This window comes from Azospirillum argentinense, from assembly GCF_000632475.1.
In the GTDB taxonomy this organism is placed as follows: Bacteria; Pseudomonadota; Alphaproteobacteria; order Azospirillales; family Azospirillaceae; genus Azospirillum; species Azospirillum baldaniorum.
The window spans coordinates 868,179-924,697 of the sequence record NZ_CP007794.1; the positions used below are offsets into that span (position 1 = coordinate 868,179).

49 protein-coding genes and 8 pseudogenes (2 of these 57 cut by a window edge) are annotated in these 56,519 nt (G+C 65.0%); 20 read left to right on the forward strand and 37 right to left on the reverse strand.

Features of this window, described 5'->3' with window-relative positions; genetic code table 11:
• Positions 1-80: the 5' end (the start) of a TolC family protein gene (locus ABAZ39_RS18095; RefSeq protein ID WP_247881715.1), read on the reverse strand. It extends 1,426 nt beyond the left edge of the window; only the first 80 of its 1,506 coding nucleotides appear in the window; its start codon is at positions 78-80; its stop codon lies beyond the left edge, outside the window.
• Between the two features lie 109 nt (positions 81-189).
• Between ABAZ39_RS18095 and ABAZ39_RS18100 the strand changes: the two genes are divergently transcribed.
• Entirely contained in the window at positions 190-705 is a 516-nt protein-coding gene (locus tag ABAZ39_RS18100) for a hypothetical protein (RefSeq protein ID WP_040134253.1), read from the forward strand.
• Here ABAZ39_RS18100 and ABAZ39_RS18105 read toward each other — a convergent pair whose 3' ends face one another.
• Complete coding sequence (locus tag ABAZ39_RS18105) at positions 706-1,935, reverse strand: ABC transporter permease (RefSeq protein ID WP_160174837.1); 1,230 nt, start codon at positions 1,933-1,935, stop codon at positions 706-708.
• Positions 1,929-2,621: an ABC transporter ATP-binding protein gene (locus ABAZ39_RS18110; RefSeq protein ID WP_040134254.1), complete on the reverse strand. Its 693-nt coding sequence runs from the start codon at positions 2,619-2,621 to the stop codon at positions 1,929-1,931. Before ABAZ39_RS18110 ends, ABAZ39_RS18105 begins: the two co-directional genes overlap by 7 nt.
• A 414-nt stretch (positions 2,622-3,035) precedes the next feature.
• On the opposite strand from ABAZ39_RS18110, the gene ABAZ39_RS18115 reads away from it, so the two are divergent.
• Together ABAZ39_RS18115 and ABAZ39_RS18120 are read left to right on the forward strand one after the other, a co-directional pair.
• On the forward strand, positions 3,036-3,458 hold the full coding sequence (locus ABAZ39_RS18115) for a hypothetical protein (RefSeq protein ID WP_137105327.1): 423 nt from the start codon (positions 3,036-3,038) through the stop codon (positions 3,456-3,458).
• 160 nt (positions 3,459-3,618) lie between these two features.
• The gene (locus tag ABAZ39_RS18120; protein WP_040134256.1) at positions 3,619-4,530 is read left to right on the forward strand and encodes a hypothetical protein; all 912 of its coding nucleotides are present in this window, start codon (positions 3,619-3,621) and stop codon (positions 4,528-4,530) included.
• Positions 4,531-4,776: 246 nt separating this feature from the next.
• Here ABAZ39_RS18120 and ABAZ39_RS36200 read toward each other — a convergent pair whose 3' ends face one another.
• Positions 4,777-4,926, reverse strand: a complete 150-nt coding sequence (locus ABAZ39_RS36200; protein WP_160174838.1) for a hypothetical protein — start codon at positions 4,924-4,926, stop codon at positions 4,777-4,779.
• Between the two features lie 89 nt (positions 4,927-5,015).
• Between ABAZ39_RS36200 and ABAZ39_RS18125 the strand changes: the two are divergent.
• Positions 5,016-5,262: pseudogene (locus ABAZ39_RS18125) on the forward strand (helix-turn-helix domain-containing protein); the annotation flags it as partial.
• A gap of 170 nt (positions 5,263-5,432) precedes the next feature.
• Here ABAZ39_RS18125 and ABAZ39_RS18130 read toward each other — a convergent pair.
• On the reverse strand, positions 5,433-6,389 hold the full coding sequence (locus tag ABAZ39_RS18130; RefSeq protein WP_040134257.1) for an IS5 family transposase: 957 nt from the start codon (positions 6,387-6,389) through the stop codon (positions 5,433-5,435).
• Between the two features lie 12 nt (positions 6,390-6,401).
• Here ABAZ39_RS18130 and ABAZ39_RS18135 point away from each other — a divergent pair, with 12 nt between their 5' ends.
• The 6 genes and pseudogenes from ABAZ39_RS18135 to ABAZ39_RS18160 all read left to right on the forward strand — a co-directional run.
• Entirely contained in the window at positions 6,402-6,740 is a 339-nt protein-coding gene (locus ABAZ39_RS18135) for a helix-turn-helix domain-containing protein (RefSeq protein ID WP_081863240.1), read from the forward strand.
• A gap of 62 nt (positions 6,741-6,802) precedes the next feature.
• The gene (locus ABAZ39_RS37730) at positions 6,803-7,189 is read left to right on the forward strand and encodes a transposase (protein ID WP_372684170.1); all 387 of its coding nucleotides are present in this window, start codon (positions 6,803-6,805) and stop codon (positions 7,187-7,189) included.
• 435 nt (positions 7,190-7,624) lie between these two features.
• The gene (locus ABAZ39_RS18150) at positions 7,625-8,044 is read left to right on the forward strand and encodes an IS5 family transposase (RefSeq protein ID WP_040134260.1); all 420 of its coding nucleotides are present in this window, start codon (positions 7,625-7,627) and stop codon (positions 8,042-8,044) included.
• Positions 8,045-8,070: 26 nt separating this feature from the next.
• Positions 8,071-8,355 (forward strand): annotated as a pseudogene (locus ABAZ39_RS37010) (transposase); the annotation flags it as partial.
• A 39-nt stretch (positions 8,356-8,394) separates the two neighbouring features.
• Positions 8,395-9,087: pseudogene (tnpC, locus tag ABAZ39_RS18155) on the forward strand (IS66 family transposase); the annotation flags it as partial.
• A gap of 544 nt (positions 9,088-9,631) precedes the next feature.
• Positions 9,632-14,893, forward strand: a pseudogene (locus tag ABAZ39_RS18160) (FG-GAP-like repeat-containing protein); the annotation flags it as partial.
• 43 nt (positions 14,894-14,936) lie between these two features.
• On the opposite strand, the gene ABAZ39_RS37735 reads toward ABAZ39_RS18160, so the two are convergent.
• Entirely contained in the window at positions 14,937-15,236 is a 300-nt protein-coding gene (locus ABAZ39_RS37735; protein WP_372684171.1) for a Mu transposase domain-containing protein, read from the reverse strand.
• A gap of 171 nt (positions 15,237-15,407) precedes the next feature.
• On the reverse strand, positions 15,408-16,754 hold the full coding sequence (locus ABAZ39_RS18165; RefSeq protein ID WP_040134262.1) for an IS701 family transposase: 1,347 nt from the start codon (positions 16,752-16,754) through the stop codon (positions 15,408-15,410).
• A 59-nt stretch (positions 16,755-16,813) separates the two neighbouring features.
• On the opposite strand from ABAZ39_RS18165, the gene ABAZ39_RS18170 reads away from it, so the two are divergent.
• The gene (locus tag ABAZ39_RS18170) at positions 16,814-17,095 is read left to right on the forward strand and encodes a hypothetical protein (RefSeq protein ID WP_040134263.1); all 282 of its coding nucleotides are present in this window, start codon (positions 16,814-16,816) and stop codon (positions 17,093-17,095) included.
• Between the two features lie 241 nt (positions 17,096-17,336).
• Here ABAZ39_RS18170 and ABAZ39_RS18175 read toward each other — a convergent pair whose 3' ends face one another.
• Positions 17,337-18,728, reverse strand: coding sequence for a RelA/SpoT domain-containing protein (locus ABAZ39_RS18175; RefSeq protein ID WP_051658235.1), 1,392 nt, complete (start codon positions 18,726-18,728; stop codon positions 17,337-17,339).
• A gap of 684 nt (positions 18,729-19,412) precedes the next feature.
• Between ABAZ39_RS18175 and ABAZ39_RS35685 the strand changes: the two genes are divergently transcribed.
• Together ABAZ39_RS35685 and ABAZ39_RS18180 are read left to right on the forward strand one after the other, a co-directional pair.
• The gene (locus tag ABAZ39_RS35685; RefSeq protein ID WP_144243583.1) at positions 19,413-19,970 is read left to right on the forward strand and encodes a DUF8243 domain-containing protein; all 558 of its coding nucleotides are present in this window, start codon (positions 19,413-19,415) and stop codon (positions 19,968-19,970) included.
• A 292-nt stretch (positions 19,971-20,262) separates the two neighbouring features.
• Positions 20,263-20,544, forward strand: a pseudogene (locus ABAZ39_RS18180) (transposase); the annotation flags it as partial.
• Positions 20,545-20,746: 202 nt separating this feature from the next.
• On the opposite strand, the gene ABAZ39_RS18185 reads toward ABAZ39_RS18180, so the two are convergent.
• A complete protein-coding gene (locus ABAZ39_RS18185; RefSeq protein ID WP_040134265.1) occupies positions 20,747-21,616 on the reverse strand; it encodes an AraC family transcriptional regulator in 870 nt (289 codons plus the stop codon).
• Between the two features lie 75 nt (positions 21,617-21,691).
• On the opposite strand from ABAZ39_RS18185, the gene ABAZ39_RS18190 reads away from it, so the two are divergent.
• Both ABAZ39_RS18190 and ABAZ39_RS18195 read left to right on the forward strand, forming a co-directional pair.
• On the forward strand, positions 21,692-22,774 hold the full coding sequence (locus tag ABAZ39_RS18190) for an alpha/beta hydrolase (RefSeq protein ID WP_040134266.1): 1,083 nt from the start codon (positions 21,692-21,694) through the stop codon (positions 22,772-22,774).
• 63 nt (positions 22,775-22,837) lie between these two features.
• Complete coding sequence (locus tag ABAZ39_RS18195; RefSeq protein WP_040134267.1) at positions 22,838-23,320, forward strand: hypothetical protein; 483 nt, start codon at positions 22,838-22,840, stop codon at positions 23,318-23,320.
• A gap of 232 nt (positions 23,321-23,552) precedes the next feature.
• On the opposite strand, the pseudogene ABAZ39_RS18200 reads toward ABAZ39_RS18195, so the two are convergent.
• The 6 genes and pseudogenes from ABAZ39_RS18200 to ABAZ39_RS37750 all read right to left on the reverse strand — a co-directional run.
• Positions 23,553-25,682: pseudogene (locus ABAZ39_RS18200) on the reverse strand (beta strand repeat-containing protein); the annotation flags it as partial.
• Positions 25,670-25,933: a calcium-binding protein gene (locus ABAZ39_RS37740; RefSeq protein ID WP_081863139.1), complete on the reverse strand. Its 264-nt coding sequence runs from the start codon at positions 25,931-25,933 to the stop codon at positions 25,670-25,672. The pseudogene ABAZ39_RS18200 and the gene ABAZ39_RS37740, both read right to left, overlap by 13 nt.
• A 407-nt stretch (positions 25,934-26,340) precedes the next feature.
• Positions 26,341-26,709 carry a hypothetical protein gene (locus ABAZ39_RS35690; protein WP_144243584.1) on the reverse strand — a complete coding sequence of 123 codons (369 nt, stop codon included), beginning with the start codon at positions 26,707-26,709 and terminating at the stop codon, positions 26,341-26,343.
• Between the two features lie 11 nt (positions 26,710-26,720).
• Complete coding sequence (locus ABAZ39_RS36205; protein WP_160174840.1) at positions 26,721-26,882, reverse strand: hypothetical protein; 162 nt, start codon at positions 26,880-26,882, stop codon at positions 26,721-26,723.
• 12 nt (positions 26,883-26,894) lie between these two features.
• Positions 26,895-27,092, reverse strand: coding sequence for a helix-turn-helix domain-containing protein (locus ABAZ39_RS37745; RefSeq protein ID WP_345774211.1), 198 nt, complete (start codon positions 27,090-27,092; stop codon positions 26,895-26,897).
• Positions 27,078-27,437: pseudogene (locus tag ABAZ39_RS37750) on the reverse strand (recombinase family protein); the annotation flags it as partial. The gene ABAZ39_RS37745 and the pseudogene ABAZ39_RS37750, both read right to left, overlap by 15 nt.
• A gap of 601 nt (positions 27,438-28,038) precedes the next feature.
• Here ABAZ39_RS37750 and ABAZ39_RS18210 point away from each other — a divergent pair.
• Positions 28,039-30,744: a TrlF family AAA-like ATPase gene (locus ABAZ39_RS18210; protein WP_040134268.1), complete on the forward strand. Its 2,706-nt coding sequence runs from the start codon at positions 28,039-28,041 to the stop codon at positions 30,742-30,744.
• A gap of 59 nt (positions 30,745-30,803) precedes the next feature.
• Here ABAZ39_RS18210 and ABAZ39_RS18215 read toward each other — a convergent pair whose 3' ends face one another.
• From ABAZ39_RS18215 to ABAZ39_RS18285, 16 genes and pseudogenes are all read right to left on the reverse strand, one after another.
• Positions 30,804-32,420, reverse strand: a complete 1,617-nt coding sequence (locus ABAZ39_RS18215; RefSeq protein WP_040134269.1) for a site-specific integrase — start codon at positions 32,418-32,420, stop codon at positions 30,804-30,806.
• A gap of 2 nt (positions 32,421-32,422) precedes the next feature.
• Entirely contained in the window at positions 32,423-32,878 is a 456-nt protein-coding gene (locus tag ABAZ39_RS18220) for a hypothetical protein (RefSeq protein ID WP_040134270.1), read from the reverse strand.
• Between the two features lie 2 nt (positions 32,879-32,880).
• Entirely contained in the window at positions 32,881-35,271 is a 2,391-nt protein-coding gene (locus ABAZ39_RS35695) for a hypothetical protein (RefSeq protein WP_144243585.1), read from the reverse strand.
• A 32-nt stretch (positions 35,272-35,303) separates the two neighbouring features.
• Complete coding sequence (locus tag ABAZ39_RS18230) at positions 35,304-37,142, reverse strand: hypothetical protein (protein ID WP_144243586.1); 1,839 nt, start codon at positions 37,140-37,142, stop codon at positions 35,304-35,306.
• A 559-nt stretch (positions 37,143-37,701) separates the two neighbouring features.
• Positions 37,702-37,959, reverse strand: coding sequence for a hypothetical protein (locus ABAZ39_RS37025; protein WP_040134273.1), 258 nt, complete (start codon positions 37,957-37,959; stop codon positions 37,702-37,704).
• Positions 37,960-38,044: 85 nt separating this feature from the next.
• A pseudogene (locus ABAZ39_RS37755) lies at positions 38,045-38,491 on the reverse strand (TniQ family protein); the annotation flags it as partial.
• Positions 38,488-39,660, reverse strand: coding sequence for a TniB family NTP-binding protein (locus ABAZ39_RS18240; protein ID WP_040134274.1), 1,173 nt, complete (start codon positions 39,658-39,660; stop codon positions 38,488-38,490). The pseudogene ABAZ39_RS37755 and the gene ABAZ39_RS18240, both read right to left, overlap by 4 nt.
• Complete coding sequence (gene cas8c, locus ABAZ39_RS18245; protein WP_051658238.1) at positions 39,639-41,333, reverse strand: type I-C CRISPR-associated protein Cas8c/Csd1; 1,695 nt, start codon at positions 41,331-41,333, stop codon at positions 39,639-39,641. Before cas8c ends, ABAZ39_RS18240 begins: the two co-directional genes overlap by 22 nt.
• The gene (gene cas5c / locus ABAZ39_RS18250) at positions 41,330-42,001 is read right to left on the reverse strand and encodes a type I-C CRISPR-associated protein Cas5c (RefSeq protein WP_040134275.1); all 672 of its coding nucleotides are present in this window, start codon (positions 41,999-42,001) and stop codon (positions 41,330-41,332) included. The genes cas8c and cas5c overlap by 4 nt, the downstream gene beginning before the upstream one ends.
• Before the next feature lie 455 nt (positions 42,002-42,456).
• Positions 42,457-43,209: a TlyA family RNA methyltransferase gene (locus ABAZ39_RS18255; RefSeq protein ID WP_040134276.1), complete on the reverse strand. Its 753-nt coding sequence runs from the start codon at positions 43,207-43,209 to the stop codon at positions 42,457-42,459.
• Between the two features lie 89 nt (positions 43,210-43,298).
• Positions 43,299-44,207 (reverse strand): sensor histidine kinase, encoded by a 909-nt coding sequence (locus ABAZ39_RS18260; RefSeq protein WP_051658239.1) that lies wholly within the window; start codon positions 44,205-44,207, stop codon positions 43,299-43,301.
• Between the two features lie 249 nt (positions 44,208-44,456).
• Positions 44,457-46,373 carry a 1-deoxy-D-xylulose-5-phosphate synthase gene (gene dxs / locus ABAZ39_RS18265; RefSeq protein WP_040134278.1) on the reverse strand — a complete coding sequence of 639 codons (1,917 nt, stop codon included), beginning with the start codon at positions 46,371-46,373 and terminating at the stop codon, positions 44,457-44,459.
• A gap of 18 nt (positions 46,374-46,391) precedes the next feature.
• Positions 46,392-47,258: a polyprenyl synthetase family protein gene (locus ABAZ39_RS18270; protein WP_051658404.1), complete on the reverse strand. Its 867-nt coding sequence runs from the start codon at positions 47,256-47,258 to the stop codon at positions 46,392-46,394.
• Positions 47,259-47,283: 25 nt separating this feature from the next.
• The gene (locus tag ABAZ39_RS18275) at positions 47,284-47,538 is read right to left on the reverse strand and encodes an exodeoxyribonuclease VII small subunit (protein ID WP_040134280.1); all 255 of its coding nucleotides are present in this window, start codon (positions 47,536-47,538) and stop codon (positions 47,284-47,286) included.
• 156 nt (positions 47,539-47,694) lie between these two features.
• Positions 47,695-48,624, reverse strand: coding sequence for a histone deacetylase family protein (locus ABAZ39_RS18280; RefSeq protein ID WP_040134281.1), 930 nt, complete (start codon positions 48,622-48,624; stop codon positions 47,695-47,697).
• Between the two features lie 167 nt (positions 48,625-48,791).
• Positions 48,792-49,019: a sulfurtransferase TusA family protein gene (locus ABAZ39_RS18285; RefSeq protein ID WP_040134282.1), complete on the reverse strand. Its 228-nt coding sequence runs from the start codon at positions 49,017-49,019 to the stop codon at positions 48,792-48,794.
• A gap of 267 nt (positions 49,020-49,286) precedes the next feature.
• Between ABAZ39_RS18285 and ABAZ39_RS18290 the strand changes: the two genes are divergently transcribed.
• A complete protein-coding gene (locus ABAZ39_RS18290) occupies positions 49,287-49,646 on the forward strand; it encodes an ArsR/SmtB family transcription factor (RefSeq protein WP_040134283.1) in 360 nt (119 codons plus the stop codon).
• A 17-nt stretch (positions 49,647-49,663) separates the two neighbouring features.
• On the opposite strand, the gene ABAZ39_RS18295 is transcribed toward ABAZ39_RS18290, so the two are convergent.
• Complete coding sequence (locus ABAZ39_RS18295) at positions 49,664-50,068, reverse strand: DUF423 domain-containing protein (RefSeq protein WP_040134284.1); 405 nt, start codon at positions 50,066-50,068, stop codon at positions 49,664-49,666.
• Positions 50,069-50,252: 184 nt separating this feature from the next.
• On the opposite strand from ABAZ39_RS18295, the gene ABAZ39_RS18300 reads away from it, so the two are divergent.
• Positions 50,253-50,807 (forward strand): response regulator, encoded by a 555-nt coding sequence (locus tag ABAZ39_RS18300; RefSeq protein WP_247881717.1) that lies wholly within the window; start codon positions 50,253-50,255, stop codon positions 50,805-50,807.
• Here the strand turns inward: ABAZ39_RS18300 and ABAZ39_RS18305 are convergent.
• The 4 genes from ABAZ39_RS18305 to petA all read right to left on the reverse strand — a co-directional run bounded on the left by ABAZ39_RS18305 (position 50,782) and on the right by petA (position 54,082).
• Positions 50,782-51,333, reverse strand: coding sequence for a DUF924 family protein (locus ABAZ39_RS18305; RefSeq protein WP_014198446.1), 552 nt, complete (start codon positions 51,331-51,333; stop codon positions 50,782-50,784). The genes ABAZ39_RS18300 and ABAZ39_RS18305 overlap by 26 nt on opposite strands.
• Positions 51,334-51,450: 117 nt before the next feature.
• Complete coding sequence (locus tag ABAZ39_RS18310) at positions 51,451-52,215, reverse strand: cytochrome c1 (RefSeq protein WP_040134285.1); 765 nt, start codon at positions 52,213-52,215, stop codon at positions 51,451-51,453.
• A complete protein-coding gene (locus tag ABAZ39_RS18315; protein WP_040134286.1) occupies positions 52,215-53,483 on the reverse strand; it encodes a cytochrome b in 1,269 nt (422 codons plus the stop codon). Before ABAZ39_RS18315 ends, ABAZ39_RS18310 begins: the two co-directional genes overlap by 1 nt.
• Before the next feature lie 29 nt (positions 53,484-53,512).
• Complete coding sequence (gene petA, locus ABAZ39_RS18320; RefSeq protein ID WP_014198445.1) at positions 53,513-54,082, reverse strand: ubiquinol-cytochrome c reductase iron-sulfur subunit; 570 nt, start codon at positions 54,080-54,082, stop codon at positions 53,513-53,515.
• A 256-nt stretch (positions 54,083-54,338) separates the two neighbouring features.
• On the opposite strand from petA, the gene ABAZ39_RS18325 reads away from it, so the two are divergent.
• Together ABAZ39_RS18325 and hemF are read left to right on the forward strand one after the other, a co-directional pair.
• Positions 54,339-54,812 carry a tRNA (cytidine(34)-2'-O)-methyltransferase gene (locus ABAZ39_RS18325; RefSeq protein WP_040134287.1) on the forward strand — a complete coding sequence of 158 codons (474 nt, stop codon included), beginning with the start codon at positions 54,339-54,341 and terminating at the stop codon, positions 54,810-54,812.
• A 20-nt stretch (positions 54,813-54,832) separates the two neighbouring features.
• A complete protein-coding gene (gene hemF, locus ABAZ39_RS18330; protein WP_081863142.1) occupies positions 54,833-55,720 on the forward strand; it encodes an oxygen-dependent coproporphyrinogen oxidase in 888 nt (295 codons plus the stop codon).
• 10 nt (positions 55,721-55,730) lie between these two features.
• Here the strand turns inward: hemF and ABAZ39_RS18335 are convergent, their stop codons facing one another.
• Positions 55,731-56,519 carry the 3' portion of a CCA tRNA nucleotidyltransferase gene (locus ABAZ39_RS18335; RefSeq protein ID WP_040134288.1) on the reverse strand. Its footprint extends 450 nt past the window's final position, so only the last 789 of its 1,239 coding nucleotides appear in the window; the start codon falls outside the window, past its right edge; its stop codon occupies positions 55,731-55,733.

The following is a 56,519-nucleotide window of genomic DNA, read 5'->3' on the forward strand; positions in this document are numbered from 1 at the left end:
CCGGAGAGAAGCCAGACGCCGCTCGCCATGAGCATGACGGCGATCTTCCGGGCAAGCCGGCGGCAGGCGCTCTGCATCATGAAAGGAAGCCGACCTTCAACCCAGGAGAGATAAACATCCCAATTATACGATCCTCCGGTGGATTCTCCAGTCTATAACCGTGACCCAAAGGCGTGGAAAAGGGAAACCATGACGATGCTTCGACGCGCCCATCGCCTGATCCCGGCCTTGGCGGGCCTGCTGGCGTCCGCGTGCGCGGAACCGGACGCGCTGCGTCTCCCCCCGTCTGCGCCGTCGATGCCATTCCACGCCCGGCCGCCCGTCGCCGTGTATCTGGAAACCGTGCCCGGCCCCAGCCTTGCGCCGGCCCGGGACGCTCCCTCCGGCCCACCCGAAGCCGCCGAGTGGGACGACCTGCTCGCCTCCCCCGCCGCCCTTCCCGCCTGGGCGCGCCGGGAGGCGGACACGACCGTCTTCGCCGGGGGTACGTCGGTGCGACGCGGCGATCTGTATGTCCGCTCCGATGGCGGGTGGACGCGTCGGACCGGAGACCGCTTCGAGCATTCCGACGGCGGCACGACCATCCGGCGCGGCGACACCTATGTCCATTCGGACGGGCGGTGGAGCCGCCGCGTCGGCGACACCGTCACGACCTCCGACGGGCGCGTCTGCACCATCCGGACGACGGTGATGCTGTGTCCATGATCATTCGGCGCGCAGGGCGTCGATGGGGTCGAGCCGGGCGGCCATCGCAGCCGGATGATAACCGGACAGCACGCCGACCACGGTGGCCACCCCCGTTCCCAGGGGGATCGCCAGCGGCGAGAACACGAAGGCCCAGCCGGACAGAATGGCGAATCCCCACGCCAACGCCATGCCCAGCGCGGCGCCGGCCAGTCCACCGGTCACCGACAGGACCGCGGCCTCGACCAGGAACATGACGCGGACGTCTCCGGCCCGCGCGCCCACCGCCATGCGCAGGCCGATCTCCCGCCGGCGTTCCATGACCCCCATCAGCATGACGTTCATGACACCGATCCCGCCGACCAGCAGCGAGATGCCGCCAATCGCCGCGAACAGCCAGGTGAACAGATCGGCCTGCCGCTCCATCCCCTCGATCAACTGGCGCGCGCTGCGCACGTCGATGGTCACGCTCCGCATCCTGTCCCCGAAATAGCGCGCTATGGCGTCGGCGGCCGTGCCCGGATCGGCGTCCGGAGCCACGCGGATCGCCACGGAGGTGATGGCCGGCGACGGCATAACCCGTCGGGCGGCGCCCCGCGGAACGAGGATGGTGTCGTCGACATCGACGGGAAACAAAGGGTTCAGGGTCACATCGGACAACACGCCGATCACAGTGAGGATCGCGCCCTCGACGCGCAGTCGGTCGCCGGGCATCAGCGGAACTCCCGGCGCCCCGAGAGCGCGGGACAGCCTCGAACCGACCACGGCGAAGGGCTCGGCGCCATCATAGCTGGAGAGGAAGCGGCCAGCCCGCATTGGCAAAGGCATCACCTGGTTCAGCGAAGCGGTGGACCCGATGACGTTGCCGAGGGCGGAGCGCCCGTTGGCCGACAACTGGGCGCTGGACAGGATGAGCGGTGCGGCGGCACGGACATCCGGCAGTGCGTCGGGCAGGCGCTCGATGTCCGCCGCGTCGTAATAGGCGGGGGTGCGCCCCCCTGCCCCGCTGCCCACCGGCTGTTGCGCCATCACCAGATCGACGCCCATGGCCTTGAACTGGTTGACGGCTTCCTTGCCGGCGTTGCCCCCGACGTTGATCAGGGCGACCACCGACGCCGTGCCGATCACGATTCCCAGCAAGGCCAGCATCGACCGCGTGCGCGTGGCCCGAAGATTCCCGAACGCCTCGCGGGCGATCAGCCGCAGAACCGCCGCGTTCCGGCTGGAATGCACGCGTGGGCGACTCAGCACGGGCCACTCACATCCTCCGCCAGCCGCCCGTCGCGGATGAGGATGCGGCGATGGCATCGGGTGGCGATCGATGGGTCATGGGTGACGATGATGACCGTGGCGCCGATGTCCCGATTGAGGGCGACCAGCGTGGCCATGATGTCCTGGGCCGATTGGCTGTCGAGATTGCCGGTCGGCTCATCCGCCAGCAGAATGGAGGGTTGACCGATCAGCGCCCGGGCGACCGCCACACGCTGGCGCTGGCCGCCAGACATCTCGTCCGGGAGATGGTGCAGGCGGTGGGCCAGACCGACCTGTTCCAGTCGGGCCTCGGCACGCGCCAACGCCTCCCGCCGGAGCATTCCCCGATACAGCAGCGGCATGGCGACGTTGTCGAGCGCAGACAGGCGGGGAAGCAGGTGAAACGCTTGGAAGATGAAGCCGATTTCCCGGTTGCGGATGTCGGCGAGGTCATCGCCGGAAGCCGGTCCAAGGTCGCGCCCACGGAACAGCAGCCGCCCGGCGCTTGGCCGGTCCAGAAGCCCCATGAGGGTCATCAGCGTGCTTTTTCCTGAACCTGAGACCCCCATGATGGCGCAAAGCTCTCCGGCACTGACCGAAAGGCTGACGGATTGCAGGACAGGCACTAGCCTCTTGCCGCTCAGGAATGTCTTTGAAACACCTTCGAGCGCGATCAGCTGGTCCATGCCCGTCTCCGTGGCTCCTTAGTCCAGGTCCCGACGCCCTTCAGCCGAAGGCAACCCTGTCGCACAAGGAGCCATCCAGCAAGAGAAAACTCAATGAAAAGCCCAATGCATCGGTATCTAAGTATTTTTTGGACAGACAAGGCGAAGCCTGTCCTTTCTCCGCTCCATCCACAACTCCCTTGCCGTTGGGCAGACATACAGGGGTAATTAAAAGACATCTATCTACCTATGCGCGCTTTGTTGTTGACTCTCCTCAATCATGAGGCATAAATTCAGCATCCTTCAGCTGCATCGTGATCATTTTGTGCACCCTTGAATGCACACTCACCAAGGTGCATGGCGGCATCGAATGACCGGACAGGCCGAGGCGATCACTAAACGTACTCTTACAATAAAAAATATGGAGTGCCCGGAATGCGTGCCTTTGACTCTCTTTCTCGAATCCGTAACGGCGTTTTTCTTGCCGGCGCCCTGATCGTCGGGACCGCGGGTGCCGCTCAGGCGGCGAGCGTGCAGTTCCAGATCGTCAACAGCTTCGGCTCCAGCATCACCCTCGATTCGGCGAGCTGCACCAGCGGCAGCATCTCGGCGCCATTCTCGATTTCCAATGGAGCGACCGCCACCTTCACCGGATCGACGTCCGGTGCGAGCACGCTGTGCACCGTTCGCTACCAGCAGGGGATCTATGGCTGCCAGTTCCAAGTCCAGGTGAGCAGCGTTGGCGGCTTCGCCTCGACCAATGCCTACAAGGGATCGGGTGGGAAGCCGTCTTGCGTCAAGCTGGCGGAAGGAAGCCTGGGCACCGGCTCCTATGCGGGCCAGTTCCGCATGCAGTAAAAGCAACCGCAGCGATGGGGCTCACGAGCCCCATCGTTTTAATCAAGACCATTCGATTGCGAATGATTATTTATAAAATAATGCGCCAAAGGATTGTTATTTGATTTTACCTCTCAATTCTGTTAAGTAATCTGTGACCCAACGGAAGGGGTTAGGAATCATGAGTGCCATCAGCGCTGCAGGTTCGCAAATGAGCAACCTCTTGCCTGCTCGTTCGACCCCGAGCACGGCGACGGATGTCTTTGTGAAAAAGGCCGACACCACCACCGCGAGCGGTTTCAGCCCGTCTTCCAAGGTCGAATTGTCGGATCGCGCCAAGGCGCTGATGGCGAAGGCAGAGCAGGAGCATGCCGTTGCGAGCCAACTTGCGGCGCATCTGGCGGGAAGAGGTCGCAATTCCGCGATCGTGAACCCTCTGCCCATGACGCAAGCGGCTGAAAACGGCGGCGTGCCGATGAAGCCGTCCGCGTATGGAAAGGCCTCGGACGGCATCGCCGCCGTCAAGGAATGGGCCAAGTCGGATGTTTTCCGGAATGCCGCCAACGCCGTTGCCGACGATCAGGTCCGGGCTCTGGTTCGCGACGGCAAGCTTTCCGAGTTGCCTGCGCTCGATGACGATCAGTTGAGCCAGTTGAGCGAAGCGGAGAGGAACATTTATGGCACGGTCCAGTCTCTCCAGGGGCTCTATGGCAGCATGCCGAAGACGACGGATCAGGCTTTGGCTGACCGGAAGAAAGTGGTTCTCGAAGCGTATCCAGACGAAATCAACCGCATGAGAAGCGGCCTTGCCTCCGGCACTTTGAAAAAGGAGGACGGGTGGGAAGACATCATCGCCAGCCGCGAAGCTGAACTTACCGCCGCACGGCAGGGAACGATGAAGATCCACGCGGTGAATGACTCGAACCTCATTCAGTCGAAAGGCGAATTCACGGTTGCCCACGACGCCAATGGTTGGAGCGCCCGTGGTATGACGGTCAACGGCAACGCCGCTGCCTTGCAGGAAGCCTTCGGCACCAAAAACATGCAGGTTGGGTCCAGCCCCTACACCGGCGACTACGTGATTACCTGGTAAACTCGCGGGCCGATCGGATGGGCATTGGTGAGCAAGAGCGTAACCAGGGAGAACAGCCCGAGCAGTGCCGGGGTAGGTGCAGGCGGTCGCTGGGTCCGACCATTGCCGCTGGGTCTCGACTCCCAGGTGGTGGCGGACCTCGGCGAAAGTGACATCCGCGGCCCAACGTCGAACGAACCAGCGCAGCACCATAAGCGGATCGGCCTGCAGGTCGGTGCACAGCAAGTCTTGCGGCTCGAAGGCGCCCTACAGATCGCGCACCAGAACCCAGTGGATCGGAACCTGCTTGCCGGGGTGGTGCCGCAGGGCCGTGCCGGAAGCGATGTCCAGTTGGCGCTCCTCGCCGTCATACCAGCCGGTGACCCGGACGCGCTGCCAAGCGGTGATGGGGCTCATACCGGCAAGCGGAAGCGCTGACTCGCCGAGGGGGATTCCCAAGGCCGGCAACCCGTGATTCGATTCCCCATCGCGATGGGGAAAAGCGAATGCCTGCGGCGTTACCGATCCGGGAAGACCTGAGCGCCAGCGAGTTGCGTGCCCTGGCGCGGCGGGAGGGCAAAGGGCGGGCGGCTACGCGAATGTCCGCCATTTGCCCATGCGCTCGACGGGGTGAGCCGGGCGGAAGCGGCGCGGCTGGCCGGCATGGACCGCCAAGCCCTGCGCGATGCGGTGGTGCGCTACAACGCCGAAGGCGTCGCCGGGCTCTATGATCGCTCGCTGCCCGGCCAGCCGGAATGAGGGCTTTGCGATAGGGTCGGATTTTGGGCTCTATTTGAGTATCGCGCGGCCAAGCAGGACCAGATTCCTGATTGGCCGCGGATTTCCCGTGCCAAAGCGGCCCAATTCCAGCCGAAGTCGAGGCTTTGGCCGATGCTTGGCGGCTTGCGGACGGATCTCGCCCATCAGCCCACCCCAACGCCGGCGGCACGGCGCAGGTTGTAGGCGCAGCAGGCGAGCAGGACCTGCACATGATTGCGCGCTTGGGTGAAAAAGCGCATGCAGCGCAAGCCGTACTGCTCCTTGAACACGGCGAACGGCCGCTCCACGGCGAAGCGGACCTGGGCCAGAAGGCGGTTGCGTCGCTTGGGCCAGGGCGCCAAGACCGGGTGGTGCTTGTTGGGCCGCATCATGATGCCGTTGCGGATGCCACGCTCCTTCAACCACACGCGGCGGGCCTTGCTGCTGTACCCCTGGTCGGCCAGCACCATCGCCTCGTCCCCGCACACCAGTTGGTCGCCCAGTTCGGTGTCGGTCACCGAGGCGTCGCTCACCGCCACGGTGCGGATCAGTGTATGCGCCTGGTCGACCCCGATGTGGATCTTGTAGCCGAACACCTTGAGCGCATTCTTTGCCCCCCAGGCCGCATCCGGATCGGCTGAGGGCCGCTCATCCCCCCGCCGGCTCCGGCGACTTGGGCGCGCCCGAGCCCGGACCAGGGAGGCATCGATCAGCGTGCCCTGCTTGACGATCAGCCCTTTGGCCTCGAACTGGCGGTTGATCTCGGCGAACACCGCCTCAGCCAAGCCGCTCTCCTGCAGGGCCGCACGGAAGCGCCACAGCGTGGAGTGATCCGGCGTCGGATCGTCCAGGCTCAAGCCGACAAAGCGGCGGAACGACAGCCGGTCGGCCAAGGCGGCCTCCAGCGCCGGGTCGGACAGCCCGCCGTGCCACACCCCCAGCAGCAGGCAGCGCAGCAGCAGCACCGGAGGATACCCCGGAGCCCCGGCGTCCGAGCGTCGGTTGCGCAGTGACCGGAGCACCACATCCAGCGCCGCCCAGTCCACCGCACCGGCGATCTGGTCCAGAACCCGTTCTCCGGAGCCCGGACCAAGCCATCCGCCAAGCTCAGCTGACCGCACACCCGAACACGCATGATCGCCCCTCTCGAGAACCAAGGAAGGGAATCACAACTTAATGCGTTCGGCAATTGCGCAAAGCCCTCGGAATGGCTGAGCGAGGGCGAACAGGCGATGCTCAAGGCCATCATCTTGGCCGGCCCCGATCCGAGACGGCACGGCTGCATGGAATGGACCCTGCCGATCCTGTGCGAGGTGATCGCCGAACGCTTCGCCAAGACGCTGCATCCGGCCAGCCTGTCGCGCATCGTACGTCGGTTGGGCCTGTCGAAGCGGAAGACGCGGCCCCGCCATCCCCAGTCCGGCGCCAAGGCCCAGGCCGCCTTCCAAAAAAGGGGCTGCGCGAAGCGCTGAAGGCCGCAGCCGCCGCGCACCCAGGTCGCCGCCTCCAGCTCTGGTTCCAGGATGAAGCCCGTATCGGTCAGAAGGGCCGCACCGCGCACCGCTGGTGGGAGCGTGGCCAGCGTCCGGCCGGGCTGTGCGACAAGCGCTTCACCTCGGCCTACCTCTACGCCGCCGTCTGCCCGGCCAGCGGCGCCGACTTCGCGCTGGTCATGCCGACCGTCTCCACCACCGCCATGAGCCTGTTCCTGGACGGCTTCTCCCGAAGCCTGGAGCCGGACGTCCAGGCGGTGCTCGTGCTCGACCAGGCCGGATGGCATGGATCGCGGACGCTGGTCGTGCCAGACAACATCACGCTGGTGCCGTTGCCGCCCAGCTTGGGCCGGCGGTGCTTGAGCGTGTTGGCAAACTCCCGCCCGAAGCGCGGCCCCACTCCCGGATCGTCTCGTAACTGTCCGTGATTCCGCGCGCCGCCAGGATCAACTCGACCTCCCGCAAGCTCAGACTGAAGCAGTGGTGCAGCCACGCGGCCTCGCTGATGATCTCGGCCGGGAAGCGGAAGCCGCGGTAGGGGTTGCGGGCAGTACTCATGTCCGCGAACATGCCACGAGAATCCCGCTCCCGCCAAACTGACAGCACCGTAACGGCCACGGACACCGTCGCCTTATGCACATCTAGACTCGCAAAGATGGCAAAGTTCATGGGCCCGTTCTCCATGTCTGAGGCTCGGCGCCGGACCGCCCGGCGCAATCCTTGATGGGGACATGCCGTAGGACGGGCCACTGCTCGCCTTTCGGTCGGCAAACACATCGCCTATACACTCTTAGGTAGTGTCTGAAGGAGCGGCGTGTTGGAGCTGTTGGAAGCGGTAGCCCCCTCCAGCCGGAACGACCGCGATGCGCCGACATGAACTCTCGGATGCCCAGTGGGCGCTGGTTTCAGAACTGATGCCGCCGACCGGGCGCCCTGGCGGGCGGTGGCGCAGCCAACGTGACGTCGTCAACGGGCTGTTCTGGAAGCTGGACACCGGCGTACCCTGGCGCGACATTCTAGCGCACTATGGACCATGGCAGACCATCTACGACCGCTTCGTGCGTTGGCGGCGCAATGGCTTGTTTGACCGGCTGCTGGAGCGTCTACACCTGCGCCTGGATGGGCAGGGACAGATCGACTGGGATGTCTGGTGCGTGGACGGCACCAACATCCGTGCCACCCAGGCCGCCGCCGCCGGCCGAAAAGGGGGGATGCCGATGAGCCGGACGATCAGGCCCTCGGCCGCTCGCGCGGCGGCTTTGGCTCCAAGATCCATCTGGTGACCGACGGCACCGGGCTGGCGGCCGAGGTGCCCTGCCTGCAGGCGTTGCTCGCCGCCGTGCGCTCCGACCGGTCGCCGACCTATCTGATCGGCGACCGAGCGTACAGCAGTCGCGCGGCGCGCACGTGGCTGCTGATGCGGCGCATCCGGCCGGTCATTCCGTTCCGCGCCGATCAGAAGCGCTCTTGGCATTGCCGCACGCTGCGCTTCAACCGACAGCTCTATCGGCGACGCAATATCGTCGAGCGCTGCGTCGGTTGGCTCAAGCACTGCCGAAATCTCGCCAGCCGCTCCGACAAGCTCGCCATGATCCGCCAGTCGCTGCGCAGACTCTGTCCATCAGACACTACCTATGCCCCGGATCGCAAGGCGGAACGCCCGGTGGCGCACCTGCGGGGATTCGCCGGCGTGCTCCAGGTCGATGGCCGTGCTGGATACCGGAAGCTGGCCGAGGGTGGAGCCGTGCGCCTCGCGTTCCGCTGGTCGCATGTCCGCAAGGGCTTCTATGATCTCCAGACCGGCGGTTCGGCGCCGATCGCCAACGAAGCCTTAGTGCGCATCGCCAAGCTGTACGCGGTGGAAGGGGAGATCCGCGGCCATGACGCCGAGGCGCGCCGTCAGGAGCGGCAGGCCCGCTCGGCGCCGCTGATCGCCGAACTGAAGACGTGGTTGGAGAAGCAACTCGCAGCGGTGTCGCGCAAATCGACGCTGGCCGAGGCGATGCGCTGTGCGCTCATCCGCTGGGAGGGGCTGACGCTGTTCTTCAACGACGGTCGGGTGGAGTTCGATAGCAACAGCGTGGAGCGCTGCATCCGCCCACTGGCCCTGACGCGCAAGAATGCACTGTTCGCCGGCAGCGATGGCGACGGCGAGCACTGGGCGACGATCGCGTCGCTGGCGGAAACCTGCCAGCTGAACGGCGCCGATCCGCAGGCTTGGTTCGCCGACGTGCTAACCAAGCTTGCTGGCCGCCACCCGATTACCAAGCTCGACGAGCTGCTACCCTGGGCCTTTGCCCGGCAGGCGGAACCCGCCGTGGCCTGAGAACACCGCTTACGGGATATCGCCAGAGGCGCCATTTTTAATTGTATAGAGCGGTGCGCCAATTATCGATCAGGGGTGTCACGTCTTATCTGTGGAACCGGAAAGCAGTCAGGCTTTCAACGAGTTGTGCATCAATGGTCACAGATTCCGCTTGGCCACGCTCTCGTTAGAAAAGCGAGCAAATTCAAATAGATGCTGGCGGAATTCACGAGGCGAATTCTCGCATTCAATCCAATGCATTTTACTAGCCTGAATAGTGCGTGTACTGACTGAAAGGAGTTACCCCTATCAGTCTAGGGAGGAACAGCTCCTGTGTTCGATTCGCCGATGCGCCGCTTGAAAGTTGCGTTTCCTGGTCCGCGTGTCGCGGATCGGGCGGGCCATGAGGGCTTCCGCCTTGCCGCACTGATGCCGGTCATTCTCACCGCACCGTCAAGACATTCTGGCCGATACCAGCCCCCTTGAGCTGGAATCTGAAACAAACGCCAAGAATACCAGCCCCATTGGAGCCAGTTGCATCATGACCGACCCGACCTTCACTCTGATGGGTACCGCTTTGTTTGGCCTGAGCCCCAGCGGTTCGGCCACCGTGCTGCGTTATGGGGATTTCGACGGCGACGGCGACCTTGACGTGCTGGTCGGCAACAACAACGGCGATCTGCAGCTTTTCCGGAACGTCGGCACCCCCACATCGCCGAGCTTCACGCTGGTTGGCACCAACCCGTTCGGCTTGGCCGACGTTGGCAGCTTCATCGTGCCGGCCTTGGCGGACATCGACGGCGACGGCAAGCTCGATGTGCTGGTCGGCGAACGCGACACCGGAAACCTGTTCCTCTTCCGGAACGTGGGCACCTCCGCGGCGCCGAGCTTCACGTTGGAGGCGACCAACCCCTTTGGCCTCAGCGGGGTCGGATACAAGGCCGCTCCTGTCTTCGTGGATCTTGACGGCGACGACGACCTCGATCTGGTGGTCGGCCAGAGCTCGGGGCTGGTCGTCTTCGAGAACATCGGTACGGCAACGCAGCCCAGTTTCACCCTCGTCGGCACCAACCCCTACGGTCTCGGCAACGTCCAGGATTACTCCACGCCGGTCTTTGCGGACCTCGACAACGACGGCGACCTCGACATGCTGGTCGGCGAAACGAACAATTCCGGGGCGCCCTACGGCAGCGACATCTATTTCTACCGGAACGTCGGCACGGCAACGCAACCCAGCTTCACCTTGGCCGGGACCAACCCTTTCGGTCTCACGCGGGGGACGGCGAGCATGATTGCGCCGTCTCTCTTCGACATCGATGGCGACGGCGATCTCGACGCCTTGGTCGCTCAGGGGAGCGGCACCCTCAGCGTGTACCGCAATGTCGCCCCGCCGCCGCCCATCCCGGCTCTGCAAGGCGCTGCGGTCAATGGCGCGTCGCTGGTCCTGACGTACGATCTGGCGCTGTCCAGCACCAACCCTCCGGCGGCCAACCTCTTCACCGTCACGGCCGGAGGGCAGGCGGTCACCGTCAGCAGCGTCGCCGTGGACAGCGTGAACAAGACGGTGACGCTGACGCTGGCCCAGGCGGTCACCAACGCAGACACCGTCACCGTTTCCTACACCGACCCCACCGCGGGCAACGACACCAACGCCATCCAGTCCGTCACCGGCGCCGACGCCGCCAGCTTCACCGCCCACCCCGTCACCAACAATTCGCCCGACACCACCCCGCCGTCGCTGGTTTCGGCGTCGGTGAACGGCACGACCCTGACCCTGACCTATTCGGAAGCGCTGGACGGTGCCGCCGACGCGGCGGGGTCGGCCTTCACCGTGATGGTGAACGGGGTGGCGCGCACGGTGACGGGGGCGGACGCCTCCGGCACGACGGTGACGCTGACGCTGGGAAGCGCGGTGGAACGCTACCAGACGGTCACCGTCGGCTACACGCCGCCGGGCTCGGGCGCCAAGACGCAGGATGTGGCCGGCAACGCCGCCGCCTCGGTGACCGGCGGGGAGGTGCGCAACGTCACCGTGGGCGATGCCAACTTCATCCTGCTCGGCACCAACCCCTTCGGCCTCGTCGACATTGGCACGTCTGCCCGGCCGACCCTGGTCGACATCGACGGCGACGGCGACCTCGACCTGGTGACCGGCAACAGCGGCGCGTCCGTCCGGTTCTACCGCAACGACGGCACCACGGCGGAGCCCAGCTTCACCTTCATCGGCACCAACCCCTTCGGTATCAGCAACACCCCTTACGGCACGCCCACCTTCGTGGACCTCGACGGTGACGGCGACCTCGACCTGCTGCTCGGCCAGGGTCAAGGCAATACGGTGGTATACCGCAACGTCGGCACCACCACGGCACCCAGCTTCACCATGGTCGGCACCAACGCCTTCGGCATCGGCCAGGTCGGCGGCGGTTATGCCAAGGCGACGCTCTGGGACTTGGACGGCGACGGCGACCTCGACGTGCTGTTCGGCGGCAATGACGGCTCGTTGACCATGTACCGCAACGTCGGGACGACAGCCTCCCCCAGCTTCACCGTCGTCGGCACCAACGCCTTCGGTCTCGAAGATGTCGGCTTCGCCTCGACGCCGGCCTTCGTGGACATCGACAACGACGGCGACCTCGATGTGCTGGTCGGCAACTTCGACGGCAACACGGTGGTGTTCCGCAACATCGGCACCAACGCGGCGCCCAGCTTCACCGTCGTCGGCACCAACCCCTACGGCCTGGGCGATGTCGGCACCGCGGCCCTGCCGGTGTTCGCCGACCTCAATGGCGACGGCGACCTCGACGCGCTGATCGGCAATGGCGACGGCAATTTCGTCGTCTACCTCCAGGGCCCGCCGCCGCCCGCGGCGCCCTCGGCCCTGGCGCTCACGGCCGGCACCAACACCGGCTCGACGGCCGACGCCATCACCGGAAACACCGCGCCGACCATCACCGGCTCGGCTGTGCCGCTGTCGGAGGTGGTGCTGTACGACGGCGCCTCGGCGATCGGCACCGTCACCGCCGACTCCTCGGGCCTGTGGACCCTCACGACGGGCACGCTGGCCGAAGGCGTCCACAACCTGACAGCGAAGGCCACCAGCGCCTATTACACCGGCACATCGCCGGCCTCTACGGCGCTGAGCGTGACCATCGACACGACGGCACCGACGCTGACCGCGGCGGTGCTGAGCGGAACGCAGCTGACGCTGACCTATTCGGAGCTGCTGGACGGCGCCCAGGCTCCGGCCGGGGCCTTCTCGGTGATGGTGGGGGGCGTGGCGCGCACGGTGACCGCGGTCGCCTCCAGCGGCAAGACCGTCACGCTGACGCTCGACGCCGGTGTGGTCTCCGTCCATCAGACCGTCACGGTCGATTACGCCCCGCCGGGCTCCGGTGCGAAGACCGCGGACGCGGCCGGCAACGCTGCGGGCGCGCTGACCGGACATGGTGTGACGGTGCCGAAGGACCCCAATTTCGTCCTGGAGGGCACCAACCCCTTCGGTCTCGTCACCACCGGACCCTGGTCGATCCCGACCTTCGCCGACATTGACGGCGATGGCGATCTCGACGCGCTGGTCGGCATGGGCGACGGCACCATCCGGTTCTACCGGAACGATGGAACGGCGACGGCCCCCAGCTTCACGTTGGCGGGCACCTACCCCTTCGGGTTGGGCGCGCTCGATATGAACGCCGCCCCGACCTTCGTGGACATCGACGGAAACGGTACGCTCGACGCGCTGATCGGCGACTTCAACGGCAACACGGTGGTCTACCGCAACGTCGGCACGGCGACGGCTCCCACCTTCACGCTGGTGGGCACCAATCCCTTCGGATTGAGCAGCGTCGGAAGCGCCACCACCCCCTCCTTCGTGGACATCGACGGCGACGGCGACCTCGACGCGCTGATCGGCAACTACGACGGCAACATGGTGTTCTTCCGGAACATCGGCACGGCGACGGCTCCCAGCTTCACGCTGGAGAGCACCAATCCCTTCGGGCTGGATGACGTCGGCAGTTACGCCCAGCCGACCTTCGTGGACGTCGACGGGGACGGCGACCTCGACGCGCTGATCGGTAATTTTGCCGGCGACATGCTGTTTTACCGGAACGTCGGATCGGCAACGGCGCCCAGCTTCACCCTGGAGGGCACCAACCCCTTCGGGCTGAGCAACGTCACCTTCAAGTCCGTTCCGAGCATCGTGGACATCGATGGGGACGGCGATCTCGACGTGCTGGCCGGCGGCGACAGCATCGGCAACAACATCATCCTGTTCCGCAACGTGCCGCAGCCGCCGGCCAGCCTTGCACTGACCCCGGGCAGCAACAGCGGTTCGACCGCGGACACGCTGACCAACGTCACGAATCCCGCGATTTCCGGCCAAGCCCAGCCGCTGTCCACGGTGGTGCTGTACGACGGGGCGGTGGCGGTGGGCACGGCGACGGCCGACGCAAACGGTCTGTGGACCATCACGACGACCTCGCTGAGCGAAGGCGCTCACTCCCTGACCGCCGTGTCGAGCGATGCCACCAGCACGTCGCCGGCTTCCAGCACGCTGACGGTGACCATCGACAGCGCGGCTCCGAACGCCCCAACCGTCACGACGGCGCTGAGCAACAGCACTACCCCCACCCTGACCGGCACGGCGGAAGCGGACAGCACGGTCACCGTCACCATCGGCGGTGCCACCTACACCACGACGGCGACCAACGGCAGCTGGTCGATCAACCTCGCTGCCGCGGCGCCGGCCTCCGGATCGCTGAGCCTCAACGCCAACGGCACGAACGCCGTCTCGGCCACCGCCACCGACGCCGCGGGCAACGTCTCCACGGCCGGCACCCAGACGCTGACCATCGACACCACAGCGCCCAACGCGCCGGCGGTGACCAGCGCGGCCCTGACCCAGAACGCCACCCCCACCATCACCGGCACGGCGGAAGCCGGCAGCACGGTGACGGTGACCGTCGGCGGCGCCACCTACACCACCACCGCCACCAACGGCAGCTGGTCGATCAACCTCGCCACGGCGACGCCGACCTCCGGATCGCTGAGCCTCAACGCCAACGGCACGAACACCGTGTCGGCCACCGCCACCGACGCGGCGGGCAACGTCTCCACGGCCGGCACCCAGACGCTGATCATCGACACCACAGCGCCCAACGCGCCGGCGGTGACCAGCGCGGCCCTGACCAAGAACGTCACCCCGATCATTGGCGGCACGGCCGAGGCCGACAGCACGGTGACCGTCACGGTGGGTGGGGCGACCTACACCACGACGGCGACCAACGGCACCTGGAGCCTCAACCTCGCCACCGCCACCCCGACCTCCGGCTCGTTGAGCCTGAACGCCAACGGCACGAACGCCGTCTCGGCCACCGCCACCGACGCGGCGGGCAACACCTCCACGGCCGGCACCCAGACGCTGACCATCGACACCACCGCGCCCAACGCCCCCACCGTTACGACGGCGCTGAGCAACAGCACGACGCCCACCCTCACCGGGGCGGCCGAGACCGGCAGCACGGTGACCGTCACGGTGGGCGGCGCCACCTACACCACGACGGCGACCAACGGCAGCTGGTCGATCAACCTCGCTGCCGCGACGCCGACCGCTGGATCGTTGAGCCTCAACGCCAACGGCACCAACGCCGTCTCGGCCACCGCCACCGACGCGGCGGGCAACACCTCCTCGGCCGGCACCCAGACGCTGACCATCGACACCACCGCGCCCAACGCGCCGGCGGTGACCAGCGCCGCGCTGACCAAGAACGCCACCCCGATCATTGGCGGCACGGCGGAGACCGGCAGCACGGTGACCGTCACGGTGGGTGGGGCGACCTACACCACGACCGCCACCAACGGGACCTGGAGCCTCAACCTCGCCACGGCGACGCCGACCTCCGGATCGCTGAGGGGCGCAACAGCGACGCCACCGCCGCCACCGCGCTGCCGTCCTCGGGTCGGGCGACGCGGACCGGGCGGCCGTCCGCCCCGGCGACACCGGCCAGATGGACGTCCTGCATCGAGCGCCCGTGCCGGCCCTTCAGTTCGGCATGCACCGCCACCTCGCGGCCGGCGTGGAGAACCCGCAGCGTGCCGGCCTCCACCATCACCCGGACCCGTTCGCCGATCAGCCGCCAGGGCACCGAGTAGGCGTTGCCGTCCACCTCCACCGCGCAGTCCGTGCCGACCCGGCGAACCAGGTCGCGCGCCGTGGTGAAGGGCGGGATGCCGGCCAGCGGCTTTAGAGTGCGGATCAAAACCGGGTAGGGCTGAGGTAAATCAACGGCTTCAGCCCACTTTCCACGGGTTTTGATAGGAGCTCTTAGCTCGACTTTGCTCAATCACGCCGGAAAGCAAACGGCCTGAATGAGGCGGTTGAGGCCGGCGCCGAGGAGTTTCGCGCTCTCCCCGCCCAGCGTTGACAGCGAGAAAGTCGTCTCGCTCCAGAGCTGGAAGCGGACCGCGGCCAGGGCGTCATTGAAGGTCGGTTCGGCCTTGGCATACCATCCCGCGGCGCTTGGTCGGATGGCCATCTCCGCCGAGATTTCGTTGGCCCACAGCGTGACCAGAGAGAACAGCCCGAGCAGCGCCGGGGTGGTGCGGGCGATCGCCGGGTCCGACCATTGCCGTTGGGTCTCGACGCCGAGGTGACGGCGGACCTCGGCGAAGGTCACCTCCACGGCCCACCGGCGGATGAACCAGCACAGCACCATGAGCGGATCGGCCTGCAGGTCGGTGCACAGCAAGCCTTGCGGCTCGAAGGCGCCATGCGGATCGCGCACCAGAACCCAGCGGATCGCAACCTGTTTGCCGGGGTGATACCACTGGGCCGTGCCGGAAGCGATGTCCAACTGGCGCTCCTCACCACCATACCAGCCGGTGACCCGGACGCGCTGCCAGGCGGTGGCGGGGTCGTTCAAGCGCTGCGTCAGGGAGGGCAAACGGGCTCCCGACACCCGGGGCCGTCCCATCGTGCCTGGCGGCCGCGGTGGGGCCGGTTCGAACAGGCGGGCATCCAGACGCAAGCGCGTGATGACGGTAAGATGGGCCCGCAGGTCGCGCAGCAGTTCGATGGCCGCGTAGCTGCTGTCGGCGACCGCGATCACGGGCCGGTCGGGCACCCGGCGCCGGACCTGGAGCAGGAGTTGGCGGGCCCAGTCGGTCAGCTTCTTATGGCGCCGTCCGGTCTCCCGGGCGAACCGCTCCGAGGGCGCCAGGGCGCTCAGAAACGGCAGCGCCCAGACCCGTCCGGCCCACGGAATGGGGACCAGCAGCATGACCACCATCCAGCGCAGACCGCTGGCCTTGACGAAATGCCCATGGCTGGAGCGCACCGGGTCGCGGTAGATGCCGCGCGCCTTGATCTTCGGCCCCCAGCGGCGCTCGATCGTCTCGTCGATGCCAATGACGACAGGCCCCTGCGGCACGAAGCTGGTAACCAGGAGCGTGAGCAGGCGTTGCGCGACGGCACGGCTCGACCAGCGGTTCCGATTGAGCACGCGATGGAATTTGGCGAAGCCACCGTCCTCGCGTCGCCCCATGACGCTCAACGCGGCGGTCACGGTGCGCCGCCCCGGGGTGAGGAGCGCTCCCGCGACCAGCACCAGGGCATGCCGCCATGTCGGCCGGGTGAACAGCGCCGCGAAGGGCGCCATCCAACGTTCGAGGCTGTATGGAACGGCTGACATGACCGCGGCTCCCGCTGGTTGCTACTATCGGGCAACCCGGTCGGAACGGGAGGGTCACGATGAACGCCGATGCCATGCTGAAGCGCATCGAGGGATTCAATCAAGCACGTGGCGGCGGCGTGATCGTGCGCAAGGCCGCCCGCGGCTACACACTCCTCAGCGAGCGCACCGGCGCCCCCATCGCGCGGTTGCGGCCGACCGGCAACGGCGACACGGTCCAGGTGCTCTGGTGGAACGGCGAGCGCTGGGGAGCCTCAGGCCCGCTGGGGATTGCCACCATGGCCCTTGACCGCGCCCTCGACTACGTCGCCAACGAGCCGAACTTCTGGATACACGCCTGATCCGAACTCGGGAAATTGGCCAAAGTCCAGCTAAGGGGCATTCCATTATCTATCCGCGGTGGTTCTGCACAAGCGGACAGCGCTAAAGCTGCAAATACGGGAAGGGCCGGGTAGAATTTTGAGCGTACACGTTCGGCAGCACCGACGAAAAATTCAATCATTACGCGCCCTTTCACGACACCCAAGCTGCAGTCTCGTTTCGGCCGCGCTCGGTCAACTGGTCATAGACTGATAATGAGCTTTATGTGGCTTTGGTTGCCACCGAGCGAGAAGGCGGCGAAGCGACCTGCTTCATTCGACTGCGCGCTAGCAGCATTTTGGTCTTTTGCGCATCGGCACGCTCCACCGCGGCACGGATGTCCGCTTGGTCGCAAGATCTCAACTCTTCTATGAACTGCTCGACACCCTGGCGTGCCGCCGTAAGATCGATGCTATTTGGAGAACCATGAACAAACAACCGTCGCAACTTATCCAATTGCATCAGTCTAATAGCCTGGATACTGTTTAGGATATTTTTTTCAACAAGGTAAGAAGCAAGGGATTGAGCCTGAGATATATTTTTGGACATTCTTGGAACTGCCCCTGTTGCCGCTTCTTGAAGGATATTCATCAGATCTGTCCAACAAGACATGAAGGAAATAAAGTCTTCTCCTCCGACCACTGATGTCGTTGTGGTGCCACCTCCTTGAAGAGTGCGAGCAAGTGCTCCGGCGTATTCTTGGCGATATATCCGTAATGCTTCAGCATCGCTATCGACGATACCATCGACGATCTGCTCAGAAATGGTCTTGCCTTCGCCGTGCGGCAACAGACCGGCTAGCTTCGGGGAAACCTTTTCTGGGGTGTCCATGCCAATGCGTTGCAGGAAGCGGTGAAGTACGTCGACGCGGCCCAGGATTGGTTCGCCGTCAGCGCCGCTCTTCTTCACAGCTTCGATCAAGAAGGCGGCCAGTTCGTAGTGGTTGGAGAATTTGGCGCCGCTCCTGGCGACGCGAGCCTCCATCGCCCGCTGGAGGCGTTCCAGCGCGATCTCTCCGGCCAGCACCAGTCCGTTCAACTCGTCCAGAACGGCCAGTTCGTCCTCCGACAGGTCGCCGGATAGCGGCTTATAGACGAGATCGTGTTCCACCTCTGACCAAGCATGCATCAACACCGAGGCGACCTGGATCTCGATCCGCGCGTCGGCGTAGCGAACCTGGGCCGGCGCGCCGTCGTCCCGCAGGGTGACCCTATAATGAGTGGCCCAATAACCTGAAAATCGCTTTTCGTATGGATGGCGCGGCGGACTGCCGTCGGGGAACTTCTTCGGGTCGCCAATTAGGTTGAACTCCTCGCGGAACAGTCGATCGATCACTGGCCGGTCCGCGGGGAAGTACAACGCGGCGCGTACACCGGCGAGATCAACAATGTCATCGTAGATGTCGTCGACCGAGGTGTATTTCTTTTTCTCGTTTCGTTTGCGGAGCTTATCCTCCAGCCGGTCGGGCCGCTTGGCGCGAAAGGTGACCATAGCACGGACGCCGTTGTTCTCCAGCAACTGCTCGCACCGTTGGGCGCACAGTTGTGCCGCTGTCCTATAAAAATCGTATTGGCGGCGGTAGGAACGGATGAAGTCTGCAACGATGTCAATCATGGGTCATCTGCAATCAGCCGGATAGAAGGCGCGGACAGTACCACTGATACGGGCGCTCTTGGAAGATTCTGCGACGCTGAGGGTCGAACTTGTTCCTGGCCCTTGAACTCCCAATGACATGCGCCAATACCAGCCTCAGCACCAAAGGTGGCAGTATGCCTCCGTCTACGATACCCGCCACATCCGTGCAACACGCTGCTCACAGCACAATCGGCTCTTCCAAGATGAGGGCGTCCTTTGCGCCCTTTCACGACAGACAGAATTTGGCCGATTGTCGGGTAACAGGGGCAAAACCCCGGGCACGACCTTGGCTGTATCGGACGGACTAACGATGCAAACCAAGGAATTCCAACGGGTTTGGCAGACGCCCTGCCGGCTTCAACGCGGCCCTTGCCCGGGGTTTTGCCCCTGTTGCATTGTCGGCGGGCTATATCGGCCCGAAGCCATTCCGGTATGTCGGCATCCCACACCAAAGCCAGCTGGGAAACATAGTCTCGGGCCAAGCAAGACAAGCACTCTAACAGCTTGTTCCTTTCCGACTGGCAGATAGCCTCAATCTTCACTATCTACCTTCAATATGCTCGCTCCCTATTTGGTGAATCAGAACTCGCCAAAATTCCTCTAGATAGATAATAGCCCTATGGTAGATTGACAGATCGATATACCAGAAGCACGGAGGAAGCAATGCAATACAAAGTTCAACTTGATGAAGCGCATACCAAAGAGTTTATCAAGCACATCTACCGTCAAACGATGCCGATAAGGGCTCATGAGGCTGAAATTGTGCGTAATATTTTGCAAACAAACCATGAGCAGCATGATTGGAGAACGGCGAGTAATGTATTCTGCCCTGGGTGTCGTCGCGAAACAACGGTATTAGATTTATTTTTATCTGGATTGACTTTTCATAGCCCGAAATACATAAACGATTTTTTGTACAATAATGGGCACGGTCATGGAGAGATAGCATTTAAAAAAGATGGAATGCTTTCGATTGAAGTATATCATCATAGCTTGGTAATCAGATGCATCCAATGCGGCATGACAATCAAAGATCATTTTGCCTATTTTTATAAGAGGCCGGTAAAGCCAAATTGCGTGATAGCGGTTTCTGAAATTATGTTTGAACGATTTCACGCTCTAGCGCAAAACGACATGGCTAAGAAACATCAAAAAGACACCACCACAGCAATCAGCCATGACACTCAGAAAGATAATACAACGACATCTGTTGATAGTTGATGCAATTGGATTGTCCGGCTGCACGGGGGGGGGGGGGGGGGTATTTATTCGGTATTTTCCGTGCAGCCACCTTGTCGGATCGAAATTTTTGTTTAATTTTCACGAGAATAACGTGTAACTATTGGCATTATAGTTGATATATCAGCATTTAGCTACCTCCTCGGTTACCGGATCAGGCGTCAGCTTTGCGGTGTGCGCACATTCAGGCCGGCGGCGCAGCCATTCGCAGAAGTAGCGGCACTCCAAACAAACATTCATCGTCATTTCGCGCCTTTTCGCGACAGCATCAGGGCGAGCGTGTCCAAACACGCCTGCGCGCAAGGTCCCACGCTCTATCCATGAAGGGGCCCGCGACATGGCATGGATCGTCGCTGCCACGGACGCCTACGCCACCTCGCGCCGCGAGCGGAACAAGGTCGAGATGTTGTTCGCCCACCTCAAACGCATCTTGAGGCTGGACCGGTTGCGACTGAGGGGCCGAACGGCGCGCGACGAATTCCACCTCGCAGCCGCCGCCCAGAACCTCCGCAAGCTCGCCAAACCTATCCCGATGCCGGAACCCAGCCCGGCATGAAGGGCAATTGCCCACTGACCCTTCGCCGACGCAACAGGGGCACGCTGCCGGCAACCGACTTTTTCAACGATATCGGCGCGAAACAGCTCTTCCATCGCCTTGAAGGGCCGTCGCTCCGAAGCGAATCCCCAACGAAAGCGGTGCTTGCCTGTCAACTCCAGTTCATGCGCGGACCGGTCATCACCGGTCCGCGGCCGCGCCGTCATCCGAAGCTCTCGTCGAGCAGTCGATAGAACCAGAACGCCTCGTGGGTGGCCATGAGTCCATTCAACCGTCCCGGGGACAGGCCGGTGAGGCGGCGGACCTCCCGTCCCATGTGCGACTGGTCGGCGAAACCCAGTTCACCGGCGAGCCCCGCCAAGTTGAGCTCGCCACCCTCCCGATCCTGCGACACGCGGACGGCTACCTCCTCGACCCTGGCGAAGAGCTGCAAGTCACGGTGGCTCAGGCCGGTCCATCCCTTGATGCGGCGCTGGGCTTGCCGCACTCCCCGGCCCGTCCTCGACAGCGTCGCCTTCAGCGCCAGCGAGCACAGCCAGTCCCTCACCAGCGGGGTCCGTCCGGTTTTGCACGGGCGCGGGCCCGACCACAGCGGCTCGAGCTGGTCCTCCAGGCGATGGAACGCCGCCGCTCCCTCCTCCGGCGCGAAGAGGGCTTGGCAGGCGGCCAGCAGCGGGCCGGAGACCAGCTCCTCCAGCGGCAGGATCCGATCGACAAGGGAGTCGGTGCCGATCCCACTGAGCCGGCCCAAGGCTTCCGGATAGAAGGCGACCGACAGGGCGTGGACCGGTCCCGGCGACCAGCTTGCCACGGGACGGCGCTGCGGTCCGGACAGAACCAGCCGCGGCAACGGCGGGCCGAGGACCGGGCGCCCGTCGGCCCTGCGCTCCTCCACCATGTGGAGCGCGCCGTCGAAGATCCACGAAATCATCGACATCGGAGTGGCCGGGTAATGGTTGAGCCGCTGCTCGTCCGACAGCGCCACCCCGCGCGTGTCGCGCTCCACGCCGACGAACACGCAGGCGGCAAGGGCCGGGCGCGGCGGCAGCAGGCGGGCGGAGGCGGACGGCATCGCGGGCGTCGTTTCCGTTCTATACGGCCGGGCAGGCTCCGGGACAATCTGGCCATCTAATCATCGGAGCCGAGCATGGCCAAGACCAAACTTCAGGGGCGCTTGCGTCACAAAGCCCGCAGCCTCGCCACCATCTCCCTCATCTCCGCCCGCGTGCTGGCCCGTCGCGCCGTGGGCAGGCCGTTGGTTCCGCAGTGGGGCTCTCTGTTCGAGATCGCCAACCTGTTCTGGCGCGCTCAGTTCGACCATGCCTTCGCGCTCAGGGACATCGCCGAAGCCCGCGCCTATTTCGACAGCCTGGTTCCCGTCCTGGACAGCTCCCCCGAGGTCGACATCCGACCCTCCCTCCCCGGCGAACCGCGCGGCGACTGGTTCATCCCGCACACCCGCAAGGGCGAGGCCACCCTGCTCTACTTCCACGGCGGCGGGTACACGTTCTACGCCGCCGTGACGCGGCAGCTCATCGCCATGCTGGCCGACACGCTGGGGCTTCCCGTCTTCGCCCCCGACTACCGCCTGACGCCCGAGCATCCCCACCCCGCGCAGATCGAGGACGCGCTGACCGCCTACCGCTTCCTGCTCGCGCAAGGCGTCGACCCGTCCCGCCTCGTCGTCTGCGGGGATTCCGCGGGCGGCCATCTCATGCTGATGACGCTGATCGAACTGCGGAAGGCGGGGCTGCCGCAGCCGGCGATCGGCATCGGCCTCAGCCCGTGGACCGATGTCGGGCGGCGCGGCGCCAGCCAGTTCGGCAACGACCGCTACGACCTCGTGCAAGGCTACATGACGCTGCAATTCGCGGCATGGCTCAAGGGCGGGGGCGGCTTCGGCGACACGGAACTCTCCCCCATCGACCAGGACCTGCGGGGACTGGCGCCGCTCTACCTCCAGGCCGGCGGCAAGGAGATCCTGGTCGACATGATCCGCGACTTCGCCCGGACCGCCCGGACCCAGGACGCGCCGGTGCGGCTTGACGTCTGGGAGCATATGACGCACGAGTTCCAGGCCCACGGGCAGGAGCTCCCCGAAAGCCGGGAGGCGGTGAAGCGTCTGGAGGAGGCGATCCGGTGGGCCGTCGCACCGGTCGGGGAAAAGACCGGATTCCCGTCCACGCCGCAAACCGAGATCGACACCCTGCGCAAAGGGGCATGCCGATGAGCTGGTGCCTCGTTGGGGTCACTACACGAAAGTGATCATATTGTCCGGGATGTGAGACGCGGTATGAACGTGAGATCAGCCGCGCTCCTTTATGTGTGCTTCCGCGACTTGGCCGACCGCCACGGCGCGCTGGACGCCTACACGCCCAGCAGCTGGCTGCACGGACACACCGACCCGCCTCTGGCCGACTTGGCCGACGTCTTCGGGCTGCTCAGCCTGCGCCTGCGCCTGACACCGCGGCGCGCGTGCCGGGTGGCACCGGCGCCCGGCTACCGGCTGCGGGCCGGCGCCGATCGGCGTGCACCTCTGGTGCGCGACCTGTTCATGTGGATGGACCAGCGCCAGGCGACCGCCAAGGACTTGGCGGCCGCCGGCGGCCCGCCGACGACAACCCTGGCCAAGTGGAAGGTGCGCAGCACGCCGCGGCTGGACGCCTTCGAACGGGCGGCGGCGCCCCTGGGCTTGGCCCTGGATGCCGTGGAAGACGACAGCGACACCGCAGCGACGCCGGCGCTGTCAGCCTACCGCGCCGGCTTGACAGCCTAGGCGTCAAGCACGCGCCCTTTCACGACAGGTCGCCGGCCGTGTGCACCGCCGGTTTTCCAGCAGCTTGACCTGTGTCCGGTGCTGGCACTGCGGTGCCAGCGGGGATTTGACCATCTCGCGCTTTTTCGCGACTGCACCAAGGCGGGCGAGCCCGCCCCTTTCCGCCGCAGCTTGAGTCAGCTTCTTTCCCAGAGGGGAGCGGAGAAGGTGCGCCAACTTCTCCGTCTCAAGATCACACAGTCACAAACCAGGAGCTTGAGACCGCGGTGATCTGCACACCGACCAAGGTGACCATATCCGAGGCGCCGAAAACAATCAGTGCGTTGCCGCCCATATCGGCGGCCAGAGTGTAGGTTTGGCCTTCCGCCAAAGCGATGAGATCGCCCTGTCCGGCGTTGAAATCCCGCAGGATGTCGTTGCCGCCGCCATTGGAGAAGACGAACAGGTCGGCACCGCTTCCGCCAACCAACGAGTCATCGCCGAAACCACCAACCAACGTGTCGTTTCCGCTGCCGCCGGACAGGGTATCGTTTCCGCTACCCCCGCACAGCCAGTCGTTCCCGTTGCCACCGGACAGCGTGTCGTCTCCATCTCCGCCGTCCAGCCAGTCGTTGCCGTTGTCACCGCGCAGGCTGTCGGCGTAAGCACCGCCCGTGAGCGAATCGTCGCCATCCCCACCGATCAGTTCCACCGCGGAGGAGGCGTTGACCGCCGTCACGGTGTCGCTGCCGACGCTGCCATTGAAGAGCTCGATAGAGGCCGACAGATCCAGCGTCACGCCGCCGGAATATCGGGCATAGACCGCGTCGTTGCCGGCGCCGCCATCCAAGAATGCAGTCTGGGTATCGACATACAGGCGATCATCACCGGCGCCGCCGAACAGCACGTTGTTGCCGCCGCCGCCAACCAGCACATCGTTCCCGGCGCCGCCAAACAGCGTGTCGTCGCCGGCGTCACCACGCAATGTGTCGTCAAAGGCACTGCCGACGAGCAGGTCGTCGCCGGCGCCGCCATTGATCTCCACCAGCGTGACGGAGCCGGTGGCGGTCAGGATGTCGTTGCCGGAGCCGCTGAACACCCGCTCGATGCCGCTGGCGGTAAGGTCGAGGGTGAGGTTTCCGTCCCCTTGGACATAGACGGTGTCGAACCCGGCCCCGCCACTCACCAGAGCATCGTCCGCGTCGATGTACAGCACATCGTCGCCGTCTCCCGCGATCAGGGTGTCGCTGCCATTGCCGCCGGTCAATGTGTCGTTGAAGGCGCTGCCAAGGATGAGGTCGTCGCCGTCACGCCCGTTGATCGCAAGGCCGAGGATGGCGCCGGTGCCGATCAGGCTGTCGTTTCCGCCTCCGCCATAGGCCTGCTCAATGCTGCACGCCGCCAGATCGAGACTGGCGCCGACGCTGCCTTGGACGACGGCGGTGTCGAAGCCGGCACCACCCTGCAATGGCGCGTCGGCATCGTCGAAGTAGAAGCGGTCGTCGCCATCGCCTCCGATCAGCGTGTCGGCCCCCGCTCCGCCGGTCAACGTGTCGTTGCCCGCTCCGCCGATCAGGCTGTCGTTGCCCGCTCCACCATCCAGACGGTTGGCAGCACCATTGCCGGTCAGGACATTGTCCAACGCATTGCCGGTTCCGTTGATCGTGGCCGAGCCCGCCAGGATCAGGTTCTCGAGGTTGGCGCCGAGCACCCAGGAGATCGAGGCGTTGACCGTGTCGGTGCCTTCCCCGGCCAGTTCGAGCACCACGTCGGCGGCGTTGTCGACCACATAGAGATCGTCGCCGAGCCCGCCAACCAGTGTGTCGACCCCGCCACCGCCGATCAGGGTGTCGTTGCCCGCCCCACCGTCGAGACGGTTGGCTCCGGCGTCGCCCGTCAGCCTGTCAGCATGGAACGAGCCTGTCAGGTTCTCGATCCCGATCAGCACATCCCCGGCCGCTTCGCCGCCGGACCCTGTGCCGGTCGAAAGGTCAACGGTCACGCCCGCGGCTGATCCGGCGTAGCTGGCGGTGTCGGTGCCGTTCCCGCCATCCAGCGTGTCAGCCCCGGCCCCACCGATCAGCGTGTCGTCACCATCGAGGCCAGTCAGCCGGTTGGCACCGGCGTTGCCGGTCAGGCTGTTGTTCAGCGCGTTGCCGATGCCGTTTGGCGCGGCTCCAGTCAGAACCAGTGCCTCGACGTTATCACCCAGCGTGTAGTTGATGGAACTGTACACCGTGTCGGCACCCTCGCCGGCCAGTTCGACGACCGCATCCCCGGCGTTGTCCACGAGGTAAACGTCGTTGCCGGTGCCGCCGATCAGGGTGTCCGCCCCAGCCCCGCCATCCAGCGTGTCGTCTCCTTCTCCTCCTACGAGGAGGTCGGCGTTGGACACGGACAACGATACCCGTGCACCGTGCGATGAGCAAACTCCGGCTCCAGGGGCGTGAACAGAAACTCATCTCCCGAACCGCCACGATCCCCCACCAGCATGTCATTGCCGGAACCGCCCACCAGCGTGTCGCTGCCGTACCCCCCTTCAAGGGAGTCATCACCAGCATTCCCGTCAAGGACATCCGCACCGAGGCCTCCGATCAGCGTGTCTTGTCCTTCTGTTCCAGCAACGATACTCATTATTTTCTCGTCCCTTTATGGTGTGGATTGTGCAAAATACCTGCTCCCAAACTGGGCGAGGATGGCGCGAATATATATTCATTTTAGCGATATCCGTCACAAAAATTCTGTTTTTCGGTGAAGTGTGATGGGGAATATCATCCCTGGCGGGAGCCTATTATGCCCGCCTATCGGCCGTTTCCCGGCCGCACTACAGGCCGTCCGCCAACCCACTTCGGCGACGGCTTTCCGGACAAACCTCGCGGTCATTCAGAACGCGCCTCGTCCGCTCCTGGTGCTCGGCCGACCTCGAAAGCAGTCTGCCGAGTTGCCAGCCACTGCGTCGACGAGCGGTGATCGACATTGAAGAGCAGCTGATGGCGCATTTCGATGATGCGCCTCGTGAGGTAGGCCGGGAGCGCGCCCTTTCACGACAGATCATTCTCTGAAGAGGCTCGAAGCGCTTCCCAATCAGCTAAGGTCGGAAGCACGGTAGCGCCTTCTGGAACCTGAACCCCGCGGGCCTCCCAAAACCGAACGCTGTCTTCAGTTAGCGCTGTTGAAGGTACTATATCTCTACCAAAATATTGACTGGCGTGACTGTAAATATCAGTCGCGATGCCTTGACGCCGGTAACCGTCTTCGACTTCAATTATCGTTGCAAATGGGCCTTGCTCTCCGAGACGGAATTTGGCAATAGCAATCTGTTTCTCGCCTACGTAGCCCGCGAAGGTAATTGTGCGCCCCGGATCGTAGTGACCACACTGCTCTATACGCACTGAGTTAACAGATTTCACGATACGCCCCTTCACGACAGGCTGCCCAGGCCGCGCCGCTTCGCTTCCTGGCGGATCAGCCATTCCAGTTCGCCGGCCATGCTCCGGCTATCGTCCTCGGCCAGCTTGGCCAGCAGGGCGTGAACCTCTGGCCGGAACCGGATCATCATCTTGTCCGTCTTCGCCTGTGCCATGGCCGCACTCTTTCACGACTTGAGTTCGCGCCGCCGCCGGTAATCGGCGAGCGCCCGATACAAGGTCCCCCGGTGCACTCCGAACTGGTCGGCGACCTGTTGGCCAGTTGTGACCGGATCGGCGAGCAGACGCTCCGCCATACCGAGTTGACGGTCTGTCAGCTTGGCCGGACGGCCGCCGCGGTGCCCCTTTGCTCGTGCCGCCGCCATGCCGGCCTTGGTCCGCTCGGATATCAAATTCCGTTCGAATTCGGCCATGGCGCTGATCACCGTGAAGACGAGCCGACCAACCGCGCCGCCGGTGTCGATGCTCTCGGTCAGGCTGCGCAGCACCACGCCGCGCGCCTGGAGCTGGTCAGCGATCTTCAGCAGCTCGGCCGTGCTGCGCGCCAGACGGTCCAGGCGCCACACCACCAGCACGTCACCGCGGCGGCATGCCTTCAAGGCGCCAGCCAAGCCGGGACGGTCGGAGCGGACACCGCTCGCCTTGTCGCTCCACACGTCAGCCTCGGCCACCCCGGCGGCCGCCAGGGCGGCGAGCTGGAGATCGAGGCGTTGATCCTCGGTTTTTCACGGATGAACCTGTCAGCCAGAAAACAGAAGGAAGGAAGTCAGGCAGCGCTCCACCCGTATCACATCCCTCTGTTCGACCGGAAGACGGCCATCCCTCCGTCCCGACCTGCAATCCAGAGAGCGCCGCGCGCAGGGGCGGTCAAGGATGGCCGAAGGCCACCGCGCCAGCGGCGCGAAGCGTCCTTGACGGCCCCGAGCACGGTGCTTCGCTTGGACAGGAAGGGGCGTCCTGTACCTGCTGCCGCACCCCAGTTCGAGGCCAGATACCCGCGCACCCACGTAATCATGCTGGTCAAGGAAATGGTCCACTGCAAGCCCTTGGCCTTCCCCTATGGCGCGCATTTCCACCGCACTCCTTTCAGCAGCTATTACCCATCCTTGAAGCTGAAACCGTCCGCTTTGCCCCATTTCCTGCCGATCTACAGCGCAATTCCGGCTTGAGTTATCGAACATTCGCGGCGTATTGTATTTAATGATTCAAATTCTCTTTTCCCGAATGGTGTCGGATGGGTCACTGAGTGGAAATTGAGAGAAACGCAAAAATGCCGCTGGAAAGGCGGCCTCTGCTGAGGATGAGACTGGAATGGTTGTCGATACAGTCACAGCGCACAGCAATGGCGCGACGTTTTTCCGGGGCGACCTCCACATCCATTCCTTCGGCGCGTCGTACGATGTGACGGACAGTGACGCGACCCCAGCCAACATTGTCGAGGTGGCCGTCAAGGAAGGCTTGGCGTTCGCCGCCCTCGCCGACCACAACGAAATCACTAATGTCCGCGAAGCCGTAGACCTTGGCGCCGCAAAGGGGCTGCTCGTCATCCCCGCGGTTGAGTTGTCGACACCGGAAGGGCACCTATTGTGCTACGCTCCGACACCCGACGCTCTTGAACGGTTCTTCAATCACTTGTCGATTGCGGAGCGACGCACGCCTAATTGCCGCTGTCAGACGGGGGTTTTCCAATGCCTTGACCTCCTGGGCGGCGAGGGTGGCTTTGCCGTCTTGGCGCACGTCGAACTGGCCGGCGCTTTCGAGGCTAATTTGCCGCGGTTCACGCCCGCAAAGCTGGACATTCTGTGCCATCCCAGTTTGCTTGCTATCGAGGTGACACGCGTTGATTGCCCGGTGCTTTACACCGACCGCGACACTGACAACGATCGCCGGGCAGCCGCGAACGAGCGTATTCAGCGCCTTCGCCTGGGCTCTCAGCAATTCCTGGCCAGGATCTTCAACAGCGATGCCCACACACTCGTGGCGGTCGGCCGCAATGCGCAGAGCAACCGGCGCATCACGCGTTATAAGATGGAGGCGCCTAGCTTTGAGGGCCTGCGGCTTGCTCTGATGTCGGCCGACACGCGTGTGCGCATCGAGGATGAAGTCCCTTCATCCGTACCATGGGTGCAGGGCGTGCATTTCCAGGGCGGTTTTCTTGATGGTGAAGCGATCAATTTCAGTCCCAACCTCACCTGCATCATCGGCGGACGGGGGAGTGGAAAGTCGACGACCTTCGAGAGCGTCTGCCTGTTGAGAGGCGCCTCCTCTGTAGCTGAGATTCCCGTGATCGACAGCGACGTGTGGCCGGATGTCGTGTCAGTCGTCTATCGCGATGAGACGGCGCAAAGCCACGTTCTTGCCCGCAGCAAGTTCGGCGATGTTGAAAACGTCGACGACCCCATGACAGGCCCCATTGCCTTCCCGATCGAGAGCTACCGCCAGGGCGAGGCCAACGAGATCAGCAAACGGGTACAGGACAATCCTCTGGCCCTCCTCACCTTCCTTGATCGGCTGATCGCCGTCGAGCAGGCTATCGCCGAGGAGGACGTAGCCCGCGAACAGTTGATCGACTTGGCGCCCAAAGTGGACAAGGCGCGGATCAATGTTGACAAGATTCCAGACTACGAGAAGGAGCTGAAACTCAAGCAGGATCAACTCGCACGGCTTCGCAAGGACAAGGGTGAGGACGTCATCAAGCTCCAACAGCGCCTTGAAGGCGAGAAACGGGCGCGCAATACTATCGAACTCGCTTTGGGCAAACTGAACGGAGCGATCAGCAGTGAAGCGGTGACCAGCATCACCGGGACGATCAAGGCTTCCGTCTCCGACGGCCTCATCGAGGTGGGTGCCCCTGAAGCAGCCCAGATCAAGGGCAACACCACCAGCTATGAGGTGGCGGTCGCGGGCTCGACCACGGCCCTGAGGCAGGTTACCGCCGCCTATGTCGCCGGCGTGCGGGCGCAGATTGCGACTTGGAAAGCCAAAGAAGGTCAGACGTCCGCGGCGATCGAGACCAAGAAGAAGGAGCTTCTTCAGGTTGGCATCCGGCTTGATATGCCATTTATCCAGAAGTTGGTCGCCGATGAGGCCAAGGCAGGCGAGAACGTCAAGAACCTGAAGACCTGGATTCCCGAGCTCGCCCGGCTCCGGAAGGAATATGCGGAGTTGCTTCGGCAGCGCTGGGCCGCCCGCGAACGGGTGGCGACGATCCGAACGGCCTTCGCCGCGCGTGCGTCGAACGCGCTGAAGAGCACCCTTTCCGATCTGTTCGTGACGCTCAAATTTGACCCGAGCAGTCTGTCGCCCGATGCCGAGCGCCTGATCATCGACGCCATGGGGTGGCGCACGCTCCAGCAGGTCAAGGCCGGCGCGTTGATCACCAAGCTCACCTTGCCCGTCCTGCTGGACTGCATTCGGCGGAAGACCCACAAGCCGATCACGGCGCTGCGGAACGACGCCAACGCTCCCGTCTTTGCGCAGAACGAGGCCGAGATGCTCATCGAGCGTCTGGCCGAACCCAACCTGCTGTCGCAACTGGAGACGGTCGCCGTCTACGACCGCCCTCGGCTGAGCGTCACCAAACGGATCGATGTGCCGGGCGAAGCACCAAAGTTCATACCGCGGGACTTCAAGCGGCTGTCGCTCGGCCAGCAGCAATCCGTGCTTCTTGCTTTGATGTTGACCAGCGAAAGTTGCGCGCCGTTAATCGTCGACCAGCCGGAAGACAATCTGGACAGTGAATTTATCTACAAGACGTTAGTGCCCGTGATTCGCGCGGCGAAGGAACGGCGCCAAGTCATCGTCGTCACGCACAATGCCAATATCGCCGTGCTCGGCGACGCCGAGTTGATTGTCGTCCTCAAGGCGACGAATGAGAAAGCGACGATCACAACGCGTGGGTCGATCGACCAGCCCGATACGCGCGAAGCGACATGCGCGACGCTGGAAGGCTCACGCGAGGCCTTCGACCGTCGCGCCGCCATTTACGGGGTGATTGGAAGTCAGCGCGGACGATAGGAAAAGTGTAAACCACCTGCCTTCTGGTGATAGGGTTTACCTTGAAGTCGGCCGAACGACTATTTCACAACCTGCAATGTGGACTTGGCAGCTTTGGACATTCCGGTCGTATCAGGCTTGTTCAAGGATGGATTGAGGTCCGGATCGTCCAGCGTCATCGACAGCACTTCCTGAAGATCCGATCCGTCCGGCACCGCCGCCAGCCCGTCAACGACCTTCAGGATCACCCGCATCTTTGCCTCTGACAGGGCGCCCTGGCGCTTCACGACGGCTTCCCAGATACCCTTCACAGCGTTCAACTTGCCCCGGCTCGACATGCCGAAGTGCTGAAGCAACGCCATGTCCAGGTAGTGCCGCACCGTCGTGGTGACCTGGCTGTGTCCCATCGCTTCGGCCAGCCGCTCCATCGCCATGTTTACCACGGTTTGGTCGAAGCGGTAGCCGTTCAGCGCGAAGCACTCGTGCCACAGCCGGGACGCCGTAACGGTGGCGTAGTGGGCGCGCAGCCGATGCCCGCTACCGCTGATGCCCGTTGCGTTGAAGGCGTCCTTCATCAGGTCGGCGATGGCGCCTGGTGTCATCGGCCCTTTGGTCTTGAACGACAGGAACGCCTGACCCGGGGCCAGGAACTTCTTGTCTCGCGCCGCCCACGCCGCCGTCTGCTCGCGGCGCACTATCCATACGCCGACCTCCAGCAGGTCGCGCACCAGGTCAATGGCGAATGGCGCCATGCGGGTCTTGCGGCCCTTGCCGGTGACCTCGACGTAGAGGCTGCGGCGATGGCGCGCCTCCAGGGCGTCCAGAGCGGCCAGCAGAGCCGAGCGCGCCTCCAGGCTTTCCGACAGCGCATCGAGGGCATGACGGCTGCCACGGGCCGCCGCAGGCGGTTCTGCGGGCACCTGGATGGATTCGGTGCGCAGTGCCCTGGCCAAAGCGTCGAGGGACAGGTCGGCAACCTCCTGGGCGCGCAGGCCGCCATCGACCATACAGCGGCCGATCAGCCAGTTCCGCTCGGCCTCCAGACCCAGGCAACGCTGAGCATCGTCCCCGGCCCGCTGGGTGGTCTGGCGGTCAGCCTTGGCGCGCAGCCAAGTCAGGATCTTGCCAACTTGAAACTCGTCCGGCGTCGGGCGCTTGGTCCGCTTCTTGCCAACCCGCTCGGCTCCTGACCACATCTCCCGCACCTCGGCCTTCGGTCCCAGGTTGGTTTTGCTGGTGATGGGGAAATACACGCCGTCGCGGGCACTGGCCCGGCCGACGAACAGTCGCCGGGGTTCGCCGCGCTCGTCGAAGGGCAGCACCTCCGGCAGCAGGCGGTAGAACTCGAACACAATGTCGAGCTTGCGCTCGACTTGGCAGGCCTTGATATCGCCCGCCGCGATAGCGTCACGCTGGCACTCCCGCCACTGGCGCAGCAGCAGGTCGTCAGCCTCGTCCCAGCGCCTGCCCTTGCAGGTCAGAAAGGCCAGCCACTCGCGGAGGGCATAGGCTTCCGGCTTCATCGAGCTGGTCCGCACCCGGGCGACCTCGGCTGAGTAACCGAAATAGGCCAGCACCGGTTCGCACAGGCGGCCGTCAGGCCAACGCAAGATGGGCAGGCCGGGGCGGCGCTCGCCAGCCCAGCGAAACTCATCATCGGCGAAGGTGAGGCGGAAGTCCGATGGCACCACCCCCATGGTCACCTCCGCACCACCGGCTGGACGCCCACCATCTTTTGAAGCTGGCGGACTTGGTCGAGCAGATCGGCGTTTTGTCGTTCCAGGTTGGCGATGATGCGGTCCTTGGCCTCCAGCTCCCGCTTGAGGTTGGCGCCCCGATCCTTGGCTCGCACCTCCAATACCTCCAGAGCGCGGCGGAACCGCTCCATCAGGGCGGCATTCCGGCCATCCTTGGCATCGACCTGGGGATCGGCCCACGGCCAAAGGCCGAACCTGACATCGGCCCAGCGGCGCAATTTGGCGCGGTCCCATGGCACGGCCTCAGCCATGCCCGCCGGGATGCCGTTACGACCCCAACGTTCCAGAGTCTCGACCTTCCTGGTCAGGGACGTCACCGCGCGGCGCCCCTTGTCCTCCGGCCGAAGGCGCTTCACCGCCTCTGGCGGCAGCTCGGTGTCCCAGGTCGGAGTATCCATGCTCACGCCCTCCCTTTGGTGGCGGCCTTGGCCGCGGCAATGGCCCCCTTGAATCGCGCCAGCTTATCCGCAGCGGATTCTCGGGATGCCGGCGTAGCGCCACGGGCGACGGCATCTTCAAGCCGTTCCAGAGTGTTGGTGAGGACATGCTGATCGGCCTTGAAAGCGGCGCAGTGGGAGCAACCCAGACAGACATAGGCGCTGCTGAACGCATAATCCGGCCGAACGTCCTCGTGGACCGGCCCGCCCGACTGCCAGGGCGAACGATGTCCAGCCTTGGCCCGGAGGCAGGCCGCCTGTGCCAAGTCATCGGCATCATCTGGTCGGCAACCGCAATGAGCGGCATGGCCCGGCACCGGCTCCAGGTAATGGGTCTTGGCGTAGTCCTGGAGCAGGGAGGTCAAGGGCTGGCGGATGGCTTCGGGGTGATTGGAGCGGGAGCCAATGCGCACCTTGGCGGACGCCTTGGCCACCATGCCGTCGAGATCGCCGTAGAGCCTCTTCGCCCCCTGGCCGATGGGGGTTTCGACGCCGTCCCACATGGCCAGCATGCAGTGAACCAGGGCCTCGCAGCGGACCTCGTTGAAGACGGCGCCGCGGTCAGCGAGATCGTCGAGCAGCTTCTTGGCATCGACCAACCACTGCCGGTCTTCGGCCGACATCGCGCCGCGGGCGACCTGGGTACGAGCGGCAATCTCTTCCCGCAACCGCCCTATCGCGCCGGGCAGGGCCTCGTTGACATACACCCTGGTCATCTCGGGCAGGAAATGTCGCAGAAACCTACTGAGCGCGTCCAACGATGACGCCTCGAAACCATGATAATACGCCACGGCGAATCCGCGCCGGAGCTGATGCGGCTTCACCGCCCAGCTATCCCAGCCATCCGGCAGCGCCAACCCGTTTAATGCCGCAAATTCCGGCAGCGTCTTGTGCAGCACAAATGGAATATTCTTCCGTTCACCCCGCCCCATTCTCATCAGTTCAAAAAGCCAGCGATTACCAGTTCTGGCTCGGGTCGTCGCTGTCAATGCTTCCAATACCTGAACAGCGGATTTTACAAGATGAGGAACCGGAATGCGGTCGCAATCCCTCAACGTCTTCTCGATATAGATGGTGAGTTCACACAGGCCTGGTATATCTTCCGTCAGGCAACCATTTTGTAGACTGGTGGTTTCCCTGAGCCGCCGCGCTCCAAAACCCGCGATGAGGATGGCGCAGGCGGTCATCAGGTATTTGGCTGCGTCGCCTACACTTAGCCGCCCTTCCGTGTGCGACCGTGAAGACCAGTCTGGGGCCAATAGGGGCAGGCCAGATGGAGCCATTCTGTCGAAGTCTGCAAGGATGAGCTCCCGCTCGCGTTTGTAATGGCGGTAATCGCGATTTAGAACCTCATTCAGACACCGGGTCTGTTCCACTGCATATATGATGTACGACGCATATTGCGTTACCCAGACCGCAGCAGCATTGAGCAACGCAAAGAAATCACGTGGAAGGAGCGTTGCTGTTCGATTGCCGTCCTTGCCAATGCGCTTCGCGTGTACGCCTATCTCGCCACGTTCAAATGGATCAAAGGAAAGTGGATCGTGTCCAAGGAACCCGCCTTTGGATAAGCGCGCTAGATACACCCAGGGGAGCAAAATTGTTTTGACAGCATCGGCCGCGCGTTTCCTATCGCCGCGACCTTTCTGATGAATTGCGGTCGTCGCCGCTAAATCGGCCGCGTATTCCGGCGCAAGAATCGGCAGCCGGTCTATCAATTCAGTTCTGAAGGTCGCTGATCGAGACAGCGCAGAATAATTCACCCCAAGAGAACCGGCCAGAGATGTCCAATCCACTCGGACTAGCTGCCCAGCGGCTTTACTGATCGGCAACGAAAATCGCCCGGTCCGCGCCTTGTCCGTCAGGTGGTCAAGGCGGTCTATTATCGGCACCAGATCCAGGATGTCACCGGATCCGAGGCACTCCATGAAACCATCGAAATGCTCTGGCCGAATCTCTGACGTCCACTCCATACCACGACTGCGGCGCCACCGCACGAACCAGTCGAAGTTCAAGGACAACCTGAACGTTCTCTCGGCGGATAGCGGTCCGCGACGAGCGCCATACGTCATGGCCATGAGACAGACGAGCTTCTTCGAAAGATTGTCCTGGCGCGATCGTTCATCAGCGAGCGTCATCCCGCCAACATCAATCACGCTGTCGAAGCTGAGGGTGAGGCGCGTATTGTCCTTCCTCACGTTCGCATCTTCCGTCGCAATTAGCCAACAGTCATCCAGCAGATTGCGGCTCGCACCGTCGTGCCATTGCGCCGTCGCGGCGGTTCTCTTTGTGGCGATCACCTGCTCGGGCAACGCCTGGGCGGCCAGGATGCGCTCATACTCGAATCTGCTCATGCCGGCTCTGACAGTACCGCAAATATGCACTCCTACCCCTCCAGTATCGGGGGCAGCGTGATGCTGCCAGCGTTCAACGCGCGCTGGGTTCGCCGGGCGACAGCCTGGTAGGCATGTTTCAGCCCTTTACCGAAAACAGCTTGGCCAATGGCCTTCACTGCTGCCAATAGGGGAAGCCCTTGAACAGCCCATCGCCCTGGGTGGACCTGCTGTCGTGCCGCTCGAAGCGCCTTATGGGCCAAAAAGAGATCCCGGAGATTGTCTTCCGTTGGCGAGAAATAAAGCGGCCGCGTGGATTTTGTAGTGAAATCGCGTTCCAATCCCACGGCCGCGGAAATTCCCGAGGCTTCCGCAAGACGGCGGAACCAGTCTAGCTCGGCGGCCGTCAGGCCTATGTGTACCCGAATAGACTGATCGCTAAGAATGAGTGCTTGGCAGGCATTCTGGAAAAAGCGAATGGAGCGGTCCAGTTCCGCTGTAATGTCGGCATCATTCAGGTAATGCGGCATCAGCACGCCGCCGCTGGTATGCCCTGCAATGGTTTGCGTTGCCGTGACGGAACCCGTTTCCCGAACCCGCAGGGAGAGATAGGTTTTGCGCAGGGACTGGAAGGACACGCCATCGCGTGCCAGCACGCTCCCGCGGCCATTTTCCCGAATGCTGCGTCCGTCTGAACGAAATAGCCCTCCGGATTTGGCCAAATAGACGAAAAAATCCTTTTCATAGGCCCGGCCAAGGTCAAAACCGCGAATCACATCCGTCATTTGCTGGTAGCGGTCGAGGACGTCCAGCAGGGGTGCTGTTCGGTCCATGATGGATATTCCGTCACCCCGGCCGGTCCGATCATAATCATTGGTCGCCGCATCCCATTCCCTGCGCATTCGTTCTTCAGCCAAGCCCGATACCGGAGAAGCCGATTCGAGATAGGCAAGAACATTGTGATCGGCGCGACGCTTGAAGGATTCGACGAAGGCCGATGTCGCGATGCCACATTCTGAGCGAGTCCGAAAAATGAAGGGGTCGCGGGGGAGGCCCAAGATCGGCTGGCGGTTCCAGCCTGTATCACAGCAGAACACCACCGCGACCATCATGCTGGCGTGAAAGGTGGGACCGCAGCACATGAGTGCCACGTTGTGTAGGACAAAGTCTTTGAGCATGGCCATGCGACTGCCAATGGACAGCCCCGCGGCTTCCCAGATGCGGATATCCCGCAATTCCGCCAACAGCGCCGCGATCTCCGGGGAAACCTCGTTCACCGGGTCGAACTGAGACCGACCCGTCGTCTCCCAGCTTCGCCGCTCTGCCTCCAGCAGTGTCGGGATGCCCGATGTGCCGTCTGCCTGCGACATCGTCGCACGCCCGGCCAGGACATCCTGACCGAAGCGGAAGAACCGCTCATGGCGGTCGAACTCGGCGACCGCTGCCTGCCTGACCAGGCTGAGCCCGAGGCGTTCTCTCGCCGCGATCCCGTTGACGCCTTCAAACTCGGGCCATTGGAGGCGGCCGAGGGTGGAAATCTTGCCGACCGCACGAGGGACCGACACGAGGCTATGCATATATTGGGGATATCGCCGATCTGGGAGCGCCCCCAATGCCTCCAGGGTGTTCGCGGCGGTGTATGCATATCCGCGAACCGTATGCGCTGCAGTGTTCGGGGCACGCGACATCGCGCCGATCCACCGATTGACGGCCGAAGCGAGCAGATGAACCGCTTGAACCTCGGAGAGGTCGCCAGGAGCCGCCGCGATGAGAATGCCCCGAAGCGTGTCGGCAGCGGGCTGACCGTCTTTGGCAAGCCACTGGAGGAAGTGCCGAATTCCAAGACTCTGGGCAGTGCGCCTTGCCGCGCCGTCAATCGTCGTGACCGTCACGAGGTCTTTGACGAACTGCGGACCATATTGGTTTTGGAGATCAAACCATTGTGGGGGCGGGGGTGCAGGGCGTCGTGTTGCCACCGGCAAGGGTCCTCGATAGCACTCCTCGTCGCCAGGAATGCTATGATATTGCTACACTCCCGTCTATCGGCGCTGCGGCGCTATCCTACATGCACACTCATACGGCAAAACTCGGTCGAAACCCTGGCGTATCCGATCAGGTGGGGTGCCGGGCTGGAGTGTCGCGTTTGGTCCATGCCCTTTCATGACACCATAACGCGACAACTTTCGCAACAGGCCGCGCCGCGCCGCTCCGGTCCGCCCAGAACCGTCGCTTAATGGCTCGTTTTCACGACATCGGAAAGGTGCAGTCCGGCACAGAGGCGGTTACGATCCGGATGTGCCAATGCCCAGCCGCCACGCTGTCCAACGCCACGTGGGCCATGGCAGTGCCCCTCACGCTCATTGGTCCCGTCCTCCGGTTCCATAACCGCCTGCAGATCGTTCAGCCGCGTCACGCTACCGAGAATCGGAATCGGCGGAAACGGCAAGGGGATCAACTCTCGTTGGGCGCCGCCTCACGAAACCCGATCGATGCCATTTTTGCCCAGAGCGCCGGATCGGTGATGTCTTTCCTTAACGGCAGACCTCTCGCCCCCAACAAACCTGCCCGTCCGATCCGCAGCATAGCCAGGGCGGCGTCGTGCAAGGGCATGCGATCGAACAGTGGATGCGCCGAGGCGTCCCACCAGATAGCGGTCGGCCATGAGATCAGAATCGTCGAGCGGCAGGGTAGCCAGCCCAGCAAGATCATGACCGCATCGGCAATGGCGCGGGGAGGTCGGAACGCGCGAAGGGGAGCTCCCGCAATTGGGGCAGACGTCCAAAAGCAGAACGCCGTGAACCGGACAGCTCACCACCCCGGTCAGATCCCACCAGATCCGCCGGTGGGGCCGACAGGACTCCGGCCCGTCCCCCATCTCAAGGTCAATACGTAAGCAGCACGGACAGACACGTCCGGCAGCACTGACCGCGCGGTGGTTCGCCGCCACATCGACTCGCTCCGTTCCGATCCACAAAATCCCAGCTTGGTCGGTGACCATCGTGGAAGCGGCAATGGTCGCCTTGGCCAGCCCGGCCAGACAAGCGAGTTCGGCCAGACGGCGACCGCATTCGAGTTCATGCACGAAGTCGGCGATGCCGAACGCCATGTCCGCGACGAACGCCCGGCTGGCGGAATAACCGTGACGCACAGCCAGGCGTCCAAGAAGGCCGTATGCGGGCTCGAACGGAGCCGGGCGGACACGCAGGGGGATAGGCCGAAGGTTGGGAGGCAACGCCTTCATGAACGGGTGAAGGGGGTGAAGGCGGCGCGTCCCGTCGCCTTGAGCGTGGTGACACGCGAGCCGTCCGAGCCGACGCGCAGGGCGGCCAAGGCCGCATCGCGGGCGGCCTGCTGTTGGATCCATAGGCTTTTCAGCCGAGCGTCGTCGCAAAGGAACGGGTTGTCGGCGGGCCGGCTTCCCGCCGCTTGCCCGGTTCCGACGCTGTCATCGAGGACGGCATCGAAATCCAGAACATCGTCAGGCTCATAGGTTTGATGCCAGCCGTCATGAACCTCGGCCATCAGTTCCTTGCTGATGAAGCGGAGGCTGCCGGCCTTGGCACGGGACAGGGCTTCGCTGAGGTACTTTGACACGATGCCGATTTCACCGCCCGTGGCCACATAGAAGCGCTTGGCGAAGTCGGACTTCGCCAAACCGGAGGGTTCCGGCAATTCGAGCACCTTCTCGAAGGTGGCGAGAAGGACCGAGAAATGGAAGCGTCCGGAGCGGGTGCTCCAATTGTAGGGCGCCAGGATCATCGACGGCTGCAGACGGCGATGAAGCTGCCGGTAGCAGGTGATCTGAAGGAGCGCCGGCAGCCCCGCGATGACGATCTGCCGCTTCGTCCGGTTGAGCAGCGACTTGATGAACTCCGCTACATCCTCGGTTTGCTCGGGCTTTGTGCTGCTCACCATGTGATGGCCCTCGTCGATGAAGATCATCTCCGTGCCCACCTGGTCGGCGTAAAACTCGATCTTCCGAATGATGTCGTTGGTATCCCAGTGATCGGCAGCCTTGTAACCGAAGGCGCCCAGCAGCGCGGCGACGAGCGCCCGCTGGGTGGTTTTCTTGGGGGCTTCGACGTAGACAATGGGGCGACGGTCGGCGTCCAGCAAGACGTCGGTCGGTACGGATACGATGCCTTTGACGGTGTTTTCCAAGGCAACGTCCGGATAGGCGCGTTGGTAATCCTCCAGCGCGGTCGTTTTCCCCGCCCCCGGCGCGCCGACGATGAGCAGAGCCCTGGCTTTCAGTGGTCGGCTCCCTGTCGGCTGGCAGCGGCTGTGCAGGCGGGCGATGGCCGCCTGCGCCGCGACAAGGTTGGGGTGTGGCAGCACCGTCGTCTCGAACACGACGATCGGATCGGCCATCTCCGGACGGGCAGCGGTCAGCGCAGTGCCTTGAACCATTCTCCACTGATCCTTTCGATTTCGCTCTCCATGTCCACAGGCGTCGGGGCGGGGGAGCAGGGTGGCGGGAGCGACGGGGACGGAACGTGCTCCGGCGGAACGGGGGGCGTGTCTTGCTGGCGTGAACGACCATCGGGCGACGGGAGCGCCGTCGTTGCCAGCGAGGAGGAATGACGCGCCGAAGTCAGCAAGCCGCCCGCCAGCGGGGTGAAGGTCTCACCATTGACATCGTAACGGGCCGCCCGCGCTGCGGTCGTGGTCCGGGCCCCTTTCTCGAACAGGGCGCGGACACTGTCCTCGGCCAGGGCCCTCGCCTCCCGCAGATGCTGGACCGTGATCGGCAGGCCGGCGGCGAGGTTGCGCTTGGCCATCAGCTTGTGGACGCGGTGCTGGTAGCGGTGACCGGTGAGGATGGCTCGCATCAACTCGCCGGCGAGTTGGGGCGGGATGGTCTCGGGCCGCCCCTGCCGCGCCAGGGCGTAGAGCAGCGCCGCCGGAGACGGCGGCGTCTTCCAGGCCGGCGGCTCGAGCCGCAAATCGTCCCAATGCGCGCTCAGCCGGTCGAGCAGCGCTCCCGCCGTCAGCTCCTGCCAGAAGCGCACCGACAAGCGCGGACCGTTCGGTGCGAGGCCAAGGATATGCACGCCGATGCCGGGGTCGATCCCGAGCCCAACGGCCTGGGCCGCAGACGGAGCGCCCAGCCAATCCCAGCTCCGGCCGGTTTGCCGCCGGTCGTTCCCGTCGCGTACGGGAACAGGCGGGCCGGTGGGACGCAGCGCGGCGGTCACCAGCGCCTCGACCCGGCGGGCCGCTGCCTCGCCGTGAACGGCGGCGTCGGCCCAGAACACCGTGGTGGTGTCGCCGATGCGCAGCGTGGCGCGGCGGCCCGGTGCCAGCAGGGCGTTGAGCGCGGCGCCGTACCGAAAGGCGGCGGCCTCCGACACCGGGGCGTTGTCCCCCTGGCGCTTGCCGTGGGAGGTGAAGGCGGCCTGATGGAAGGAGACCAGCGAGGCACCGGTCTTGCGGGCTCCCCACACGCCTTTGATGGCGGGATGCAGGCGGGCGGTCGGCGCGGTGCAGCCGCTGACCAGGCACACCGCCTCGGGCCGGTCGCCATCGCTGGCGTGGGGCTCCCACACCGCCCGCGCCGCCGGGCGGTCGTGCAGGAAACGGGGGCGGCCGTCGGCATCGGTGTCGCCGGCGAGGCGGAAGACAATGGTACGGTCGAGCAACGCCGGGGAGAACGGCGCCTGGCCGAAGCGCTCCGGGGTCCACGAACGCAGGAAGCACCGGACGGCCAACAGACCGGGATCGTCCATACCGTCGAACAGCAACTCGTGCCAGTCGCGGAAGGCGGCGGCGCGGTCGGCGTAGGCCCGTGGTTCGCTCCCTTCTGCCGGACGGCCAAGCCCGAGGACATAGCGGCTGTTGTCCCACAGGAAGAACGGAGGAGGCTTGATCCCCGACCGCTTGAACGAGCGTGGCACCGTCATCGGCCGCCCGTGGCTCTGGCCCTTCGCCCCGAGCCGCAGATCGTCGCAGGCGACGGCTTCACCATCGGTGGACAGCACGAGACCGAAGGTGATGCGTTCGCGGGTGAAGCCGAAGGGGACGACGTCATGGCAGCGTTCCAGCCGGTCGTAATGGGCGGCAAGAGCGGCAAGGACGCTCATGGCCGCACCGCCGCCGCAACGAAAGGCGGAACGTCGATGACGCCGTCGCGCAGGACGGCATGAAAGAAGCGGGAGGCATGATTGTTGGCGTAATCGATGTCCAGCAGCATGAGACCGAGGTCGCGGTCGCGCTGGTCGCCGGGGAGCTGGTGCATCGGCGGGGATCCCTCCCACAGCATGACGTCGGCCGGAAACTCGCGGGTGCCGAGGCAGGGGGAGCGGAAGCATTGGCCGCGCCGGGCGCGGCGGGTGAAGATGCCAAGGGGAATGTCCAGCCGGTCCCCAACCGGGGCGTCATCGGTCAGGGTGAGGCCGGCGGTGATGAGATAATCGACCTCGACCAGGATGGTGGCGGCGCGTCGTTGCCGGTTGTCGGCGGCGATTCGCGGCAGGGTCTGAAAGGCACCGTTCCGCATGGCATGGCGCACCGAGGCAACCGGGATACGGTCACCGATCTCGTTGCGGCTCAGCGACTGGAAGCGGATTGGCTTGAGGACATGGATGCGGTCGATGATCCAGCGCAGCCCGGGGCGCCAATACACGCTGTCGAAGATACCGCGAGCGGCGGACGGAGTAATGACATCGTAGGAGACGCGTTCGGTTTTGAACTCCGCGCGAGAAAAGCAAGCTCGAGCCCCCGAGACGCGCAATGTGACGCTGTGCGGCATGGAGAACCTCCTGCGATGAGCGTTCCCCAGCAGGATAACCGAATTTCATCCCCCTGAAATCGGGCATTCGTGAGTGAAATACAGAAAAGTTCACTGGTATATAGAATTTCATCCTATTCAATACTGATTATTTTGGCTCTCTATTAGGTTCATCAGAAGATATTGGTCGAATTTATATTCGTTAGATGCCTCTTTTTATTTATAGATGGGAGGAAGAAATATTATTTTTCATCCGTCGCGAAACCTACCCTTCCTGACCATGGAAGCCATCCAAAAGCGAGCCTTGGCCAAGCGGCCACAACACGCAGAAAGCGCATCATATTTCACAAGGAAAATTGTTCATTGGATGCTGTTTTACGGCTGCTCAGCATCCTGGTCGGTGATCTTGGCGCGCGGTTGTGGCGGACCATTTTATGGTTCCGCGGAGTGCGGTTTATGGGTGCTCTCGTAACAGTTTATGGTTCCATCCAGACGTCCTTCACCGCCCCGATCAGAAATTCCTTGTTTCCTTCGGGGCCGGTGATCGGGCTTTCGGTGACGTCGAGCACGCGCCAACCCGGCAGGGCGTCGAGCCACCCGCGGATGCGGTCGCAGACCTCCTGGTGCAGTTCGGGTTCACGGACCACCCCACCCTTGCCGACGCGGCCCTTGCCGACCTCGAATTGCGGCTTGATGAGCGCGATCAGCCGGCCGCCTGGAACCACCAGGGAAAGGGCGGCGGGAAGCACCACCTCCAACCCGATGAAGCTGGCATCGCACACCACCATATCCACGGGATCGGGAATCTCGGCGCTCGTCAGGTGACGGGCGTTCGTCTTTTCCAGAACCACCACGCGCGGGTCGTTGCGCAGCTTCCAGGCCAGTTGCCCGTGCCCGACATCCACCGCGTAGACCTTGGCAGCGCCGCGGGTCAGCAGCACGTCGGTGAAACCGCCGGTCGAGGCCCCCAAGTCGATCGCGGTCAGGCCGGTGGGATCGATGCCGAAGACGTCCAGCCCCTTGACCAGCTTCAGCCCGCCGCGCGACACCCAGGGATGGTCCTGCCCCTTCACCGACAAGGGAGCGTCCTCGGCGATCGCGTCGCCGGCCTTGTCGATGCGCTTGGTGTCGGAATAGACCAGCCCCGCCAGGATCAGCGCCTGCGCCTTGGCGCGGCTTTCTGCCAGCCCGCGCTCCACCAGCGCCACATCCGCACGCACCCGCGCCATCTCAGAACTCCCCCATCGACGAGGCTGGATGCATGGCGCAGGACGCGGCGTTCGGCAAGAGGCGATGAGCCGTCACAGGCGGCGGAGGATCAGAAAGGCAGATCTAGGACGAAGCGCGCGCCGGGAGCGTTCGGCTCCGCGCGCAGCTTTCCCTTCAACTGGCCCGCGAAGGCCCGCGCCACCTTCATGCCCAGCGAGTCGGCGCGCGCGACCTCGAAGCCCGGCGGCAGGCCCCGCCCATGGTCGGCGACGGTCAGGCGGCGCCCCCCCTCGTCCCGCGGCACGAGGCTGACCTCGATGTTCCCTGGGCTGCCCGCCGCATAAGCGTACTTGGAGGCGTTGCCGACCAGTTCGTTGAGGATGAGGGCGAGCGGGATCACCGAATCCACCGGCACCATCGCCTGCTCGACCGTCACGGCGATGCGGCGTTCCGGACCACCGACCGCGAAGTGGCTTTCCATCTCCCGGCAGGCGTCGCTCAAATAGGCCCCGAAATCGACGAGGCTGCCGCGGGCGGCAGCGTGGACGCGCTGGTGCGCCTGGGTCACCGTGCCGATGCGGCTGCACGCCTCCTGAAAGGCGCGGCGCATGTCCGGGTCCTTGGCCGACAGGGTCTGGAGCGTCAGCAGGCTGGACACCAGTTGAAGCGTGTTCTTGACCCGGTGGCTGACCTCCCGCGCGTGGTGATGGGCGGTCTCGGTCGATTCGGACTCAGCGGGACGCAGGGTGACCAGCAGCGACGGGCCGCCGTCCAGGGCGGCCACATTCAGGTCCCAGGACACCTCCTCCGGCCCGGTGATCCGCAAGCGGGTGCCCTCGCCATTGCTCAGCGTCTCGGCCATGCGCACGGCGGAGGCTTCCGGAAAACGGTCCGCCAACGGATGCCCCGGCTGCAAGCCCAGGGCCCGCATGGTGGCGTTGGCGTAAAGACAACGGAAGGACGTCCCGTCGATCACGGCAGTGGGCGTCGGAGACGACTCAACGATGGACCGGAACATCCCCGGACCATCCTGAGCCGATGCGCCGTTCTCGTCGGATGCGCGCCCAGCACCCGCTGCAAACACCTGAGGCATGTTCGACAACACCCAGTCCCGCCGGATACGTTAATTATCTATTGTTTTCGAATTGTAAGACAGCGGTCCCAGCCGCACCAGAGAAAGCGCCCCGCCCGACCTTAGGCTAATGGCAGTAGCCCCTTCGTTCAGGGTCGACATTTGCTGCCGAGCGGCGGCGCTTTCCCTTCGGAGTCAGGCCCGCACCGCCGTCGCCTCGATCCCCAGCGCCTGAAGCGCCGTGGCGACGATGTGACGGGCGGCGAGACCGGCCTCCTCATACTGCTTGGCCGGATTGTCATGATCGAGGAAGCGGTCGGGCAGGACCATCGGGCGGATCTTCAGCCCGCCGTCCAGCAGCCCGGCCATCGCCAGATGCTGCAGCACAAAGCTGCCGAAGCCGCCGACCGAGCCCTCCTCGATGGTGATCAGCACCTCGTGCTCCAGCGCCAAACGGCGCACCAGCTCCTCGTCCAGCGGCTTGGCGAAGCGCGCGTCGGCCACCGTCGTCGAGAGGCCGCGCGCGCCCAGCTCCGCCGCCGCCTTGCGCGCTTCGGCCAGACGTGTGCCGTAGCTGAGGATCGCGACCTTGGTGCCTTCCTGGAGGATGCGCCCCTTGCCGATGGGCAGAACCTCACCACGCTCCGGCAGCTCCAGCCCCACCCCCTCGCCGCGCGGGTAGCGCAGCGCCGAGGCGCGGTCGTCGATGGCGGCGCTGGTCGCCACCATGTGCATCAGCTCCAGCTCGTCCGCCGCCGCCATCAGCACGATGTCGGGCAGGCAGCCGAGATAGGCCACGTCGAAGGCCCCGGCGTGGGTCGCCCCGTCCGCCCCGACCAAGCCGGCGCGGTCGAGCGCGAAGCGCACCGGCAGGCGCTGCAGCACCACGTCGTGCACCACCTGGTCGTAGGCGCGCTGCAGGAAGGTCGAGTAGATCGCGCAGAAAGGCTTGAAGCCCTCGGTCGCCAGACCGGCGGCGAAGGTCACCGCGTGCTGCTCGGCGATGCCGACGTCGAAGCAGCGGTCGGGAAAGCGCTGACCGAACAGGTCCAGCCCGGTGCCCGACGGCATGGCCGCGGTGATGCCGAGGACACTGGGGTCGCGCTCGGCTTCGGCGATCAAGGCGTTGGCGAAGACGCGGGTGTAGGTCGGGGCGTTGGACTTCGGCTTTGACTGGGCGCCGGTGACGACATCGAACTTGGCCACCGCGTGCAGCTTGTCGGCCGAGGCCTCGGCGGGGCCGTAGCCCTTCCCCTTCTTGGTGACGACGTGGATCAGGACCGGCTTGTCGTCGTCGGCGTCGCGCACGTTCTGCAGGACCGGCAGCAGATGATCCAGATTGTGGCCGTCGATCGGTCCGATGTAGTAGAAGCCCATCTCCTCGAACAGCGTGCCGCCGGTGACCATGCCGCGGGCGTACTCCTCCGCCCGGCGCGCCGCCGTGCGCAGCGGGCGGGGCAACTGTTCCGCGATGTCCTTGGCCAGATGGCGCAGGCTGAGATAGGGCTTCGACGAGATCAGCCGCGACAGATACGCGCTCATCGCGCCGACCGGCGGGGCGATGGACATGTCGTTGTCGTTCAGGATGACGATCAGCTTGCTGTTCGCCGACCCGGCGTTGTTCATCGCCTCGTAGGCCATGCCGGCGCTCATCGCGCCGTCGCCGATCACGGCGACCACATGGTTGTCGCGGCCCAGCTGGTCGCGCGCCACCGCCATGCCCAACCCCGCCGAGATGGAAGTGGAGCTGTGGCCGGCGCCGAACGGGTCGTATTCGCTCTCCGACCGGTTGGTGAAACCCGACAGCCCGCCGCCCATGCGCAGGGTGCGGATGCGGTCACGGCGCCCGGTCAGGATCTTGTGCGGGTAGCACTGGTGACCGACGTCCCAGATCAGCCGGTCGGCCGGGGTCTGGAACACGTAATGCAGGGCGACGGTCAGTTCGACCACCCCCAGCCCGGCGCCCAGATGGCCGCCGGTCACCGACACCGCGCTGATGGTCTCGGTCCGCAGCTCGTCGGCCACCTGCCGGAGCTGTTCGGGCTTGAGCGCGCGCAGGTCGGCGGGGGTGCGGACGAGGTCGAGAAGCGGCGTCTTGTCGTTGGGGGTCACGTTGGAAACGTCCTCCGTTCAGGTCCGCCGCGCGACGACGAAGTCGGCGACCGCTTTGAGGATATCGGCGCGCCCGTCGAAGATCTCCAGGTGCGCCTTGGCCTGGACGGCCAGCATGGCGGCCTGCGATCGGGCACGGTCCTGCCCGAGGATGGACACGAAGGTCGCCTTTCCGGCCTGCGCGTCGCGCCCGACCGACTTGCCGGTCTCCGCCTCCGTCCCCTCGATGTCCAGCAGGTCGTCGACGATCTGGAAGGCCAGCCCGAGATCGTGGGCGTAGGCGCGCAGAGCGAGCCGCTGCGGCGGCGGGGCCTTGCCCAGGATGCCGCCGGCCTCGCAGGAGAAGGCGATCATGTCGCCGGTCTTCATCCGCTGGAGCCGCGTCGTCGTGCCGAGGTCGAAGGTCTCATGCTCGGCGATCAGGTCGAGCATCTGGCCGCCGACCATGCCGTGCGGCCCTGCCGCCTTGGCGAGCGCCGCCACGAGCTGGCAGCGCACGTTCGGGTCCTCGTGGGTCGCCGGGTCGGCCAGCACCTCGAAGGCGTAGGTCAGCAGCCCGTCGCCGGCCAGGATGGCGGTCGCCTCGTCGAACTTGCGGTGAACGGTCGGCTGGCCGCGACGCAGGTCGCCGTCGTCCATCGCCGGCAGGTCGTCGTGGACCAGCGAGTAGCTGTGGACGAACTCCACGGCCACGGCGACGCGCAGCGCGCAGTCCGGGTTGACGCCGAACAGCGCCGCGGATTGGCAGACCAGGAAGGGACGCAGCCGCTTGCCGCCGTTCAGGCAGCCGTAGCGCATCGCTTCCAGCACGCGCGATTCGGGAAGGTCGGTCGTCGGCAGGAGGTGCAGGATCGCACGCTCCACATCGGCGGCCATGTCGGCCATGGCTGTCTTGAGGTCGGTCTGCACGTCAGTCGATCCGGGCGGGTTCGGTGCCGAGGGTGCCGTCGGCGGCAACGGTGATGCGGTCGATCTTGGCCTGGGCCTCGCGCAGCTTCGCCTCGCAATGCCGCTTCAGCGCGGTGCCGCGCTCGTAGGACGAGATCGCGTCGTCGAGCTTGCCGCGCCCGTCTTCGAGCTGGCGCACGATGCGCTCAAGCTCGGCCAGCGCGTCCTCGAAGCTGAGGGCGGCGATGTCGGGGGGAATGTGTGCAGCGTCAGCCATGATCCATCCGGCCAATGATCCATACGATGGGGTGCCCGCGATGGGACCGAAAACCGAAATTATGGCTCAGTCCCCAAATGCGCAAGGCCCGCGGCGGGCGTATCACGCTCCCACCACGGGCCTAGCCGGAAGAATCGGCCGGAAGAATCGGAAAGCTCAGCAATACATCAATTCGCGCACATGCGCCGCGGTGGCCGTGGCCAGGGCGCGCAGGTTGTAGCCGCCTTCCAGCACGGACACGATGCGGGCACCGCAATGGGTGCGGGCGAGATCGCCCAGCTTGCGGGTGGCCCAGGCAAAATCGTCGTCGGTCAGGTGCAGACCGGCCAGCGGGTCGCGCGAATGGGCGTCGAATCCAGCGGAGATGATCAGCAGGTCCGGTTTGAAATGGTCGATGGCCGGCAGGATGATGTGGGTCATCGCGTGCCGGAATTCCGGCGAGCCGGACATGGCGGCGAGCGGCGCGTTGACGCAGTTGCCGTACTCGCCCTTTTCCCCCGCGTCGCCCGTGCCGGGATACAGCGGCGACTGGTGGGTGGAGCAGTAGAGCAGGTCCGGGTCGCGCTGGAAGATGTCCTGCGTGCCATTGCCGTGGTGGACGTCGAAATCCATCACCGCCACCCGCTGCAGCCCGTGCGCCGCCCGCGCGTGGTAGGCGCCGACCGCGGCGTTGTTGAACAGGCAGAAGCCCATGGCCTTGTCATGCTCGGCATGGTGCCCCGGTGGGCGCACGGCGCAGAAGGCGTTGCGCGAATGGCCCGACGCCACCGCGTCCACAGCCGCGACCACCGCCCCGGCGGCGCGCAGCGCAGCCTCGCCGGAGCCGGGGGACATCACCGTGTCGGCGTCGATGCCGGCGTGTTCCTGCTCCGGCACCAGCGCCAGGATGCGCTCGACATGCTCCCGCGGGTGCGCCCGGGACAGCTGCTCAAGGGTGGCGAGCGGCGCCTCCTGCCGTTCGAGCATGTAGAATTCTTCGGTCTCAAGCGCGGCCAGCACTGCACGAAGCCGGTCGGCGCATTCCGGATGGCCCAGCCCTGTGTCGTGGTCCAGGCAGGCGGCGTGGGTGAACAGGGTGGTGAACATGCTTTATCTGTCTTTTTCGTTCGTGTTCGAGGCATTTCCCTGCACCCATTCTTCCCGGATCGCTAATGAAAGTACAGGATGATTGCGGGGCTTATCGTCACATCCCCCAACCGCCGTCCCCACCCCCTTTGCGCGGAGCACGTGCAAGCATCCTGTTCTCAGCGCCGTCAGGCGCAGCGTTCGATCACGAAGCGGTAAATGCCCCCCTCCTCCACGCTGGAGGCCAGCCGGTTGCCGGTGGCTTCGCAGAAGGCGGCGAAATCCTTGGGCGCGCTGGGGTCGGTCGCCTCGACGGTCAGCGTCGATCCGGGCGGCACCGTCTTCAGCGCCTTGCGCGCGCGCAGCACCGGCAACGGGCATTGCAGCCCCTTGGCGTCCAGCGTCTGGTCAGCCATCGTTCCTTGCACTCCTTTGGGCGCCTTTGGGCACCGCCGCAACGATTCGAGGCGGCGAGTCTAGAACGGCGGCGCGCGCGGCTTCAACCCGTTGAACGGTGCATTCGCAGAACGGGGAACATTCTTTCGACTACGGGACATCCACGGGTAGACAGCGCGGTACACTCTTCCATATGATTGAACACGAACGATAAACGGCGGTGCTGCGGCGCAAGGGTTGGGCGCAACGGTTCGCTGTTGCTTGGCGTCGACAGAAACGGTCGTTTCATGAACATTGCCGATCTGCAGAGCAACGCACGGCGGGCCAGCACGCTGCTCAAGGCCATGAGCAACGAGCGCCGCCTGCTCATCCTGTGCTACCTGACCGAGGGCGAGAAGTCGGTCGGCGAGCTGGAGGAGCTGGTCGACCTCAGCCAGTCGGCCCTGTCCCAGCATCTGGCCCGCCTGCGCCGCGACAAGCTGGTGCGGACGCGCCGCGCCGCCCAGAACATCTATTACTCGCTGAACGGTCACGAGGCGCAGACCATCATGGCGACTCTCCATGAGCTGTTCTGCGTGCCCATCACCCGCAAGAAGGACGAGGGGTCGCCAACCTCCGCCGAGGAAACGAGCAGCGCCCCAGCCTGAGCGCCGCCCTTCCCGTTTCAGGCCCGCCCAAGGAAGCGCCGCCCGAACAGCAGAACCGCCAGGGCCAACACCAGCCACCCCAGGATGAAGGCGCTGCCGCCGGTCGGGGCGGTCATGGCGAAGGGCAGCGGGCCGCTGGTGGCGGTCGCGTAGAGCGTCCCACTGAAGAGCAGGATCCCCGCCACGAACAGCCAACCCGACAGGCGCAGCGCCAGGCGCGCCGGGCCGTCGGCGGTGCGCAGCAATGCAACCAGGGCGACCAGGGCCAGCGCGTGCCACATCTGGTATTGCCCGGCCAGCCGGAACAGCTCCTGCCCGCGCGGGTCGCCGGCCAGCCCGTGGCTGGCATAGGCCCCCGCCCCCACCGCGACGGCGCCGTTGAGGGCCGCGAAGGCCACCCAGAGCCGATCAACCAATCCCATAGGTCCTCTCCACGCTGGCGTTCCCGCATTCCGTCCATTGCGGGCGGCGGGAAAAGTTCGATCTCGTAACCAACTGGCCCGCCCTTTGCTTAGCACGGATCGGCCAGCCATCTCATCCCCTCGGGAAACCGGGAGTCCGCGGCGGTTCGGCGCAAATTGATTTGCAAAATGCCAAAGGCTCGTGGTGAACCACATCATTCTGCACCGACAGCCGCAAGACACCCCCCACACCGAGCCGGCGCCACACAGCTCGCCGGTTTCCCTGGGCACGCTGCCACCGTCCGGGGAGGAGCGCCTGATCGCCTGGGCCGTGGCCCGCGGTGGGCGCCTGCTGGTGGTTGACGACAGCCCGACCAACCGGCTGCTGACCGCGGCGCTGATGCGCAAGGTCGGCTTCACCGTGGACACCGCGGACGGCGGGGCGGAGGCCATCGCCTCCGTCGCCGCGGCGGAGGTCCCCTACGACGCCGTGCTGATGGACGTCGCCATGCCGGAGGTGGACGGCATCGCCGCGACCCTGGCGATCCGGGCGATGGCCGGCCCCCGCGCCATGGTGCCGATCATCGCCGTCACCGCCCACGGCTTCGCCGAGGACCGCGACCGCTGCGTGGTCGCCGGCATGAACGATTACGTGCCCAAGCCGGTCCGCCGCCCTGAACTGCTGGCCGCCCTGAAGCGTTGGCTGGAGCCCCGGATGCCGGAGGACGAGACCGTCAGAAGGACGACCCCGGCTCCTTGAGGAACTCCGCCTCCTCCGGCGTCGTCTCGCGGCCGAGAACCGCGTTGCGGTGGGGAAACCGCCCGAAGCGCGCGATGACCTTGCGGTGGCGTTCGGCGTAATCCACGACCTCCGGATCGCTGACCCGCTCCCGGAACAGGGTGCAGGACAACTCCTGACAGTCCATGTCCTCCTGATGCTCGAACGGCAGATAGAGGAAGATCCGCTCGTCCTCGGTGCATTCCAGGTCGTATCCCTGCTCCACCACATGGCGGGCCACCGCCAGCGCCTTGCCATCGGTCGCGAAGGCCCGCGGCGAACCGCGGAAGACGTTGCGCGGCACTTGGTCCAGCAGGACGCAGAGCGCCAGGCAGCCGTCCACATCCTCCAACCAATGATCGTACCGCCCCTCCGCCGCCGCCTCGTGATGGGGAAGCAGCGTGTCGCGCACCGTCCGGTCGAAACTGTCGGACTGGCGGAACCAGTAGGGCTTCATCGCTTCGTCGAACCAGAAATCCACGATCTCGTCGATCAGCCTGTCGGTCATCTGCACCACCTTCGCCTGGGAATGGGGTCGCCGGTCAAGAACCTCGCCCACAAAAGAACAGGGCGCCCGAAGGCGCCCTGTCCAGTCTCGATCATCCACACCGGGCCGGGACGCGGCTCAGTGCAGGGTGCTCCACAGCTTGCGCTTGGTGGCGTACATCAGGCCGGCCAGCACGATCAGGAACAGGATCACCTTCACGCCCATCTGCTTGCGCGCATCCATGTGCGGCTCGGCGATGAAGGTCAGGAAGGTGCTGATGTCGTGGGCCTGCTGCTGCACCGTCGCCGGGGTGCCGTCGGCGTAGGTCACGCCGTCCGGCATCAGGATGTTGGGCATGCCCACCTGATGACCCGGGAAGTACTTGTTGTAGTTCATGCCCGGCATCAGGGTCACGCCTTCCGGCGGGTTCTCCTCGAAGCCGGTCAGGAAGGCGTAGAGGTAGTCCTCGCCGCCGACGCGGGCCTTCGCCATCAGCGACAGGTCCGGCGGCAGGGCGCCGTTGTTAGCGGCGCGGGCGGCGTTGTCGTTGGGGAACGGCGACGGGAAGCGGTCGGCCGGGATGCCCGGACGCATGAACATCTCGCCCGCGTCGTTCGGACCGGCCTGGACCTCATAGCCGGCGGCGATCGCCTTCAGCTCGTCCTCGCTGAAGCCGATGCCGGCGAGCGTGCGGATCGGGACCAGCTTGGCCGAGTGGCAGGTCGAGCAGACTTCCTTGTAGATCTGGAAGCCGCGCTGCGCCGAGGCCTTGTCGATGGTGCCGAAGACGCCGCTGTGCGACCACTCCTGCTTGGGAATGTGCACCGCTTCCGACGCCTGCGCGGCGCCGGCCAGACCCAGGGCGACGGCCGCGGAGAGGATGGCAGACTTCAGAGAGCGCATTATGCCTTCTCCATGGGCTTGGCGTGGGCGCCGGCGGCAACGCGGCCACCGCCCTTCAGAACCGGTTCGCAGATGCTGGCGGGGAGCGGCAGCGGACGCTCCAGCTTGCCCAGCAGCGGCAGCAGGATCAGGAAGTGGAAGAAGTAGTAGGCCGTGCCGATGCGGGCGACCAGCAGCCACACGCCTTCCGCGGGCATCGCGCCGGCGTAGCCGAGGACCAGGGCGTCGATGGCGAGGATCCAGAAGAACTGGCGGTAGATCGGACGGAACTTGCAGCTGCGCACCTTGGAGGTGTCGAGCCACGGCAGGGCCGCCAGCACCGCGATGGCGCCGAACATGGCGAGCACGCCGCCCAGCTTGTCCGGGATCGCGCGCAGGATCGCGTAGAACGGCAGGAAGTACCATTCCGGAACGATGTGCGCCGGCGTGACCAGCGGGTTGGCCGGGATGTAGTTGTCCGGATGGCCGAGGTAGTTCGGGGCGAAGAAGACGAAGGCCGCGTAGAAGATCAGGAACACGACGACCGCGAAGCCGTCCTTGATCGTGACGTACGGGTTGAACGGCACGGTGTCCTGCGGGCCCTTGGCGTCGATGCCCAGCGGGTTGTTGGAGCCGGAGACGTGCAGGGCGGCGGTGTGGAGGACGACCAGGCCCAGCAGCACGAACGGCAGCAGGAAGTGCAGCGCGAAGAAGCGGTTCAGCGTCGGGTTGTCGACCGAGAAGCCGCCCCACAGCCAGGTCACGATCGGGTCGCCGACCAGCGGGAAGGCCGAGAACAGGTTCGTGATGACGGTGGCGCCCCAGAAGCTCATCTGGCCCCACGGCAGCACGTAGCCCATGAAGGCGGTCGCCATCATGGCCAGCAGGATCAGCACGCCGAGGATCCACAGGATCTCGCGCGGCGCCTTGTAGGAGCCGTAGTAGAGACCGCGGAACATGTGGATGTAGACGGCGATGAAGAACATCGACGCGCCGTTGGCGTGGACGTAGCGCAGCAGCCAGCCGTAGTTGACGTCGCGCATGATGCGCTCGACCGAGTCGAAGGCGATGGTCGTGTGCGCGGCATACTGCATCGCCAGCACGAGGCCGGTGGCGATCATGATGACCAGCATGATGCCGGCGATGGCACCGAACGCCCACAGATAGTTGACGTTCCGGGGCATCGGATACTGGTTGTACTCATGGTCCAGCATCGTGAAGATCGGCAGGCGGCTGTCGATCCACTTCACGACGGGATTCTTGAACTGGGGGGCGTGAGCCTGAGCCATCTTGGGGTCTCCAGAACCTTAAGGGCCGCTTAGCCGAGCCGAACCGCGGTGTCGCTCGTGAAAGCGTACTGCGGAACGACGAGGTTGGCCGGGGCGGGACCCTTGCGGATGCGCCCTGCGGTGTCGTAGTGCGAGCCGTGGCACGGGCAGAACCAGCCGTCGTAGTCGCCGCGCGGATCGGTCGGCTTCTGGCCCAGCGGCACGCAGCCCAAGTGCGTACAGATGCCGACGACGATCAGCCATTCCGGCTTCTTGACGCGGGCGTCGTCGGCGGCCGGGTCGCGCAGTTCGCCGAGGTTGACGGTGCGCGCCTCCTCGATCTCCTTCGCCGTGCGGTGGCGGACGAAGACCGGCTTGCCGCGCCAGGTGACCGTGATCGCCTGGCCTTCCTGGACCGGGGCCAGATCCACGTCGATCGAAGCCAGCGCGAGGGTGTCGGCGGCCGGGTTCATGCTGTCGATGAACGGCCAGACGGCCGACGCGACACCAATGGCACCCACGGCCCCGGTGGCGAGGTAGAGAAAATCACGGCGGGAAGCCCCCTCGCCGCCGGGGGCCGCGTGGCCACCCGTCCCGGGCGGATGCGTGGTCTGAGCCATAAGCGTTAATCTCCTCAAGGCATACGCGGCGCGCCGAAGCGCCCTATGACACGTGGACCAGTGTTTATCACGACTTGACGGGCATGTCCGCTCACTGGGTGGGTGGGTGCGCGCCGCGTCGACCGGGGTTGTATGTCCCGGGTATCCGGGGTGCGGTATACAGTCGCGGCAACGCCTTGAAAAGGTTTTGTCATCGGGACAACTTGTCGCGCTTTGCGGTGCACCATTAGACGTCGCTGAACCAAAAGGGAATTTCATGCGCCTCGTTCTCTTCGAACCGGACATTCCCCAGAACGCCGGGACTCTGATGCGTCTGGCGGCGGGACTCGGGGTGCCGCTGGACCTGATCGAGCCCTGCGGCTTCGTTCTGGACGACCGCAAGCTGCGCCGGGCCGGGATGGACTACATCGACCAGCTGGCTCTGGTCCGGCACAGCTCCTGGGCGGCCTACCGGGCGCTGCCGCAGGCCGGGCGGCTGGTGCTGCTGACCACCCGCGGCGCCGTTCCCTACACCGAGTTCGCCTTCGCCCCGGACGACCGGATCATGGTCGGGCGCGAGAGCGCCGGGGTGCCCGACGACGTGCACGCGGCGGCCGACGCCCGGCTGGTCATCCCCCTGATGCCGCCCGCCCGGTCGCTGAATGTTGCGCTGAGTGCCGCGATGGTGTTGGGTGAGGCCCTGCGGCAGACGGCCGCATTGCCGAGACCCTCGCCCCTTCCTTCGCCCTGACCGACGCCGGACGCCCGCCCATGACCACCTCCCCCACCGACGCCATGGACATCAGAACCGCCCGTCAGGCTCAGGCCAGCGCCTGGTTCGCCGAACTGCGCGACCGCATCTGCGCCGAGTTCGAGCGGATCGAGGACGAGCTGACCGGCACCCATGCCGACCTGCCGCCGGGCCGCTTCGAGCGCAAGCCCTGGCAGCGCCCCGATCATGGCGGCGGCGAGGGCGGCGGCGGCGTGATGTCGGTGATGCGTGGCCGCGTGTTCGAGAAGGTGGGGGTCAACGTCTCCACGGTGCACGGCACCTTCAGCCCGGAGTTCCGCGCCAACATTCCCGGCGCCGCGGAAGACGGGCGGTTCTGGGCGTCGGGGATCAGCCTCGTCGCGCACATGCGCTCGCCGCTGGTGCCGGCCACCCACATGAACACGCGCCACATCGTGACCAGCCTCGGCTGGTTCGGCGGCGGCGCCGACCTGACCCCCATGGTGCCCGACGAGCAGGACACCGCCGATTTCCACGCCGCCTTCCGCAACGCCTGCGACCGCCACGACCCGACCTGCTACGCACGTTACAAGGAATGGTGCGACCGCTACTTCTTCCTGCCGCACCGGGGCGAGGCGCGCGGCGTCGGCGGCATCTTCTACGACAACCTGGATTCCGGGAATTGGGAGGCCGACTTCGCCTTCACCCGCGACGTGGGCTTGGCTTTCCTGGAGGTCTTCCCCGCCCTGGTTCGCCGCCACATGAACCGGCCCTGGACCCCGGAGCAGCGCGAGCACCAGCTGATCCGCCGCGGCCGCTACGTCGAGTTCAACCTGCTCTATGACCGCGGGACGACCTTCGGCCTGAAGACCGGCGGCAACACCGAGGCCATCCTGATGAGCATGCCGCCCGAGGTGAAGTGGCCGTAACGGCGGCGCTTCACCCCAGACGCCGCCTCGCCTCCGCCAAGCACTCGTCCCGTCCCGGCCGGAAATCCTCGGCGATCCACCACGCCTCGACCTGCTTCAGCAGCGCGCCCACCGCCGGGCCCCGCGGCATCCCCATGGCCAGCAGGTCGCGCCCGGCGATGGGAAGGACCAGGGACGGCAAATCCTCGGCGGTCGCCAGCGCAGCCCTGACCGCGTCGAGCGCCACCGGTCCGGGCGCGTCCACCGCCGCCAGCAGCACGAGATCGCGGTACAGTCCGGCGTCGCCCAGCCGGTAGAGCGCCTGCCGCCGCTTCACCGGCCCGTCGGAGGGTGCTACGGCCATCGGCGGCTCGGTCAGGGCGGCGAGGCAGTCGCGGTCGGCGTTGGACAGGCGCAGGGTCTGCGCCACGGCCAGCGCCCCCGCCCGGTCGGTGTCCAGCACGGCGGCGAAGCGGCGCACCGCCTCGGGCGGTTCGTCCAGATCGTGTTCCAACCGGACCAGACCGTCCAACCGGGCGGTGCGCACCGCGTCCGTCAGCAGATGGGCCATCACGCCGAGCCGGATCATCAACGCCCAGGCCGACGCTGGGTCGGGCGCCGCCAGCAGGCGGGACAACTCGCCCCGCACCCGTTCCCCGGACAGGGTGGGCAGGCGGGGAGCCATCTCCGCACAGGCGGCCAGCGCCGCCTCGTCCGGCGCGCCGCGCCCGTAATGGGCGTGGAAGCGGAAGAAGCGCAGCAGGCGCAACACATCCTCCTCGATGCGCTGGCGCGGGTCGCCGACGAAGCGCACCCGCCC

Excerpts from the sequence above, each read along its gene's own strand:
- ABAZ39_RS18100 (WP_040134253.1), top strand. The coding sequence starts at position 190 with ATGACGATGCTTCGACGCGCCCATCGCCTGATCCCGGCCTTGGCGGGC.
- ABAZ39_RS18110 (WP_040134254.1), bottom strand. The coding sequence starts at position 2,621 with ATGGACCAGCTGATCGCGCTCGAAGGTGTTTCAAAGACATTCCTGAGC.
- ABAZ39_RS18115 (WP_137105327.1), top strand. The coding sequence starts at position 3,036 with ATGCGTGCCTTTGACTCTCTTTCTCGAATCCGTAACGGCGTTTTTCTT.
- ABAZ39_RS18120 (WP_040134256.1), top strand. The coding sequence starts at position 3,619 with ATGAGTGCCATCAGCGCTGCAGGTTCGCAAATGAGCAACCTCTTGCCT.
- ABAZ39_RS36200 (WP_160174838.1), bottom strand. The coding sequence starts at position 4,926 with ATGAGCCCCATCACCGCTTGGCAGCGCGTCCGGGTCACCGGCTGGTAT.
- ABAZ39_RS18135 (WP_081863240.1), top strand. The coding sequence starts at position 6,402 with ATGATCGCCCCTCTCGAGAACCAAGGAAGGGAATCACAACTTAATGCG.
- ABAZ39_RS18150 (WP_040134260.1), top strand. The coding sequence starts at position 7,625 with ATGCGCCGACATGAACTCTCGGATGCCCAGTGGGCGCTGGTTTCAGAA.
- ABAZ39_RS18165 (WP_040134262.1), bottom strand. The coding sequence starts at position 16,754 with ATGTCAGCCGTTCCATACAGCCTCGAACGTTGGATGGCGCCCTTCGCG.
- ABAZ39_RS18170 (WP_040134263.1), top strand. The coding sequence starts at position 16,814 with ATGAACGCCGATGCCATGCTGAAGCGCATCGAGGGATTCAATCAAGCA.
- ABAZ39_RS18175 (WP_051658235.1), bottom strand. The coding sequence starts at position 18,728 with ATGATTGACATCGTTGCAGACTTCATCCGTTCCTACCGCCGCCAATAC.
- ABAZ39_RS35685 (WP_144243583.1), top strand. The coding sequence starts at position 19,413 with ATGCAATACAAAGTTCAACTTGATGAAGCGCATACCAAAGAGTTTATC.
- ABAZ39_RS18185 (WP_040134265.1), bottom strand. The coding sequence starts at position 21,616 with ATGCCGTCCGCCTCCGCCCGCCTGCTGCCGCCGCGCCCGGCCCTTGCC.
- ABAZ39_RS18190 (WP_040134266.1), top strand. The coding sequence starts at position 21,692 with ATGGCCAAGACCAAACTTCAGGGGCGCTTGCGTCACAAAGCCCGCAGC.
- ABAZ39_RS18195 (WP_040134267.1), top strand. The coding sequence starts at position 22,838 with ATGAACGTGAGATCAGCCGCGCTCCTTTATGTGTGCTTCCGCGACTTG.
- ABAZ39_RS37740 (WP_081863139.1), bottom strand. The coding sequence starts at position 25,933 with ATGAGTATCGTTGCTGGAACAGAAGGACAAGACACGCTGATCGGAGGC.
- ABAZ39_RS36205 (WP_160174840.1), bottom strand. The coding sequence starts at position 26,882 with ATGGCACAGGCGAAGACGGACAAGATGATGATCCGGTTCCGGCCAGAG.
- ABAZ39_RS37745 (WP_345774211.1), bottom strand. The coding sequence starts at position 27,092 with ATGGCGGCGGCACGAGCAAAGGGGCACCGCGGCGGCCGTCCGGCCAAG.
- ABAZ39_RS18210 (WP_040134268.1), top strand. The coding sequence starts at position 28,039 with ATGGTTGTCGATACAGTCACAGCGCACAGCAATGGCGCGACGTTTTTC.
- ABAZ39_RS18215 (WP_040134269.1), bottom strand. The coding sequence starts at position 32,420 with ATGGGGGTGGTGCCATCGGACTTCCGCCTCACCTTCGCCGATGATGAG.
- ABAZ39_RS18220 (WP_040134270.1), bottom strand. The coding sequence starts at position 32,878 with ATGGATACTCCGACCTGGGACACCGAGCTGCCGCCAGAGGCGGTGAAG.
- ABAZ39_RS35695 (WP_144243585.1), bottom strand. The coding sequence starts at position 35,271 with ATGAGCAGATTCGAGTATGAGCGCATCCTGGCCGCCCAGGCGTTGCCC.
- ABAZ39_RS37025 (WP_040134273.1), bottom strand. The coding sequence starts at position 37,959 with ATGATCTTGCTGGGCTGGCTACCCTGCCGCTCGACGATTCTGATCTCA.
- ABAZ39_RS18240 (WP_040134274.1), bottom strand. The coding sequence starts at position 39,660 with ATGGTTCAAGGCACTGCGCTGACCGCTGCCCGTCCGGAGATGGCCGAT.
- cas8c (WP_051658238.1), bottom strand. The coding sequence starts at position 41,333 with ATGAGCGTCCTTGCCGCTCTTGCCGCCCATTACGACCGGCTGGAACGC.
- cas5c (WP_040134275.1), bottom strand. The coding sequence starts at position 42,001 with ATGCCGCACAGCGTCACATTGCGCGTCTCGGGGGCTCGAGCTTGCTTT.
- ABAZ39_RS18255 (WP_040134276.1), bottom strand. The coding sequence starts at position 43,209 with ATGGCGCGGGTGCGTGCGGATGTGGCGCTGGTGGAGCGCGGGCTGGCA.
- ABAZ39_RS18260 (WP_051658239.1), bottom strand. The coding sequence starts at position 44,207 with ATGTTCCGGTCCATCGTTGAGTCGTCTCCGACGCCCACTGCCGTGATC.
- ABAZ39_RS18270 (WP_051658404.1), bottom strand. The coding sequence starts at position 47,258 with ATGGCCGACATGGCCGCCGATGTGGAGCGTGCGATCCTGCACCTCCTG.
- ABAZ39_RS18275 (WP_040134280.1), bottom strand. The coding sequence starts at position 47,538 with ATGGCTGACGCTGCACACATTCCCCCCGACATCGCCGCCCTCAGCTTC.
- ABAZ39_RS18280 (WP_040134281.1), bottom strand. The coding sequence starts at position 48,624 with ATGTTCACCACCCTGTTCACCCACGCCGCCTGCCTGGACCACGACACA.
- ABAZ39_RS18285 (WP_040134282.1), bottom strand. The coding sequence starts at position 49,019 with ATGGCTGACCAGACGCTGGACGCCAAGGGGCTGCAATGCCCGTTGCCG.
- ABAZ39_RS18290 (WP_040134283.1), top strand. The coding sequence starts at position 49,287 with ATGAACATTGCCGATCTGCAGAGCAACGCACGGCGGGCCAGCACGCTG.
- ABAZ39_RS18295 (WP_040134284.1), bottom strand. The coding sequence starts at position 50,068 with ATGGGATTGGTTGATCGGCTCTGGGTGGCCTTCGCGGCCCTCAACGGC.
- ABAZ39_RS18305 (WP_014198446.1), bottom strand. The coding sequence starts at position 51,333 with ATGACCGACAGGCTGATCGACGAGATCGTGGATTTCTGGTTCGACGAA.
- ABAZ39_RS18310 (WP_040134285.1), bottom strand. The coding sequence starts at position 52,215 with ATGCGCTCTCTGAAGTCTGCCATCCTCTCCGCGGCCGTCGCCCTGGGT.
- ABAZ39_RS18315 (WP_040134286.1), bottom strand. The coding sequence starts at position 53,483 with ATGGCTCAGGCTCACGCCCCCCAGTTCAAGAATCCCGTCGTGAAGTGG.
- petA (WP_014198445.1), bottom strand. The coding sequence starts at position 54,082 with ATGGCTCAGACCACGCATCCGCCCGGGACGGGTGGCCACGCGGCCCCC.
- ABAZ39_RS18325 (WP_040134287.1), top strand. The coding sequence starts at position 54,339 with ATGCGCCTCGTTCTCTTCGAACCGGACATTCCCCAGAACGCCGGGACT.
- hemF (WP_081863142.1), top strand. The coding sequence starts at position 54,833 with ATGACCACCTCCCCCACCGACGCCATGGACATCAGAACCGCCCGTCAG.